Here is a 57,671-nt window from a genome sequence, read left to right on the forward strand (position 1 = left end):
GCTGATCCGCGGTGATCGCCTTGGCTCCCACCGGAGTCGAGCCCAAGCGTTCCTTGCGAACCTGATCGACCCAGCGGCGTAAGGCCGTAGGGCCAATATCCAAACTGGCACAGACCTCGGGAACCGACTGCCCCTCGTCCAGCACCATGCTGGCAGCCTTGAGTTTGAACTCACTTGAATAAGATTTACGCATATCCAAACACCTCAGATTTGGGCGCCATCATAGCGCCCGATTGAGGTGTCCAAAATCATTAGGCCAGTTCAGCCTGCTCGCGAAAGCGGCCTGCCAGACACCATCAAAACTACAGGAGCAATCCCGGTTCTCCACACACACAATAAACGCACCCCTGCAATCACGTTTAAAGTACACGAACCGTTACGCCATAACGGCTACAACGCCTTGCGCCGTTACCTACGCGTACGCCAGAATCCGCCGGCTTACACGGCTATGGGGCGGGCTATATCGTTTCCCTGTCACTGAAAATCAGTGATCGGGTTTGGTAGCCCGTTTCTAAGTGTGATGGCGACACCGTGTGCAGTCCCTTTTCAGGGACTCGATTTCATGGTGGCCATGCGTGGGGCTCCTTCGGGAGCGCCGGGTTTTCCTGCTTAGACCGGTCTACCAACCCGCGTATGGCCGCCACCCTCGTTTGGTAGCGAGAGTGATGGCTCCTTACTTTTGCTAAGCAGGAGCTTCACCTATGTTCAAAGCCACACCCAACCCCCCGTACACCTCAATCCCGTACGACCCGGCCCTCGACCCGCAGAAGATAAAAGCCGCGACCGACCGTGCCATCAACTACTACCTCAACCCCGGCGCACTGAAGATCTCGATCCCTTCAACCTCGTCATGCAAGGCGAACAGAATCTTCCTCATCGACCCCACCGTGGACGAAGAAACCTTGCTCGTCGAAGCCTGCGAATCTCTGGCCGCCGCCAGCGACATGGCCCGCGATATCGGCGACGTCGTCGACCACCCACAGCGCCGGGCCATGCTGATGCTGCATCAGGTGATCATGCTTAGTGAACTGATGGTCAACCGGGTACTGGACGGCCGCCGCGTGCCGAACTAGTAGCCCGGTCCCCCTGTAGGAGCTGCCGAAGGCTGCGATCTTTTGATGTTGCTTCTAAAAACAAGAGCAAAAGCTCGCAGCCTTCGGCAGCTCCTACACGAAGTCATTCTTCCAAAGTGCCTCGATCGGAGTTCCTGCTGATGTCCGAAACCAAGCCCAATCCGCCAATCACAGACCCGCTATCACCCTACGAATCCCTCAACTCCAGAAAACTCCATGAAGCCGCCGAACGCGCCCGCGACCATTACCTCGCGCCCGCAAACATCATGGCAACGCGGTACACCCCCAGCAGCATGTTCATGGTCAACCCGCAAACCGACACCGACTCGCTACTGGCCAACGCCTGCGAATCCCTGGCCTCGGCCACGGTCATGCTCGGCGATTTCGCCAGCACGCTGGAGGGGCCGAGTCGTAATACGGTGTTGGGCATTGCTCAAGTGGTGATGCTCGGGGAATTGGCGGTGAATCAGGTACTGGATAATGTTGTGCCCAAGGAATAGGCGCTGACAGTTCTGGCCTCTTCGCGAGCAAGCCCGCTCCCACAGTGGATCTGCGTTGGTCACAGGTTAAGTGGCCGGCAAAGATCCCTTGCAGGCGTGAGCCTGCTCGCGATTGCGATTAAATAAATCTGTCCCCTTATACCGCCTTTTTTTTCAGATTGTTTTTCGCAGCCCAAGAATTGGCCTGCATATGTTTTGAGTAATGGAGGTGAGTATTCGGATACAGCTGTGCTTGCGTTAATGGGTCGGGGTAACACTTTCGCGGGAAAGCGTTACCCCTGCCAATAACCTCCTGTGTTCACTTCAGCTCATCGAAAACACACCGGTTTTAGACGTATTTGCTAAGCACCTCCCCCCTAGGAGAGGCGCGTGGATTACCCGCTTTCGTGTCAGTGATACTTTTGGAAAGGTCACGGGAGCTGTTTAGCTTTTGAAAGTGACCCTCTGGATGTCAATAAAATCAGTAACCTCGCTCTTCGCATACCCAGTCACCACGAACTTGAGTGTATTGAACGCTCGGCCGTTTTCTGGGGCGACTTCCCTCTCATACCAATCATGTGGCGGCGCACCTTCGTAATACGACATTGAGTGCACCACATCATTGTTCTGTAGAAACTCAAGCCGGATGCTGATAGGTACACGTACGGAATATGTTCCGTAAATTGTCGCACACTTGGCATATCCTTGTTTCAGTACTAATGAATATGCAAGTGTGAATGAGCTATAAGACTCATTTATAGTGCCACGGAAGCGCGTTGCATAAAGTTCGAAAAGTACACCAACGCTCTGTGTATACCCTCCGCTAGTTGTATTCAATACTATTTTGGTGTGTGTCCCCTCTAGGGACTGCCCTGGTTTTTTTATATATACCCTCTGTGGATATGACTTAAATTCTTCAACGAGGTCAACGAGATCGACCACGACCACGACCCACGAATCCGATGCCTGCTCACTGCCATATCTGGCGATGGCGGTGAAACGGTGATCACCCACGCTTAAGCCCGTTACAGTCAACTTCCACAGGCCCGTCGCAGGATCAACCATTGCCTCTCCCTTGTCGGTATCACCATCCTTGACCTGGACTTTCTGACCTTTAGCCCCGGAGCCCTCAAGCGTAATCGAGGTGTCGCCAGTCGTTCCGCCCGGGAGAATCTCATTCCCTTTGGAGTCTTCCACACGGGTAATTTCTGGCCGTACATCCTCAATCGCCCTGATCGTGTAAGTCCGCACCGGAAACTCCACCGCCTCACTCTCCACCGAGCTCTGACCAAGCGCCGCTTTAAACACCAATTCCAGATCGCTGCCATCCTGCAGAGCTTTGAGCTCATCGGCTGGAAGCGGAAAAGTGAAGAACCGGTCAGCAATCCAGTCGGGGTTGGTGCCGGCCGTCGGCGCACTCCAGATCTCGCGCACGTAAGCGCTACCGTCGGCATTGGTCCCGCACAGGCGCAACCAGACGTACTGGTTGAGGGCGATCAGCGGCCAGTCGCCCATGCGTACGGAAGCTTGGGTCAGGTTGCCGGTATGCAGGTCCGGGCCGGCGCCGTCGTTGTCGGCCTGCTCGATGGTGGGGCTGGCCAGCGCGCTCTGCGGCATTGCTTGCACCGTCAGGTCAAATACCCGGGACGGTGTTGGATGACCATCAATGATGACGACGTAGGAGATTTTTACCTGCTTACCCAGATTGAACGCCACCACGCTGTTGGGGATCGCAAACTCAAGCCCTTCGCTTACCGCACGCGGCGCTGAGGTGTGCGACCCGCCGGCCGGCGTGCCGTCAGCGCCAGTCCAGGTGACGCTGATTGCATGGTTTGGCAGCAACGCGGTGTTGTCCGGCACCACGATGGTCAAGGTGTCCCTGACCAGCAGCGGGTTGAGTGCGCTGTCGCCGTTGTTCTCCTTGATCGAGGGGGCGAGCAGTTCCAGCGCGACACCCACGGTGAACACCAATGGATTCGAAAGGCTGGTCTCATCTGTGGCATGGCGCCAGAGCTGGTAGCGGACGGTGATCTTGCTGCCGCGGTTCGGTTCGATGTGTTGGGCGACGAAGGCGGCGTCCAGGTTGATGATCCAGTCTTGTTGGGCGGTTACGGCATTGAATGTGCGGGACCCGGGTTCCTCGCCGGAGATGTCGCCCACCCACTTCCAGGTGGCCTCGTCGTTGGCTACCCATGGCTTCACCACAGGCCTGGGGATGGTCAGTTTACTGGTACCGCCGGGCAGTGTGGCCGGGTCGAGGACGCCGTTCGCCACCCCGAGGACAATCGGGGCGTCCAGCTCGAATTTCGGTTCACCCACATTGAGCAATTTCGTGTGCAGCGATTCGCGTCTGAGGATCTCGTCGCCTTCGGCTATCAGCAGGTCGTACCACCCCTTCAGGGTTCCGCCGTCAAGGAGCTTGAGGTTGTAGTCATCGACGGTGATGACGAAACCTTCGGGATTCTCGACTTCATCCTCCTCCGGAATGTGCCACTCCAACTCAGGCAGGAAGGTGCTGCCATCCGGGCTTTTACCCAACAGGAACAGCTCGATGCCCATGCCGTACTCGATGGCCGGATCGAACGGAATGCGGACGTTGATTTGAGTTTCGGTGGGATCGATGAACTCTCCCTCGGCTTCTTCGATGATCGGTGCGGCCAGGCGATGGGCTGCGCCGGTGACTTGTACAAACTGCCTTTTTGAGCGTAACGGGTCACTGCTGCCGCTGCGTTCCAGCCGATAGAAGAAACTGACCTGGGTATTGACCAGTTTACGCACGGCCGCAATGGACAGCTTGAACTCGTAGTTATGCGGGATGTTGTCGACGGTCTGGGGCAGGGCGGTGACTTCGACTTTTTCGCCCTCCAGGGTGGTGCCGAGCATGGTCAAGTGGATGATGTCATCCATCTCGAAGTCTGGCCGTGTGGCCGTGACATGCACCGTGATGTCGTTATCGCCCTGTTTATCGGCGTCGAGTTCATTATTGACAGCCTCCTGAACAATCGGCGCGGCCAGCAGGTCGATGCCGGTGGTGACGACGATGCGGGTTGCCTTGCACCAGTCTTCCGATTCATTGCCGACGATGTCGCGCACTTTGAAGGTGACCGCCAGACCGAAGAGGTCGGTGTCACCAGCCCGTTCAATAGTGGCTTTGGAGACCGTGATCAATATCGGGTTTGCCGCTGGATCGTTGATCTGCTCCAGGGTCACCGGTGTGGAATACTCAAAAAAGCCACCCCAACTGAGATGAATGACGTCGCCCTCCGCAATGTCGGGGTAAGGCAAGCCGCTGCCGGACTCGGACCTGATGACAATCGGCACCCCCGCTTCGGCAATGTCTTTGTCCACGCCGCCGTTGACGATTTCCGGGGGAATGTACATGTACAGGTTGGAGTGACCAGGGCCCGGGTCGATGTCCTGGCCAGCGGGGAGTTCCAGTTTGACGAAGAGGTTGAGGGGCTTGTCCGGACGCTCTTCTTTTTGATTGGGCTGTTTGATTTCGTAGGTGAGTTGGTAAGGACCTGTCTGCAGATGACGGGAAGCCACCCACAAGAGGGTCGGTTGCTTGAGCTCGGTCTCGTCAATGATGGGGCGCCCGTCGACCTCACGGTCATTGAGCAGCAGCTTGACGGTATCGCCGACAGCCTTGGTGGCCCAGACGGGGATGACGACCAGCAGTCCGAGGTCGGGAAAAGTGAACACCGCCGCCCGGTTGATCCCCCACTGACCGGAAGGCAGGAGGCGCCCGAGCACTATCGGGTCCAGCAATGAATGGGGGGCAGAGATTTTCATCTTGGGCTGAACGAGCATGGACGGAACTCCGTGCGAACTGTCGGGAGACAAAGGGCGTGAAGTTATTCAGCGCTGAAGATGACGGCTGTGGCTACTGTCAGAAATTACAGGTACGAGGCCTTTTCGGATGAGCGGTAAGGCATGGCCCGACGGATAAAAAGACGCTTTCCGGCCTCCCTTGGCGCCTTCTGTGTCAGTCGCGGGCAGTGCCTGCAGGGCTTGAATGAGAGGGTTGCCAGCCGTACCGGCCTCTTCGCGAGCAAGCCCGCTCCCACAGTTTTAGCCGGGTGTTGCCGTAACCATTGGCTCAGCGCATACCAATGTGGGAGCGGGCTTGCTCGCGAATGCGGTGTGCCAGCCAACACCTTAAGTGCCTGACACGGCCTCTTCGCGAGCAAGCCCGCTCCCACAGTTTTAACCGGGTGTTGCTGTAACCATCGGCTCAGCGCATTTCGATGTGGGAGCGGGCTTGCTCGCAGCGGCAGTTCCTGCAGATCGGGCACCATCAAGCGGCGTGGGGTGAGCCGGGCAGGGTGGTGGTATGTTCAGGCGAATACATCCAGCGCATCAGTGAATGCCGGCCGCTGATACCCAGCTTGATCGCGGCGCGCTTGAGGTAGCTTTCCACCGTGTTGACCTTCAACTGCAACTGCTCGGCCAGCTCCGGCGCGGTTCGCCCGGCGAGCAGGCCGATGCACACTTCGGTTTCGCGATTGGACAGGCTCAGGCCCAGTTGCTGCAAACGCTCGTTGAAGCGCAGCCGCAGGTTTTCCAGGCCCTGTTGCGCGCCGTCAGCGCCGGGCGACGGGTCTTCTGTGTTGGTCTGCTGGGGTTGCAGGGCGTGAATGTGTTTTTCCACCATCGGCAGCAGTACCGGGGAAATATCCTGCAACAAGCTTCGTTCCTGAGCCGAGAAGTGTTGTGACTGATCGTGTCGATATACCGAGATCACATAGCGGTAGCCGTCCTTGCGCCGGGTCAGGTGCAGTTGCGAGGCGTCGGTACTGGCCGGTTGCGCGTCGACCGGCTCGGCGCTGCGCGCGGCACTGTGCTCGGAGAACACTGTTTCGGCCAGTTGCGCCGGGTCTTTTCCGATCTCCGGCTGGCTGCGATTCGCGGTACGGCCCACTGGCTCAACGCGCATCTGGCGAATGTGCATGGCGTCCACTGCCAGTTGAGTCTGGATCAAGTCATGCAGCATTCGCGGAAAGTGCCGGCTGCCGGTGCTGGCGATGACTTTACCGATGTGGGGAAACAGGTATGAGTTCATAAGCGTCATCCATGATTTACAGGTGAAACGATCCATTCCTGACGCTGTGCCATCCGTGTTCCGTTGGACGACGCAATGTCGGGAATTGGATCCTATCCTAGTACAACGATTGAAAGACGGTTTAATGAAGGTGTTATTAGCTCATAACCTTTGACTGTCCGCTTTGGGTTGACAGTGAAACGCTTTTCAACCGATTTATCCGTTCAGGCGGTATCCGTAATCTGTGCCCATGTTCAACGCAACGCCCACTACCTCAACCAAGAAAAGGGATTCAAACATGAGCACTGCAACCTACAACCGCCTGAACAAAGACGACGCCGTAGTCCTGCTGGTCGACCACCAGACCGGTCTGATTTCTCTGGTTCAGGACTTCTCGCCGAACGAGTTCAAGAACAACGTGCTGGCTCTGGCCGATCTGGCGAAATTCTTCAACCTGCCGACCATCCTCACCACCAGTTTCGAACAAGGCCCCAACGGCCCGCTGGTCCCGGAACTGAAAGAAATGTTCCCGGACGCGCCGTACATCGCCCGCCCAGGCCAGATCAACGCCTGGGACAACGAAGACTTCGTCAAGGCGATCAAGGCCACCGGCCGCAAGCAGATCATCATCGCCGGCGTGGTGACCGACGTCTGCGTCGCATTCCCGACCCTGTCGGCACTGGCCGAAGGCTTCGACGTCTTCGTCGTCACCGACGCCTCGGGTACCTTCAATACCACCGTGCAGCAAGCCGCCTGGAGCCGCATGACTCAGGCCGGCGCCCAAATGATGAACTGGTTCTCGGTCGCCTGTGAGCTGCACCGCGACTGGCGCAACGACATCGAAGGGCTGGGCAATCTGCTGTCGCAGCGGATTCCGAACTATCGGAACCTGATGAACAGTTACTCGGCGTTGACCGCGCAACAGAAGTGATTGCAGCGTTGTGAACGTGAAAGCCTGCCCTGAAAAGCAGGCTTTCTCTGTTTGCGCCGCGGCATCAGCGTTACTCCCCGTTGCGATGAACCGAGCGCTGGCTTCTGCGGTTTTTTGATCAGACTCAGCTGGGTTTTCCGTGACGTTTACGGCTAATCTGCGCACTCGCTGACGACAACAAGACAAAAACAGGAGTCATTGATGCAACCGATCCGTCTCGGTCTGGTGGGCTACGGCAAGATTGCCCAGGATCAACATGTTCCGGCGATCAACGCCAATCCCGGATTTCGTCTGGTGGCGGTCGCCACGCAAGGTAAACCCTGTGCCGGGGTGGAGAACTTTCACTCGTTGAGCGAGTTGCTGGAAAACGGCCCTGAGGTGGATGCGATTGCGTTTTGTACGCCGCCGCAAGGTCGGTTCGCACTGGTGCAGCAGGCGCTGGCCGCCGGCAAACATGTGTTGGTAGAAAAACCGCCGTGCGCCACGCTGGGCGAGGCGCTTGCCCTGGTCAGTCAAGCGCAGCAGCAGGGTGTCAGTGCGTTGTTCGCCTGGCATTCGCGCTACGCCCCCGGTATTGAAGCGGCCCGCGACTGGCTCGCCAGCCGCACGTTGCAAAGCGTGCAGATCGACTGGAAGGAAGATGTGCGCAAGTGGCATCCCGGTCAGACGTGGATCTGGCAACCCGGTGGTTTGGGGGTTTTCGATCCCGGCATCAATGCCTTGTCGATTGTCACCCGCTTGCTGGCGCAACCACTGTTCGTGAAGTCCGCCGAACTGCGCGTACCGGACAACTGTCAGTCGCCGATTGCCGCGTCGATCAAGATGTCCGATGCGCACAGGCTCGACGTGCAGGCGGAGTTCGATTTCGACCACGGTCACGACGAACTCTGGAGCATCGAGATTCGCTGCGCCGAAGGAGTGCTGCGCCTGGACAGCGGCGGGGCGCTGCTGAGCATCGACGGCGTGCGCCAAACGGTGTCGGAAGAGGGCGAGTACACGGCGGTGTACCGACACTTCCGGCAACTGATTGGAGACCGGGCCAGCGACGTCGATCTGCAGCCGCTGCGGCTGGTGGCTGACAGTTTCTTTGTCGGCAGCCGGGTGGCGGTCGAACCGTTTTATGACCCGGCACGTTGATCCGTTGAAGCGCAATTAGCGTTGTTAAAAGGTCGGCGCTCAGGAAAGCACTCAGTTCATCCAGCACTGCGTCGGGATGACTGCGAACCTGAGCGTCAGGCCTAAGCTAATGCAAAAAGGGTATTTGTTCGTGGTTTTTAAGATCGTTTAGTTTTGTCTCACGACGAATCAAACGCATCAAACCGATAGACCCCCGATTGCCATGACGGCACACGCTGAATCGATCAAAGGCTCTTCAGGTTTGGTTCACACGGGAGTGAATCATGCCGCATACCCTCGATATCACCACGCTGCCGACGCTGGACCTTTCGTTGTTCGAAGGCACCGCGCAACAGCGTTATGAATTTCTTGAAAACCTGCGTCACGCCGCGCGTGACGTTGGCTTCTTCTATCTCACCGGCCATGGCATCGACAGCGACCTGCTCAAGCAGGTGCAGGATCACGCCCGGCAGTTCTTCGCCTTGGCCGAGCAGGAAAAGACCGCCGTCGGCATGATCAATTCGCCGCACTTTCGCGGGTACAACCGTGCCGCTTCCGAGATCACTCGTGGTCAACGCCGATTGGCGTGAGCAGTTCGATCTCGGGGCCGAGCGCGAAGCGTTGCCGCTGGACGCGGACAGTCCGTTGTGGGCTCGGCTGCAGGGGCCCAACCAATGGCCGGCGGCGCTGCCAGAACTGAAAACGCTGCTGCTCGAATGGCAACAGGCGATGACGCGCATGGCGTTGCGTCTGTTGCGTGCCTTTGCCCAGGCGCTGTCGCTGCGGGCGGACGCGTTCGATCGGTTGTACGGCGACAAGCCCAACGAACACATCAAGTTGATGCGCTATCCAGGCCAAGCCGCCAACGCGAGCCAGCAGGGCGTCGGCGCGCACAAGGATTCCGGGTTCCTCAGCTTTCTCCTGCAAGACCAGCAGGCCGGTCTGCAAGTGGAGGTCGAGGAGGGGCGCTGGATCGATGCGCTGCCCCGCGACAACACCCTGGTGGTGAACATTGGCGAACTGCTGGAGCTGGCCACCAACGGTTATCTGCGCGCCACAGTGCATCGCGTGGTGTCGCCGCCCGCAGGCAGCGAACGCTTGTCCATCGCCTTCTTCCTCGGCGCGCAACTCGATGCCGTGGTGCCGCTGTATCCGTTGCCCACCGCGCTGCTGCGCGAAGCGCGTGGCCCGGCGAGTGATCCGCTCAATCCGTTGTTTCGCGATGTCGGCTGGAACTACCTCAAGGGTCGGTTGCGTTCGCACCCCGACGTCGCCCGGCGCTTCTATGCCGATGCGCTGATGCCCGCCGCACCGGCTCGTAAAACCGCCAACGCCTGATTCATCACTCGCTCAAGGACTCCGCCCATGTTGAAAAAAGCAGGTTTGACCCTGGCCGTGCTCGGCGCGCTGGTGACTTCGTTCGGCGCGCAGGCACTGGAGCCGCTGCGCGTGGCGGCCGACCCGGTGCCCCACGCGCAGATTCTCGCGTACATCCAGACAATCGATCCGCAACTCAACCTCAAGTTCATCGAGATTCCTAACGGCGTGAACTCCAACGAGCTGTTGGTGCATGGCGATGTCGATGCCAATTACTTCCAGCATCTGCCGTATCTGAAATCCCAGGAGCAAGCGCTGGGGCAGAAACTCGCGGTGGCCGCCACGGTGCATATCGAGCCGCTGGGCATCTATTCGCGCCGACACAAAAGCTTCGCCGACGTGCCGGAAAAAGGCACCGTGGCGGTGCCCAACAACGTCACCAACCTGAGCCGTGCGCTGTACCTGTTGCAGGATAACGGGCTGATCAAACTCAAGCCCGGTTTCAAGGATCCGGCAGCCGATCAGGCCACACCCAAGGACATCGCCGAGAACCCGAAACAGCTGAAGATCCTTGAGATCGAATCGCCGCAAATTCCTCGGGCGCTGGACGACGTCGACCTTGCGGTGATCAACGGCAACTACGCGCTGGAAGCCGGACTGGTGCCGGCCCAGGATGCGCTGGGGCTGGAGAAGGCCGAGCACAATCCGTACGCCAACATTCTGGTGACCACGCCGACACTGCAGAACGATCCGCGCATCGCACAACTGGCCAAAGACCTGACCTCGCCGCAAGTGGCGAAATACATCACCGATAACTTCAAGGGGTCGGTGATTCCGGCGGAGGATGCCAAGCCATGATCGTCGTCGAGCAGTTGAGCAAGACCTACCCGGCGGCGCCGGCACCAGCACTGGATCAGGTGTCGCTGAGTATTCCCGACGGCGCGATCTACGGCATCCTCGGGCGGAGCGGGGCAGGCAAGTCGACCCTGTTGCGCTGTCTCAATCTGCTCGAACGCCCGGACAGCGGGCAAATTCTCATCGACGGCGTGGACCTGCTGACCTTGTCGCCCAGCGACCTGCGCCGCCAGCGGCAGCGCATCGGCATGATTTTCCAGGGCTTCAATCTGCTGCATTCGCGCACCGTCTTCGACAACATCGCCGTGCCGCTGGAAATCGCCAACGTCGGCAAACCGTGGCGCCATGTGCGGGTGCGCGAGCTGCTGGAACTGGTCGGCTTGACGGACAAGGCGCAGGCCTTCCCCTCGCAGTTGTCCGGTGGGCAAAAACAACGGGTGGGGATCGCCCGCGCGCTGGCTGCCGAGCCTGCGTATCTGCTGTCGGACGAAGCCACCAGTGCGCTGGATCCGCAAACCACGGCGTCGATTCTTGAGCTGCTGCGCGACATCAATCGGCAACTGGGCGTGACCATAGTGCTGATCACCCATGAGCTGGAGGTGGTCAAGTCGATCTGCGATCACGCGGCGTTGATGGCGGACGGGCGCCTGGTCGAGTCCGGCCCGGTGCCGCGTTTGCTCGCCGATGCGCAATCGAGTCTCGGCATTTCGTTGCGTCCGACCTGCGGCCTGCCGCTGGGCCACGACATTCCCGGGCTCAGCTTCCTCAAGCAATATGGCGTGCGGGCGGCCCAGTCATGAGCCGCGCGATCAACTGGGATGAAATCCTGCAACTGCTGTTCAACGCCACCGGCGAAACCCTGTACATGGTCTTGCTTGCCGGGCTGTTCACGCTGCTGATCGGTTTGCCGCTCGGGGTGTTGCTGTTTGTCAGTCGGCGCGACGGACTGTGGCCGCTGCCACGCCTCAATGCTGCGCTGGGTTCGCTGGTCAATCTGGGGCGCTCGCTGCCGTTTGTGGTGATGTTGATTGCACTGATTCCGCTGACCCGTCTGCTGGTTGGTACGACGCTGGGCAGCACCGCTGCGGTGGTGCCGATCACCATCGGCGCGTTTCCGTTTTTTGCGCGGATCGTCGAGAACGCGCTGGACGAAGTCGACAAGGGCCGCATCGAAGCGATCCTCGCCATGGGCGGCGATATCCGTCATGTGATTTGCAAAGTGCTGTTGCCCGAAGCGCTGCCGGCACTACTGGCGGGGATCACCCTGACGCTGGTGATGCTGATCGGTTTTTCTTCCATGGCCGGGGTGATTGGCGGTGGCGGCCTCGGTGATCTGGCGATCCGTTATGGCTATCAGCGTTTCAACAATGAAGTGATGGTCGCCACCGTGGTGGTGCTGGTCATTCTGGTGCAGGGCGTGCAGAGCCTGGGCGACCGGCTGGTGCGTTCGTTGGCCCATCGACGTTAAGGAAATTTATGAGTGCAGCGGTGCCCGCCAGGCCGCCGAGAACACTGTGGGAGCGGGCTTGCTCGCGAAAGCGCTGTGTCAGTCGCCGGAGATTTTGCCTGTGCCGGTGTCTTCGCGAGCAAGCCCGCTCCCACAGTGGATTTTTGCCAGCCAGCGATCCAGTGGTTGCCACGAAATCCTGTGGGAGCTGGCCTGCCAGCGATGAGGCCAGGTCGGCCAGCACAATGCCCAGGCTGATATCCATTGTAAGGATCACCGCTAATCCGTGTGGGAGCGGGCTTGCTCGCGAAAGCGCTGTGTCAGTCGCCGGAGATTTTGCCTGTGCCGACGTCTTCGCGAGCAAGCCCGCTCCTACAGTGGATTTTTGCCAGCCAGCGATCCAGTGGTTGCCACGAAATCCTCTGGGAGCTGGCCTGCCAGCGATGAGGCCAGGTCGGCCAGCATAATGCCCAGGCTGATATCCATTGTAAGGATCACCGCTAATCCGTGTGGGAGCGGGCTTGCTCGCGAAAGCGCTGTGTCAGTCGCCGGAGATTTTGCCTGTGCTGACGTCTTCGCGAGCAAGCCCGCTCCCACAGGGGGGCTGTTACGGGGCGGCGGCTGGTTTCGCCAGCGCAATCCCCGCATCCCCCAGCCGCTTGAGTATCTCGAACAGCAGATCACTCTTGGTCCCGCCGACGATCCGTGGGCTGCCGACGTAGCCTGTCACCGTCAAGGTGATGCCATCGGGCGACAGCTTGCTGAAGCGCACGTACGACGCCGGTTTGTCGAGGATGTTTTCGTTTTCGCGGTAGGTGTTCAGCAGCAGTTCCTTGACCTGTTCGGGGTCGATGTCCAGCGGGAACATCAGCTCCAGGCTCGCCACCCCCTGGGCGCTGCCGCCGAGGGTGACGTTGCGCAGGTTTTGCGAGATCAGTTGCGAGTTGGGCACGATCACGATGGAGCGGTCACTGAGCTGGATTTCCGTGGCGCGCACGTTGATCCGGCGGATGTCGCCCTCGACGCCGCTGATGCTGATCAGGTCGCCGACTTTCACCGGGCGCTCGGTGAGCAGGATCAGCCCGGAGACGAAGTTCTTGACGATCTCCTGCAAGCCGAAACCGATCCCCACCGACAGCGCACTGACGATCCATGCCAGATTGGTCCAGCGCACGCCCAGCGACGACAAGGTCAGGAGGATGACGGTGGCATAACCGATGTTGGAAAACAGCGTGCTCAACGACGCGCACATGCCCGGATCCATGTCGGTCTTGGGCAGGAATTCGTTGTCGAGCCAGCGGCGCAGGGCGCGGATCAGGTAGATGCCGATCAACAGCGCCAATACCGCATTGATCAGATGCGCCGGGACGATGTTCAGCTTGCGCAAGCCGGCGCCGCCGAGAATACCCATGACATTGGTGGTCAGTTGCCCGAACGTGGTGCCGATGCCGCCGACGAACAGGGTGATCACCGCCAGCAACAGCAGCCCGGCACGGCTGGCACCGGACAGCACAATCGATATCTGCTCCAGCCGCCGGTCGCCCATGCCCAGGGTCTGCTTGATGGTCTTGCCGGCGGAGTAGCGCGGCGAGAACAGGTACTCGCAGGCATCCTTGACCACTTGAATCAGCAAATAGAACCCGGCCAACACGATATAGGCCCACACCAACTCATAGGTGACGAAGCGGGCCAGCGACACGTAGCCGGTGAGCAAGGCCAGCGCCGATATGCACATGCACACCGTGGCAATGCTGTAGATCGCCCCGGCAAACGTGCTGCCGGCCTCCGGGTCATTGGCGGTGAGCAACGCCTTGCGCACTTTGCCGACGCGCAACAGCAGCGGCACCAGAATCACGATCACCACGATGGCAATCACCCCGCGCTGGGCGATCACGATCTGGCTGCTCATGCCGGTGGCGTTGCTGACTTGCACCAGGGTCACCAGCACCAGCAGGGTGGCGGCGAGAATCCGTGGATAGGGTTGAAGCGCCAGTGCCACCGAGTCGGCAATCGCCGGCAGCCGCCACGATGGATGCTGGGTCGACAGCAGTGCGCGGCTCAGCGCGGTGATCAGGACGCAGGCGTAAACGGCTTTTTCGAACTCCTCGGAAAAAGTCTGCAGCATGGGCGTCAGTGGTTCGTGGCGGGTGCCGGCATAGAACAGCAGATGCAGAGCGATGGCCGTGGTGCCCAGGGTCGCCAGCGCCGAGGCGAATGCCAGCGCGCTGCGGCGCAGGCGCCCCTCCGGCATGCGATGGATGCACAGCCAGGTCAGCCCGCGCTCGGCGAGCCGGCGGCCGACCGTCCAGAAAGCCAGCGCCAGCAGCACCAGCACGCAGGTGAAAAAGCGCTGCCCGGGCGCCCAGACCGTGGCCCAAGTGACGCTGACCTGATCGATGAAAAACTTCAGGCGCTGACGGTCATCCGGCTCCGGCACCACCAACGGCGACCAGAAGGCCGGACTCAGGATGCTGTCGGTGCGCAGCGTCAGTTCGCTTTCGAGCAGCGTGCGGCGAATGCCGGCGATTTGCGTGATCAGCTCGGCGGCACTTTGTTTGAGCGCGGCAAGGCTTTTGAGCGTGGCATCGACCTTGTTTTTCTGCTCGTTGAGATACGCCCGTTGTGCGGCGATTTCCGCCTGTTCGGCGGCAATCTGCGTATCCGGCGCCGCGCCGAGCACGCCCAACTGCACCGCCAGTTGCGCCTGCTGCGGCAACAACGACGCCGACAACCGATCGACATCAAGAGTGAACGTCTGTACCCGGTCCTGCGGGCCTTCGAGCTGGTTGTAGTTATTGGCAGCGGAAATCTGCTGCTTCAACCCGTCGAGGCGCAGTTGCAGCGCTTGCAGATCACTTTGCGAGACCTCCACCAGCGGCGCCGGAGTCGTCGCCGAAGACGCCGGCAAATCCGCCGCCCACAACGCCGAACCGCCCGGAGCGAGCAGGAGCAGCGCGACAAAAAACAATGACTTCAATGTGTTGCGCATGAGAGGGGCCGGTTCTCGTTGATCACACAAGCTATGAGGTTAGGTGATCGAACCGGGCGCGGCGGAAAATTTCGGGGCCCATGGCGGTGCCCTGGCTGACGGCGTCCTCGGCGCATTTCTTGCCAACTTGTTCGAACTGCAGAGAGCGTGGCATTGAATGTCCTTATACGTTGAATCAGGAAAGGTCTTTTACGCGGATGGATTCGGATCACGGCAGTTGGTTGTCAGGGGCCTGGTTCTGGTCGCTGTCCACGACATTTCGATATGCGTTTCCGTCGCGCCAGTCTGGCGAAAGCCCAGCCGTTCATAGAGCTTCTGCGCCAAAGTGTTCGTACGAAAAGCGCCCAATTGCAACGGCACTTGACGTGCGGCAGCTTCCAGCTGGAGGTTCTTCAGAATGCGCGAGCCAATGCCCTTGCCTTGGTATTCGGGCGAAATAGCGATGTTCTGAATATGGATTCGATCTTCCTTATCCAGAATCTGCACGTATCCAACAATCCCGCCGTCTTGTTCAATAACCGAAGTGGCTGCGCATGCGAATTCCGTTGCGAAATTTGCGCGTTGCCAACTCTCATTCCAGCCCCATATTTTCTCGATGTGTTCGCGCAAGACTACTCGATGCAAGTCGAAGAGGGCTGTCAGATCGCTATCGGTGGCGGGGCGTACCGTCATGCTGATCTCCGATTTGTGCTTTTGGATTGGTAAGGCTAGTGGCTGCAACAATAAACGGCAATTCGGATCGATATGCCCCGCAGCATCTGATTGCCCCAAGTACGTCGAATGACGAAGACAGTTGCGCGGCGTGGAAGCGCAGGGTGGTCTGTCGATAAAGCGGCGCGGGGGAGAACGGCGCCAGCGCGGCCAGTGTTTTCAGCAGGAGCGAGGTGATTGGGCTTTCAGTACCTGGGCTGCCAAATGTCCGTCGATGTCGGATGGCAATGTACCCATGACAATTTTTTGATTGTGATGAGCGGCAGATTTTACGATGAGTCATCGCCCATTTAGAGACTCACCATGCACATCGCCATCCTGACCTTTGAAGGCTTCAACGAACTCGATTCGCTTATCGCGTTCAGCATTCTCAACCGGGTGAAACAGCCCGATTGGCGCGTGTCGATCGCCAGCCCGACGGAAAAAGTGCGTTCGATGAATGACCTGGTGATCGAGGCTCAGGTGTCATTGGAGGAGGCGAGCGACGCGGACGCGGTGTTGGTGGGCAGCGGAAGTCTGACCCGGGATATCGTGGCGGATACCGAGCTGATGGCGCGGCTACGGCTCGATCCGCAGCGCCAGCTCTTGGGCGCCCAGTGCTCGGGCACGCTGATCCTGGCAAAGCTCGGTCTGCTGAATGACGTTCCAGCCTGTACCGATCTGATCACCAAGCCCTGGGTTGAGGAGGCCGGCGTGGCAGTGCTCAATCAGCCGTTCATGGCCAAGGGCAATGTCGCCACCGCTGGCGGTTGCCTGTCCTCACAATATATGGCGGCCTGGTTCATCGCCCGTCTGGCCGGTGTGGAGGCTACCCGCAACGCGTTTCATTATGTGACGCCCGTTGGCGAGAAAGAGCTCTACATCGATCGGGCGATCGCGAACATCGAGGCGTATCTGTAAAGCACGTTTAATTGAGGCCTGATGCAGCCAATCAGCTCTCGCGGGTCTCAACCGGTTCGGCCGCCGCTTCGGCAGCCAGTTTCGCGCGGTCGGCCTTGCTGATGTACTTGGGCTTTTTCGGCGCGAGTTTGGCGCTGGCCTTCTTGGCCTTTTCCTTGAACAACTGCTGCAGTTTCTTTTGGCGGTTCATGTTTCTACTCGATTTGAAAGTACGGTGATGAGGATGGCAGCCTGAGCACTAAGCCCGAGGCTCGAGATAAGGCTTCACGGCGTCCTCAAGAATGTCCACCAGCTCGGGATCCATGAAGCGATAGTCATCTGGAATATCCAGCGTGTGGATCGGCTTGTGTTCAAGTAATCGGGCGTATTCGGCTTGCAGGCGATTGAGGTGCTTGCGTTCCATGACAAAGATGACATCGGCCCAGCGGATATCCGCCGGGCCGATGGGTTTGCGTGCGTTGGGGCTGGTGCCTGCCGAGCGGGCCTCGAACCCGGGCCGACGGCGCCAGATCGCTTCCGCCGTCGGACTGCGCCATTGGTTGCGGCTGCAAACGAACAGGAGATTGGTCACACTAGATCCAGCAATTGGCGGGTGGTGCGGATGGGATAGCTCATGCCCAGTTGACGTGCCCTGGCCAGTTTGTCGGCACGGGTATACATCAGCTTCCAGTTCTTTTGCGGTTTGAACTTCAGCGGATCAGCCGCTTTGCCGTTGCCGCGTTTACGGGCCTGATGACGTCTCCAGGCGCGGGTTCTTTCCATGCTTCATTTCCTCGTGAGTACCGGGTTCAGCAGCCGCGGTAATACGAGTTGTGGGTATGGTAAGCGTGAATCGACGCAGTGGCTAGGTGGTTGAGCCGTTGAAGCCTTGCCTCTGCAGCCACTGGTCACACCAGCGCAGTAAGGCGCTTGCCCGGATTTGAAATACCCACCATTGCCCGCTAGAGTCGCGCCCCTTGTCCGGCAGCAGTGCCGGCGATGGCTGGGGAAGAGGGCGACAGTTGAACGAACACACATTGTCCATGCGACTGGAGCGGGTGGCGGCGCATGTACCGGCCGGCGCGCGCTTGGCGGATATCGGCTCGGATCACGGCTATCTGCCGGTGGTGCTGATGCGCCGTGGCGCCATCGTTGCGGCGGTGGCCGGCGAGGTGGCGCTGACGCCGTTCCATGCCGCGGTGCGCACGGTGCGCGACAACGATCTGCAGCAGCACATCAGCGTGCGTCTGGCCAGTGGCCTGGCGGCGATCGAACCTGATGACGGAATCACCGCGATCAGCCTCTGCGGCATGGGCGGCGAGACGATTCGCGACATCCTCGACAGCGGCAAGGCGCGTTTGCACGGTCACGAGCGGCTGATCCTGCAACCCAACGGCGGCGAGCAGCCCTTGCGCCAATGGCTGATGGACAACGGCTACCGCATCCTCGACGAGGAAGTGCTGCAGGAAAACCGCTTCTTCTACGAAATCATCGTCGCCGAGCGCGGCGGGCCGGTGCGCTACAGCGCCGAACAGCTGTACTTCGGCCCGTTGCTGATGCAAGCACGCAGTCCGGCATTCCTCGCCAAATGGCAACGTTCTTTAAGGCAGCAACAGAAAACCCTGAACAGCTTCAAACAGGCGCGCCAGGCTGTGCCCGAGGAGAAGCTGGAAGAGGTTGCGCGACAGGTGCAGTGGATGACCGAGTTGTTGGCCTGATTTGCTGTGTTGGCTGTTGCACCCCTTCAGGTTTAAAGTCAGCTTAAAGGTTAACGTGCTGCGGAGTCGGACATGAGAATTGGTGAACTGGCAAAAATCAGCGGACTGGCGCCATCGCGTATCCGTTTTTACGAGGCGAGCGGGTTGATCACTTCGGTCGCGCGCAAAGCCAATGGCTATCGCGATTACGCCCCCGACACACAGTGGGTGTTGCATATCATCACCGGCGCGCAGGCGGCAGGTTTCTCCCTGGAGGAAATTCGTCAGTTGATGCCGATGAACGCGAGTGGCTGGCAGCACGACCAGTTGCTCAGTGGCTTGAAGCAAAAGGTCGAAGAAATCGAAGTCCTGCAGCAACGGCTGGCGCAGAACAAGGAACAACTGTTGCTGGTCATCAAAGGGATCGAGGGCAAACCTGCGGGTATGGCGTGTGCGGACAATGCGCAGAGGCTGATCCAACGGCTTTGCGAAGACGGCGTGGCTTCTGCGCCCGCCAAGCAACCAGCAGCTGCGGCAAGAAAAGCAAACGCCCGTCAGGCATCCAGAGCCTGACGGGCGTTACAGTTTTCAGCGCTTGCCAACCAGCGTGGCAAGCGGTTTTGGCGCATAGAGCGCACTCTGAAACTCAGGGACATATTCGTACTTGAGCATTTTCCCCAAATTCAAGTCGCGCAAGTAGTTCGACAGGCTGCCATCGCCCAGTGTCAGCGTGGCGGCATCCGCGTCCCGGCTGGAACCGTGGCTGAGCTGGCGCGACACCGCGTAGCCATAGGCCAGTTCGCCCTGGTGATCGAGGTTGGTGAAACTGCTGGTGACGATATCCTCATCGCGCGACAGTTTGTCGAGCTTCTTCGCAGCGAAGGACACGTCCGGTTTGCCGGTCTGGCTGTCGCTGATCTCATAGATCACCGATTGCCCGTTTTCTTTGCGATCAATCCCGGTCAGCCATTTCGGCAGGTTGTAACCGACGATTCCGCGCACCCGTGCCAGCTCGGTATTGACCGGCAACTTGAGCACATAACCCCAGAAGTCTTCTGACATCGACTGGCCAATCAACGTGAGCGGGCCCAGGTTGGCTTTGCCGGGTTTGTTAGTGATGATCGACACGGCAACTTCGTTATAGGCGTCGTTATCGCAATGCTCGTAGGTGTACGCAGTGAATGCGATCAAGCCGCGTCCTGGCCAGACTTGCAGCGGCTGCACGGTGGCCAGTATTTCGGGCGGCATCAACGCCCGGAGCCGGTCGAGGTCGGCCGTGTAGATCGCCGTGACACGACTGTTCTGGTAGTAGAAGTTTGGGGAATAGGACTCGAAGCCAATGTCGACCTTGTGCTTTTCCAAGCCCTTGAACCAGCTCAAATCAACGCCCGGGACTTCGGCGGCAATCACCGACAACGGCGGATTGGAGCGAAAGCGGTCATAGAGGCCACCCTTGACGACGGGTACTGAATGGCCGGCAATGTCGATGGTGTTGGTCTCGGTCAGATCGGGCATTTCAGGTGTCTCCGCCAACGTAGCGTTGGCAAAAGTGGTGATCAGCAATCCTGTTAAAACGGCGCTCGCGAGTTTCAATCGGACGTTCTCCGGTGGGTAGGCACTACGAAAAGATTCAGCGCGTTCGTGCGCCGGCGCTGAGCACCGCCATCACGGCTTCAGCCACGGCCTTGGGCGATTGAGGGTTCTGGCCGGTCACCAGTCTTCCATCGGTAATGGCAAACGAAGTGAACGGCAGCCAGCCCTTGCGGTAGTGCGCGCCCTGGCTCACCAAGCGGTCCTCAAGAAAGAATGGCACCTGATTTTTCATGCCCGAGAGCAGCTCTTCGCGGTTAGAGAAACCGGTGATGTTTCGGTTCTTGATGATCAATTGGCCTTGGCTGTCCTTCAGATCCAGCAGACCCGCTACGCCATGGCACACGGCCGACACGATGCCGCCCTGGTTGTAGATGGTTTCGGCGACACGGCGCAGGTCAGGGTTGTCGGGAAAGTCCCACATGACGCCATGGCCCCCGGTAAAGTAGATGACGCCGAAGCGGGACGGATCGACCTCGGCGATCGGCAGCGTATTGGCCAGGCGCGCGCGGAACGCAGGGGACTGCAAGTGCTCCCGCGCAGCCTTGTCCATGTACAACCAGCCCAGACTGCGTTCGTCCAGAGGCACCGCGCCACCCTTGGGGCTGGCAAACACGGTGGTGTAGCCGGCCGCTTCCACCACATCGGTGAAGTGGGTCAGCTCGGTCAGCCACAACCCGGTGGTATCGGTGCGAGAGGGATAGCTGGCGTGATTGGTCATGATCACCAGGATCTGGCGATCCTTGATAGCCGCCGACTCAGCATTTGCAAACGTCATGAAAGCACCACCTATCAATACCAGGGCAGAGGAAACAAGGGTCTTGAGCATCTTCCGGGCTACATCGAGCAAGCAGGTGGGAGCATGCTCACCTTAAACCTCACTTTAAGGTCAACCCCGCTGCTGCGAATAATTTGTGCTGATGCCACCGGACTTTCGCTTGACCCTCAACCTGACTTTAACGCTAGCGTCTGAAGCTGATTGGGCAAGGCAATAACGCCGGTCATCAATCCACTCAGGAGCCAGGCATGAGTCAGCAAGACCAACCGGATACACCGATGAAATGGATGATTTATGGCGCCAACGGCTATACCGGCGAACTGATCGCTCGCGATGCCGTCAGGCGTGGACTCAGGCCGGTGTTGGCCGGACGTAGCCGCGACAAGGTCGAAGCGTTGGCCCGGGAGCTGGGTCTCGAAGCCCGGGTGTTCGGTCTGGACGACCCTGCGCGGTTGCTGGCGCAGATCAAGGGCCATGGTTTGATTCTGCATTGCGCGGGGCCGTTTTCCGCGACCGCCGCGCCGATGATCGAGGCCTGCCTGCGGGCCGGCGCGCACTATCTGGACATCACTGGCGAGATTGCCGTATTCGAACATGCGCAGTCCCTGAATGAGCGGGCGCGGGCAGCGGGGTCAGTCATTTGCCCCGGCGTCGGCTTCGATGTAGTCCCGACCGACTGCGTTGCCGCCGCCCTGAAAGACGCGCTGCCGGATGCGACGCATCTGGCGCTGGGCTTCGATTCACGTTCAAGCTTTTCACCCGGCACTGCCAAGACTTCAATCGAAGGCCTGGCGCAGGGTGGCAAGGTCCGACGTGACGGCAAGATCGTTTCCGTGCCGCTGGCCTACCGGGTACGGCGTATCGATTTCGGTGCCGGGGAGAAGCTGGCGATGACCATCCCCTGGGGCGATGTGTCCACCGCCTGGCACACCACCGGCATCGCCAATATCGAGGTGTTCATACCGGGTTCGGCGGGGATGATTCGCGGCGCCAGGCTCGCCAACTGGATTCGTCCGTTGCTGGGACTGTCGTTTGTGCAGCGGCTGCTCAAGGCGCGCATCGGCAAGACAGTCACCGGCCCGGATCAGGCAAAACGTGCTGACCAAGGCACCTATGTGTGGGGCGAGGCCCGCAATGCGCGCGGTGAAAGCAAAGTCGCCCGCGTGCACACCGCGAACGTTTACAGCCTGACGATCGACGCTGCGTTGGCGGTGGTCGGCTATCTGTTGCAGACAACACCACCCGGCGGTGCCTACACACCTGCGCAGTTGTTGGGCGCGGATCTGGTAACGCACTTGCCAGGGTCGAGCGAAATCAACATTGAATGACCTTGAAAAAAGTCATTGACCTTAAAGTTGACTTCAATCTTATGGTGGCCTCATCTCCAGTTGAGGACCGCCCCATGAGCTTGTTCGACCCCCTGACCTTACCCAACGGTTCGACCATCAAGAACCGCATCGCCAAAGCCGCCATGGAAGAAAACATGGCGGACGCCGACCAGGCGCCCTCCGCAGAGCTGATGCGTCTGTATCAGGCGTGGGCCGACGGTGGTGCCGGGCTGATTATCACCGGCAACGTGATGGTCGATGGCCGCGCCATGACCGGGCCGGGCGGCGTGGTGCTGCAGGATGATCAGCAACTCGACAAGTTCAAGCGCTGGGCGCGGATCGGCCGTTCTGCCGGTGCGCAGTTCTGGTTGCAGATCAATCATCCGGGGCGCCAGATGCAGTCCAGCCTCGGGCAGAAAACCTGGGCGCCGTCAGCGGTACCGCTGGAGCTGGGCAAACTGTCCAAGCGTTTCGCCACACCCCACGCGATGACCGCCAGTGTGATCGAGGACGTCATTCAGCGTTTTGCCAATACCGCACGCCTGGGTGAACAGGCGGGGTTCACTGGGGTGGAAATCCACGCCGCTCACGGCTATCTGTTGAGCCAGTTTCTCTCGCCACTGACCAATCAAAGGACGGACGAGTGGGGCGGCTCTCTGGAGAACCGCGCGCGGTTGTTGGTCGAGATCGTCAAGGCCGTCAGGGCAGTGGTTTCGGCGCAGTTCGCAGTGGCGGTGAAGCTCAATTCCGCCGATTTCCAGCGCGGCGGATTCACCGCTGACGATGCGAAAAAGGTAGTTGAGCTGCTCAACGATCTGGGCGTGGATCTGGTGGAACTGTCCGGTGGCAGCTACGAAGTTCCGGCCATGCAGGGGGAGGCGCGCGATGGTCGAACCCTGGCTCGCGAGGCCTATTTCGTCGAATTTGCCCGAGACCTTCAGACCGTTGCCAAAATGCCAGTGATGGTCACCGGCGGCATCCGCCGTCGTCCGGTGGCCGAAAGCGTCGTGCACAGTGGTGTGGACATGGTCGGCATCGGTACCGCGTTGGCCATCGATCCGTACCTGCCGCGTGACTGGCTGCAGGGCAAGGACAACGCCCCGCAATTGCCGCCGATCACCTGGAAAAACAAGGCCATCGCCGCCCTGGCGAACATGGCGGTGGTGAAGTTTCAGCTGGGTAAACTCAGTCAGGCGAAAAAGCCTGATCCGGGGGTGTCACCGTTACGCGCGCTGATTTTGCAGCAGATCGCCATGGCGTTTCGCACCCGGCAATATCGGCGCTGGGTGGAAAAACGTTTGGCATGAGTCGCAAGGCATTTCAATCGTGACGTTGGCGGACGCTCTGACGAGAGTCCGGCATCGCCCAGTCGAAAATGGCCGCGACATCACACTTTGCGCATGACCTCCCCATGGCATTTGCTGTTCGGCAAACTGCCTCGACTCGCCCGCAACGTGACCCAGACAATAAAAAACCAAGCTGCACCGCAAAAGACTCAATGATTGGCAGCGTCGCTCAGTTGTTGAAGCTCAAGTTGCCTGGCAGCACTCGCTTCGAGGGCCGCACGCTCTACATCCAGATATCGATGAATGCTTTGGAGGTTGGCAATTTTCTGTTTGATTTCGGCCATCTTCTTTTCAATCAGCTTCGCGCCGTCAGCACAATCGATCAGCTTGTTGCGCTGCGCATCGAGAATCTCGCCTATTTCCCCCAAAGAAAACCCCATGCTTTGGGCGCGCTGGATAAAGTCCAGATCCTGCAGGGTTTGCTCGGTATAGACGCGATAGTTGTTGGTTTGCCGCAGCGGTGAGATCAGGCCGATTTGCTCGTAGTAACGCAACGTATGACGGCTGGCGCCACTGCGGATTTCGAGTTCGCCGATTTTCATGAAAACACCGCTTGACTGTAGAGTTGGGTCGATACTTTACGCTTGATTTCTCACCTTCAACAAGGAACAGGGAAATGAGCGTGGAGTGTTTTGTCACAGGGGGTACTGGCTTCATCGGTCAACATTTGCTGGCGAACCTGAGTGCAAAAGGTCACACCCTTCGGGTGTTGATGCGTCGCCCGGAGCGGCTGGCTGCGTTACGCGAGCAAGTTGATAATCTGGGCGGGTGCGCGGCACGGGTATTTGCCGTCGCTGGCGATCTGGAACAGGACAATCTCGGACTGAGTCTGGCTGACCAGGAAGTGCTGAGGCGCGCCAGCGTCGTATTCCATTTGGGCGCCCACTTCGCATGGGGGCTTTCAGTTGAGCACTCGCGCGCGGTGAATGTGCAGGGGGCAAAGCGTGTGGCGCTGTTGGCGGCTGAGCAAAAAAGCCGCTTGGTGATGATCGGCGGCTACATGCTGAACAATCATGAACATCTGCAACGCATCGGCATTGATCCTCGTCATCCGGAGTTGACGAATTGGCCCGCCGTCTACCGGCGTGTCGGTGGTTACGAGGCAAGCAAACTGGAGGCGCATTTTGCGACTCTGGAAGTCATGTCGGCCAAGGGCGGGGAGATGACTGTTGTGCACCCTGCGACGGTCTGTGGTCACAGCCGCACGGGGCATATCCTTGACGGTCAGCCGCTGGTGGCGCTGATACGCAACCTGGTGCAGGGCAAGATGACTGCCGTGCCCGGTACCGCCGAGCACTGGCTGCCACTGGTCACCGTGGATTATCTGGTCGAGCTGGTGGCCGCTTGTGCTTTTGATCCTGCCATGGTGGGCGAGGAACTGCTGGCGCTTGATGATCAGACTCCAAACTTGCGAGAACTCCTGGCGCAGGTGGCTGAACCTTTGGGCTTGAAGTCCCCCAAGCATCACATTTCACTCCGATTGCTGAAGTGGCTACTGAGTATTCCCCCGGTCGCGTGGTTTTTGAATACCAGACCCGAAGCCTTGGACTTTATCCAGACCACTCGTTTTAACACTGCGGCAGTCGAGCAATTTGCCAACAGGCATGGAATCGCCAAACCGGATATACGTCAGGCGTTGCAGCTCACGGCAACATTCGTTAACGCGTACTGCATAACCAAGGGCAGGGCGCTCTGACGTTCAGCGCTATCTCGGTCGACGACAAGCGGTCAGCATGGCGGGCAGTTATAGCTGACGCGTAACGACTTAAATCGAACACCCTTGCATCACCTTGCCGATTGATGGCCAGGTTGACGGTGCCCGCGGTAAAGCGGGCACCGTTTCCTATATGGAAAAAAGGCTTACTCGCCGGCTTACCAGTTGTAACTCACTTTGGCGGTAATCTCCCGACCCGGGTTGTAGAAGTTCGCTGTGCCGGAACCGACCACGTGCTGCTCATCCAGCAGGTTGCTGACATTCACTGCAAGTTCGGTACCCTTGGCGATCTTGTAGTTGAAGGCGGCGTCGAACAGTGTGGTGCCATCGCTTTTGCCGGAGTTGGCTGCATCGAAGTAATAAGAGCCGACGTAGCGCGCACCCAAGCCAACGCTGACATCAGTGCCGGGTACGTCGTAATAACTCCAGAGCGAAGCGGAATGCTTGGGTGCCGTGGAGAACTCATTACCCTTCAGGGAACTGCCGTCGTACAACGAACCGCGCAATACCTCGGACTCCATATAGGAATAGCCACCGATCAGGCTGAGGTTCTGCGTCACCTGCGCCTTGGCCTCCAGGTCGAGGCCGCGCGCCCGCGACTCGCCCACTGTCTGTTGCTCAATGATGCCGCTCGGCAGCACCACGGCGATGGTGACGTTTTCCTGGGTCAGGTCGTAAACGGCTGCGGAGAACAGTGCGTCCATCCCCATCGGCGCATACTTCACGCCGACCTCGTACTGCCTGCCCGTCTGCGGTGTCACCCCGACCTGCGGCGGCGAGACGGATTCCACCATGCTCACATAGGTGGACACCTCGTCGTTGACGATATAGGTCAACGCGCCTCGGTAGGAGGTTTCGGAGAAGTTGTCCTTCTCAGTGGATTGCAAGCCTTTGCTGGTCAGGTCCATCGAGTCGTTGCGCACACCGCCGGTAACGATGAAACGCTCGTAGAACGACAGGTTCTGCTGAAGGAATACGGCCTTGGTGGTCGCGTCTCGCTTGTTGACGGCATACGGCGTGATTGAGCGTGAAACGCCAGTAAACACGGGATTGGCAATGTCAATCGAGGTCGTCGGGGCGTAGACCGAGCTTTCCCTGGTGGTCGAATCGAGGTACTCCACGCCCACCAGGCTGCTGCTGTCGATGTTCTCGAAGCGGGCATCGTATTGCAGCATCAGATTGCCGTTGAACTGGTCGGCTTTGGTGTCCGTGCCAAACTGATACCGGTCAACGCTCGTACCGACACGTGCGGCGCTGTCGCTGAGGTAAACGTAGCCGAAATCATCGGTCAACTTGCTGTAACGCAGGTTGCTGCGCAGCACGAAGCCGTTGTCGAAGTCATGGGTGATGTTACCGCTGAGGCTGGTGCGCTCGACATCGTGAAAGTTATAGCTGGGTTCGCCATAGAACTTGCTGCGGTCGTATTCCTTGTCCAGCGGATAGCCACCGCTGTTTGGCGAACTTTCGGTCTTGAGGTAGTCCAGAATCATCGTCGCCGACGTGTAATCCGTCGGTGCCCAAGTGAGGCCACCCATAAACAACTGGTTGTCGTCCTGCGAGTGATCGTATTCACGGTCGCTGTTTTGGCCTTTGGCAGTAAAGCGGCCAGCTACGGTTTTCTCGTCGTTGAGTGCATCCCCGACATCGATGCCCGTCTCTACATGGTTAAACGAACCGTAGGTCACGTAGCCTTGACCAAACTGCTCGAAACGCGGCTGTTTGGTCACGAAGTTCACCGAACCGCCCGGATCCGCGGGGCCAAACAGCGTGGAGTTGGCGCCACGCAGAATCTCGATGCGCTCATACGCGAATGGATCTTCGCGTACGCCGCGCATCGAACTCAGGGTCAAGCCGTCACGGTAGGTGGTGGCCTGGAAGCCGCGGATCTGGAAATAGTCGTTGCGGTCATCCGTACCGTAGAAGTCACTGATCACGCCCGGCGTGTATTGCAGCGCCTCTTCCGTGGTGCTGACGCTGCGTTGCTGCATTTCCTTGTTGGTAACAACCGACACCGATGCCGGTGTATTGAGAATGCTGGTTGCCACCTTGCCGCCAACCCAGAGCTCCTTGGCGACCACCGAGTTGGCATCGTCGTCGGCACTGACCCTGACCTTGGCATTGATGATCAGGGGGGCAAGGCGATAGTCCTCGACGTCCGTTGCGTCGAGCTCCAGCGGGCCGGCGGTCTTTGCTTGAGGGACCAGCAGGTACGCATTCGGGCCTTGCTGTTCGATCTGCAACTCGCTCCCCTGCAACAACGATGACAGCGCTGCCGACGTTTCGAGCGTGCCATTCACGCCAGCAGTGGTGCGGTTCGCGACACTCGACGCGTCGAAGGAAAGACTGATGCCAGCCTCGCGCGCAAAGCGGTCAAGCGCCGGCGCCAGTGGGCCCGCAGCGACGTTCCACTGTTTGACTTGATTGCGCGGGGCAGCGCTCGATGTTTGCGCCAGCGACGGCAATGCGTAGCTGCTGACGATCACACCCAAAATCGCACCGTGCAAGGCACGATTTAATGGATGGCGCTGTGAAACCGGGGACGAACTCATTTTCTCGCTCCAAGAAAGGACATCGGCAGACTGGCCTGTATTCCGGCCTTCCTTAGAGGTCGAACGAGAATGAGAAACCACCTCATTAATTTTCCGGTAGCAAAAAGTTTCGGTTTACTCAGGTGGCGGCGGTCACGGTGACCCAATAACGGGTCCGGTAATCTACGTGCAAGTGCAGTGACTGCGCGATCAATGCCAGAACCTGATCGTTGTCGGCGAGCTGGAAGGTGCCGGAAACGCGACGATCAGCGACCTCTTCGGCGCAACGCAATACCCCGGGGCGATAACGCGACAACTCCACGATGAAATCATTAAGGCGCATATTGCGCGCACTGATCACCCCGTCACCCCAGCTCCATAGATCAAGGCCCGTGTCACTGAACGTTCGCACGCCACTGGTTGTGAGCAGCAGCTGATTTCCTGCCTCGACGCTGCGGCTTGCAGGCGTTTGACTGGAGCCGGGGAACAGGGTGACTGATCCTTCCTGAGCCGCGACCAGCGTGCCATCGTCACGTTCGCGCGCCAGAAAGCGGGAACTCTGAGCACGCATGATCCCGTCACGTGATTGCACCCAGAACGGCCGTGCTTGAGGCGAGTGTTGATCCGCGCCGACATTCACGATGATTTCACCACGTCGCAGGATGATCAGGCGTCGCCGGGCGTCGAAATCGCTGTCGACCGCGCTATCGCTATTGAGCTGGATACGGCTGCCATCATTGAGCTGGAAACTTCGTTGCTCGCCGGTGCTGCTGCGCTGCTGCGCAAGCATGGCTGGTACGGGTGTGTAGTCTCGGCCGAGCCAGACTGCAGTGCCAACAGCAGCAAATATGCCCAGTAGCTTCAGGCTTTCCCGCCGCCGGATTCCATGATTGGTGCCATTAAGGGTTTGTCGGGCCAGTTGAGGTGGCACGCCGGCGAATTCATCCCCAAGCGTTTCCACACGCTGCCACGCCAACGCATGCTCTGGGCGCTGTTGCAGCCAGTGCTCAAAAGTGTGCTGTGTTTGTTCATCGGCTTGATTGAAGCGAAGGCGCACCAGCCATTGAATCGCCTGCTCAACGATGGCCGGATCCAGCGCCTGCGGCTCACGCCTCGACATAACGCAAGCGATAGCAGTGCTGCAGGGCCGTGGCAAGGTCACGCTCCACGGTCGCGCGGGAAACCCCCAGCTTTTCGGCTATTTGTGCGCACGTCAGACCGTCTAGTCGGGCAAACAAAAACGCCTGGCGAACTCTTGGTTTAAGCATATTGAGCATGCGGTCTATGCGCTCGAGCGCATCAAGAATCATCAGCCGGCTTTCCTCCGAGGGAACCTCGTGTTGAGGCAGCAACATGACGCTTTCCAGGTAGGCGCGTTCGAGTTCACGACGACGATACTGATCAATCATCAGTCCGCGGGCGATACTGCTCAAATAGGCGCGTGGTTCGCGCAAGGGGCTGGACTGACGGGATTTGAGCAGTCGCACGAAGGTGTCCTGCGCCAGATCTGCTGCGTTATCGCGACATCCAGTGCGTCGGATCAGCCAGCCGTGTAACCACGAGTGGTGGGTGCGATAGAGCAGCCCTAGATCTGCAGTGCCTAGTGTTTCATCGCTGCGCATCGGAATCCCGGCAAGTACATAATTGATAATTAATCGCATTCTACTCAGGGGATAGGCCTTAGGCAAATACGTGGCGCTCAGTGTTCGTTCTTGGGCAAACGTCATCATTCTGTAGAGGCCTGCGAGTGGACGCGCGATGAATGGGGTCGACTGCCGCGCAGCCTCGGATGCGCGGCAGGAGCTTGTTTCGATACTCAGGAACTATCGTGAAACTCGCGTTGTTTCTACAACGCAAACGTCGTCCCACGAGTGTTCACAAACAGCGAGTAGATCGAGTGACTACTGGCCATGAACAGTCGATTGCCTTCGCGCCCCCCGAAGCACAAGTTCGGGCAGCGCTCTGGCAGGGAAATGTGCCCGATGGCCTTGCCCTGCGAATTGAAAACACGCACGCCGTCGAGTTTTTCCAGGTCGGCCTTGGGATCACCATTGCCGCCCCAGCCGCACCACAGGTTGCCCGCTTCGTCGCACTTGATGCCGTCAATCGCGGCATAGTCCAACCCTTCGATGTGCTTGCGGCGTTCGCCCAGGGTGCCGTCGTCTTTCACCGCAATCGCCCAGATCAGGCGATTGGGCTTGGCGCGACCTTCGACGACATACAGGGTCTTTTCATCGGGAGAAAAGCACAGGCCGTTGGGGCCGTTGAGGTCGTCGATTACCCGAGTGACTTTTTGGCTCTCGCCGTCGATGCGGTACACGGCGTGGGGTTGGGTCGGGGTGACTTTGTGGCCTTCGTAGTTATTGCTGGTCTGGAATGGCGGGTCGGTGAACCAGATCGAGCCGTCACTTTTGCAGACGATGTCGTTGGGCGAGTTGAAGGGCTTGCCGTCGAAGCTGTTGGCCAGTACGGAGATCGTGCCATTGTGTTCGGTGCGCGTGATGCGGCGCCCTTCGCTAGTGGTGGTGGAGCCTTCGCAAACGATCAGACGCCCTTGGCGATCCCGGCACATGCCGTTGGAAAAGTTTGAGTGTTCGCGGTACACCGTGAAGGAGTCGGTGATTTCGTCCCAGCGCATGATGCGATTATTGGGGATGTCGCTGACCAACAGATAGCGGCCATCACCGACCCACACCGGTCCTTCGGCCCAGCGCATGCCGGTGGCGAGTTTTTCAACACTGGCGTTGAAAACGCGTAGCTCAAGGAAACTGTCGTCGAGGATGTGAATCAGTGGATCAGGGTAGCGCTGACTCAAGGGTTCGGCGGCATCGGAAAAGCGGGGTAGTGCGGCGCTGCCGACGGTGGCGAGCGTGGCGGAAACAGCGAGCGACTTTTTCAGGAAACTGCGGCGGGTATTGCCTTTCGCGTGGTCAAGGCTTTGAGGCTTGGCGGACAGGAATGAGTCCATGTAGCGACCTCCGTGGTTTTATTTTTGTTGAGGAGACCTAGTAATACCCTGTGATAAGACATCGTACAAGTCGGCATCCCATCGCCAGCGCTGCATTTTATCGCGGGAGAGTTGCTCAAACCGGTGATTGGAATCGATCCGGCCGACACGGCGCTAACGCGGTCGCAAAGCCTCCCCCGACGATCTCCTCGGCCACCAGTCGTCCTACGACTGCCGCCAGTGTCACGCCCGGATGCATGACGCAAACATAGGCACCACTGAGGTTGGGCAGATAGCCAATGACTGGAATGCCATCGACCGGCATCGGTCTCAGGCCGACGCACGCCAGTTGCGGCTCTATGGATAGCACCCCGTGCAGCGCGTGCTGGATGGCGTTGGCCGTTCTCTGCGCGATGGCTTGCGCACTGTTTTGCGGCGCTTCATCTATATAGTCTTCCGCAGCGAGCAGATTACCGTCGGCGTCGTGCCTGATTTCCATGTCAGGGCTGGAGATGATCGTGTTCACTCGCTGCGGTTGGGTTTGGTAACGGATGAATATTGCGGGTGAGGCGTCGATGGGCAGGGCGACGTTCAGTTGATCCACCAACAGCGGGGTGGCGGTTCCGGCTGCCAGTACGACAACGTCGGCATCGTGCTTGCCCGTCGCAGTGATCACGCCGCTGACGATACCGTCCAGAATCTGCAAACCGAGCACTGGCGTCTGGGTAAGCAGAGTCGCTCCATGCGCCTGCGCACCTGCAATCAAGGCCCGCGTTGCCTGCACGGCATCCAGCGCGCCTTCTTCGGCGGCAAAGAACGCCCGTTCTGGAGGATGTTTGAGGTTGGGTTCAAGCTCGAGAATCTGCGCGCTATATATAGAAGGCGCTTGAAGTGAGCCATCGCCGTAAGACAATGCGCCAGTCCAGCGCACCTTCAGCCCCGGCAGTTCGGATTCAAGTCGGCGGTATTCTGCGATGGCCGCTGCGCGCAGCGGCGCAACGGAGTCGTGACCGCCGTGCGAAGTGTTGATCCAGGCAAATGAGCAGCCCGTCACACCGGACGCAATCTCACCGGCCTCGATCACAACCACTTTTGCACCTTTCACGGCGAGGTGATACGCCAATGACGCGCCGACGATTCCCGCGCCGATGACGATGATTCGTTTACTCATATCAACCTCCGTTGTCGAGGCGCTGACGTTACTACATCGCCGCCCTTTGACGCAGGCTTGCTTGGCCCAATGATATCAGGGAAGCTGCGCCGAACCCGGTTATGGGCAGAGTTGAATCGTTCAGGGAAGCGTTGATGGTACTCAGGGTGTTAGTGGTTGGCGGGTATGGAAACTTTGGCAGTATCGTTTGTCGGCATCTGATCGATATGCCGGGCATCGAACTGGCGATCTCGGGGCGCGATCCGCAGAAGCTGGAAGGCAAGGTCGCCGAGTTGGGGGCGAGCTGCGAGCGCTGGTGTGGTGACGCAATGAGCGCCGGTTTCGCCGCCGCTCTGCGTGCGATGAATATTCAACTGGTGGTTCACACGGGCGGCCCGTTTCAGGGGCAATCCTATGCGGTGGCCGAAAGCTGCATCGAGGCGGGCGTGAGCTATTGCGATCTGGCGGACTGCCGGACGTTCGTCAATGGCATCGGCACACTAGATGCACGGGCGAGAGAGGCCGGTGTCGCCATCCTCAGTGGTTGCAGTTCGGTGCCGACGCTGTCGTCGGCGATCATCGATGAGCAGCGCTATCGCTTCAAACGCATCGATTCGATCGAACACGGCATTTCCTCGTCAGCGAAAATGCCGGGATTGTCGACGATCGAGGGTGTGCTGGCGTATGCGGGCAAACCGATCCGCCAGTTGCGCAATGGTCAAGTGCATGAGGTGATGGGTTGGGAGGACCTGACCCTGCGCAAGCTGCAGAACCTGGGCACTCGCGCGCTGGCCAATGTTGATGTACCGGACATGGACATCTTTGCCAGCCGCTTTGGTGCGCACACGTTGAGTTTCAAAGCTGGCGCTGGCCTCAAGCTCGGCGGCGTGGCCAATTATCTGTTTGCGCTGGCGATGAGGAAAGGGCTGGTGCGTGACCACAGGGTGTGGGCGGCCCGGTTGCATCGGTGGGGGACATGGTTTGAGCGTTTCGGTGATGGCAAAAGTGCGATGTATATAGATGTGCGAGGTGTTGGCTTGAACGACCAGCCGTTGTCGATGACGGCGCAACTGACCGCGCTGAATGACAAGGGGCCGGAGATCCCTAGTTGTGCTGCCGTCGCTCTGGCCGCGAAGATCGCTCGAGGTTACTTGCCCGAACCGGGAGCCCGTCCTTGTGTCGGTGAGATCAGCGTCGACGAATACATGGCAGCGATCAACGATCCGCAGAATCTTGGCCTGTCCGTGATTTTCTCTGGCGGGATGCGTTGAGCATGCTTTATCTGAGCGTGAAGTACTTGCATGTCACCGCTGCGATTTTCCTCTTCGGCTTCGGCATGGGTTCCTATCTGTACCTGATCGCCGCCAGTCGCACGGCCAATCCGCAAGTGATTGCGCATATGGCGAAAATGGTCGTGCGCCATGACGCCTGGATCACTACGCCGGCGGGATTCATCCAGATCGCGACGGGTTATTGGCTGACTAGGCTTTCCGGGTTGCCCTTGACCACGGACTGGGTGCTGATGTCGCTGATCCTCTTCTTTATAGTGGGTTCGCTTTGGTTGCCGGTGCTGTTGCTGCAGAAACGTTTGCAGGGGATGGCGGCGGATGCGGTGCAATGTGGGGCAGGGCTTGATGCTAGTTACCGGGCTGTTTATCGGCAGTGGTTCTGGATGGGCGTTTGCGGGTTTCTCGGGATGTTCGTGATCGTGCTGATGATGGTGACGAAGATGACGCCGGGGCAGTGGCTGCAGTTGATGTTGTAGCTGAGCATTCACACCGGCGACTTGAGAAAGCGTCGTTCGTGATCGGGGTCGGGTAACAGGCAGCTGTCGTACTTGCCGAAGATCCGATAGCGATTCAGTGCGACGCGGTCGTAGGCCCAATCTCTAAGTGCTCGTGGGAAAACTCGCAGAAGCCTGACCGGCGACCAACGAGCCGGCAGTTGTGCAATGACTTCGAAGAACGCATCGGAGCGCACCCAGTAATGCTCGTCGCGGATCACCGCCATAGTGTCGAACTCGTCCACCGGGAGACCGGCCCATGCCAGCAAGGCCTGACCTTCTGGCGATTGCACTGCCGCCAGGCGCACTTGCTGCTTGTTGTCATGACGAATCAGAAAACGCGCCCAGCCGTTACATAGCTTGCAGGCGCCGTCGAACAGCACCACGGTCTCGCCTGGATTGAGTAGGGGGGCGGGGGTAGGGCGGACTCGGGAGCCGGGCATGGGGGAAGATCCAGGAAGTTGGGCTGTCATTGTGAGGCATCATCGCAAATTGCTTCAGGCGATGGACCGTATGCTGCGCATCCGCTGACGGTGCGTCTATATATAAGCAGGCTTTTTCGGTGCATTGATAGAAAACTGAAATTAACGGTTGACGGCAGATTCAGGAGGTCTATAATTCGCCCCACTTCCGGCGCAGTCGAAACGGAAAACTCCTTGAGATTCAATGAGTTATGCGATTTTCGACAGCGAGTTGCTTCAGTTCATCGAAGCCTGGAAGGAGTTGAAAGGGCGGTGATGTTTGGCTCTTTTGACGGTTCGATCTTCTCGGTCGAAAGCGGTGAAAAAGAGGTGTTGACAGCAGCGTGTAACGCTGTAGAATTCGCCTCCCGCTGACGAGAGATCGGAAGCGCAAGTGGTTGAAGTTGTTGAAGAATTCTTCGAAAACTTCTGAAAATAATCACTTGACAGCAAATGAGGCTGCTGTAGAATGCGCGCCTCGGTTGAGACGAAAGATCTTAACCAACCGCTCTTTAACAACTGAATCAAGCAATTCGTGTGGGTGCTTGTGGAGTCAGACTGATAGTCAACAAGATTATCAGCATCACAAGTTACTCCGCGAGAAATCAAAGATGTAACCAACGATTGCTGAGCCAAGTTTAGGGTTTCTTAAAAACCCAAAGATGTTTGAACTGAAGAGTTTGATCATGGCTCAGATTGAACGCTGGCGGCAGGCCTAACACATGCAAGTCGAGCGGATGAAGGGAGCTTGCTCCTGGATTCAGCGGCGGACGGGTGAGTAATGCCTAGGAATCTGCCTGGTAGTGGGGGACAACGTTTCGAAAGGAACGCTAATACCGCATACGTCCTACGGGAGAAAGCAGGGGACCTTCGGGCCTTGCGCTATCAGATGAGCCTAGGTCGGATTAGCTAGTTGGTGAGGTAATGGCTCACCAAGGCGACGATCCGTAACTGGTCTGAGAGGATGATCAGTCACACTGGAACTGAGACACGGTCCAGACTCCTACGGGAGGCAGCAGTGGGGAATATTGGACAATGGGCGAAAGCCTGATCCAGCCATGCCGCGTGTGTGAAGAAGGTCTTCGGATTGTAAAGCACTTTAAGTTGGGAGGAAGGGTTGTAGATTAATACTCTGCAATTTTGACGTTACCGACAGAATAAGCACCGGCTAACTCTGTGCCAGCAGCCGCGGTAATACAGAGGGTGCAAGCGTTAATCGGAATTACTGGGCGTAAAGCGCGCGTAGGTGGTTTGTTAAGTTGGATGTGAAATCCCCGGGCTCAACCTGGGAACTGCATCCAAAACTGGCAAGCTAGAGTATGGTAGAGGGTGGTGGAATTTCCTGTGTAGCGGTGAAATGCGTAGATATAGGAAGGAACACCAGTGGCGAAGGCGACCACCTGGACTGATACTGACACTGAGGTGCGAAAGCGTGGGGAGCAAACAGGATTAGATACCCTGGTAGTCCACGCCGTAAACGATGTCAACTAGCCGTTGGGAGCCTTGAGCTCTTAGTGGCGCAGCTAACGCATTAAGTTGACCGCCTGGGGAGTACGGCCGCAAGGTTAAAACTCAAATGAATTGACGGGGGCCCGCACAAGCGGTGGAGCATGTGGTTTAATTCGAAGCAACGCGAAGAACCTTACCAGGCCTTGACATCCAATGAACTTTCCAGAGATGGATTGGTGCCTTCGGGAACATTGAGACAGGTGCTGCATGGCTGTCGTCAGCTCGTGTCGTGAGATGTTGGGTTAAGTCCCGTAACGAGCGCAACCCTTGTCCTTAGTTACCAGCACGTAATGGTGGGCACTCTAAGGAGACTGCCGGTGACAAACCGGAGGAAGGTGGGGATGACGTCAAGTCATCATGGCCCTTACGGCCTGGGCTACACACGTGCTACAATGGTCGGTACAGAGGGTTGCCAAGCCGCGAGGTGGAGCTAATCCCACAAAACCGATCGTAGTCCGGATCGCAGTCTGCAACTCGACTGCGTGAAGTCGGAATCGCTAGTAATCGCGAATCAGAATGTCGCGGTGAATACGTTCCCGGGCCTTGTACACACCGCCCGTCACACCATGGGAGTGGGTTGCACCAGAAGTAGCTAGTCTAACCTTCGGGAGGACGGTTACCACGGTGTGATTCATGACTGGGGTGAAGTCGTAACAAGGTAGCCGTAGGGGAACCTGCGGCTGGATCACCTCCTTAATCGACGACATCAGCTGCTCCATAAGTTCCCACACGAATTGCTTGATTCATTGAAGAAGACGATAGAAGCAGCCCGAAATTGGGTCTGTAGCTCAGTTGGTTAGAGCGCACCCCTGATAAGGGTGAGGTCGGCAGTTCGAATCTGCCCAGACCCACCAATTTTTGTGTGGGAAACCTGTAGAAATACGGGGCCATAGCTCAGCTGGGAGAGCGCCTGCCTTGCACGCAGGAGGTCAGCGGTTCGATCCCGCTTGGCTCCACCACCACTGCTTCTGAAGTTTAAAAGCTTAGAAATGAGCATTCCATCGCTGTGATGGTGAATGCTGATTTCTAGTCTTTTGATTAGATCGTTCTTTAAAAATTTGGGTATGTGATAGAAAGATAGACTGAACGTTACTTTCACTGGTAACGGATCAGGCTAAGGTAAAATTTGTGAGTGACTCTTAAGAGTTTTGCGAATTTTCGGCGAATGTCGTCTTCACAGTATAACCAGATTGCTTGGGGTTATATGGTCAAGTGAAGAAGCGCATACGGTGGATGCCTTGGCAGTCAGAGGCGATGAAAGACGTGGTAGCCTGCGAAAAGCTTCGGGGAGTCGGCAAACAGACTTTGATCCGGAGATGTCTGAATGGGGGAACCCAGCCATCATAAGATGGTTATCTTGTACTGAATACATAGGTGCAAGAGGCGAACCAGGGGAACTGAAACATCTAAGTACCCTGAGGAAAAGAAATCAACCGAGATTCCCTTAGTAGTGGCGAGCGAACGGGGACTAGCCCTTAAGTGGCTTTGAGATTAGCGGAACGCTCTGGAAAGTGCGGCCATAGTGGGTGATAGCCCTGTACGCGAAAATCTCTTAGTCATGAAATCGAGTAGGACGGAGCACGAGAAACTTTGTCTGAATATGGGGGGACCATCCTCCAAGGCTAAATACTACTGACTGACCGATAGTGAACTAGTACCGTGAGGGAAAGGCGAAAAGAACCCCGGAGAGGGGAGTGAAATAGATCCTGAAACCGTATGCGTACAAGCAGTGGGAGCCCACTTTGTTGGGTGACTGCGTACCTTTTGTATAATGGGTCAGCGACTTATTTTCAGTGGCGAGCTTAACCGAATAGGGGAGGCGTAGCGAAAGCGAGTCTTAATAGGGCGTCTAGTCGCTGGGAATAGACCCGAAACCGGGCGATCTATCCATGGGCAGGTTGAAGGTTAGGTAACACTGACTGGAGGACCGAACCGACTACCGTTGAAAAGTTAGCGGATGACCTGTGGATCGGAGTGAAAGGCTAATCAAGCTCGGAGATAGCTGGTTCTCCTCGAAAGCTATTTAGGTAGCGCCTCATGTATCACTGTAGGGGGTAGAGCACTGTTTCGGCTAGGGGGTCATCCCGACTTACCAAACCGATGCAAACTCCGAATACCTACAAGTGCCGAGCATGGGAGACACACGGCGGGTGCTAACGTCCGTCGTGAAAAGGGAAACAACCCAGACCGTCAGCTAAGGTCCCAAAGTTATGGTTAAGTGGGAAACGATGTGGGAAGGCTTAGACAGCTAGGAGGTTGGCTTAGAAGCAGCCACCCTTTAAAGAAAGCGTAATAGCTCACTAGTCGAGTCGGCCTGCGCGGAAGATGTAACGGGGCTCAAACCATACACCGAAGCTACGGGTATCACGCAAGTGATGCGGTAGAGGAGCGTTCTGTAAGCCTGTGAAGGTGAGTTGAGAAGCTTGCTGGAGGTATCAGAAGTGCGAATGCTGACATGAGTAACGACAATGGGTGTGAAAAACACCCACGCCGAAAGACCAAGGTTTCCTGCGCAACGTTAATCGACGCAGGGTTAGTCGGTCCCTAAGGCGAGGCTGAAAAGCGTAGTCGATGGAAAACAGGTTAATATTCCTGTACTTCTGGTTATTGCGATGGAGGGACGGAGAAGGCTAGGCCAGCTTGGCGTTGGTTGTCCAAGTTTAAGGTGGTAGGCTGAGATCTTAGGTAAATCCGGGATCTTAAGGCCGAGAGCTGATGACGAGTTACCCTTTGGGTGACGAAGTGGTTGATGCCATGCTTCCAAGAAAAGCTTCTAAGCTTCAGATAACCAGGAACCGTACCCCAAACCGACACAGGTGGTTGGGTAGAGAATACCAAGGCGCTTGAGAGAACTCGGGTGAAGGAACTAGGCAAAATGGCACCGTAACTTCGGGAGAAGGTGCGCCGGTGAGGGTGAAGGACTTGCTCCGTAAGCTCATGCCGGTCGAAGATACCAGGCCGCTGCGACTGTTTATTAAAAACACAGCACTCTGCAAACACGAAAGTGGACGTATAGGGTGTGACGCCTGCCCGGTGCCGGAAGGTTAATTGATGGGGTTAGCTAACGCGAAGCTCTTGATCGAAGCCCCGGTAAACGGCGGCCGTAACTATAACGGTCCTAAGGTAGCGAAATTCCTTGTCGGGTAAGTTCCGACCTGCACGAATGGCGTAACGATGGCGGCGCTGTCTCCACCCGAGACTCAGTGAAATTGAAATCGCTGTGAAGATGCAGTGTATCCGCGGCTAGACGGAAAGACCCCGTGAACCTTTACTATAGCTTTGCACTGGACTTTGAATTTGCTTGTGTAGGATAGGTGGGAGGCTTTGAAGCGTGGACGCCAGTTCGCGTGGAGCCATCCTTGAAATACCACCCTGGCAACTTTGAGGTTCTAACTCAGGTCCGTTATCCGGATCGAGGACAGTGTATGGTGGGTAGTTTGACTGGGGCGGTCTCCTCCTAAAGAGTAACGGAGGAGTACGAAGGTGCGCTCAGACCGGTCGGAAATCGGTCGTAGAGTATAAAGGCAAAAGCGCGCTTGACTGCGAGACAGACACGTCGAGCAGGTACGAAAGTAGGTCTTAGTGATCCGGTGGTTCTGTATGGAAGGGCCATCGCTCAACGGATAAAAGGTACTCCGGGGATAACAGGCTGATACCGCCCAAGAGTTCATATCGACGGCGGTGTTTGGCACCTCGATGTCGGCTCATCACATCCTGGGGCTGAAGCCGGTCCCAAGGGTATGGCTGTTCGCCATTTAAAGTGGTACGCGAGCTGGGTTTAGAACGTCGTGAGACAGTTCGGTCCCTATCTGCCGTGGACGTTTGAGATTTGAGAGGGGCTGCTCCTAGTACGAGAGGACCGGAGTGGACGAACCTCTGGTGTTCCGGTTGTCACGCCAGTGGCATTGCCGGGTAGCTATGTTCGGGAAAGATAACCGCTGAAAGCATCTAAGCGGGAAACTTGCCTCAAGATGAGATCTCACTGGAACCTTGAGTTCCCTGAAGGGCCGTCGAAGACTACGACGTTGATAGGTTGGGTGTGTAAGCGCTGTGAGGCGTTGAGCTAACCAATACTAATTGCCCGTGAGGCTTGACCATATAACACCCAAGCAATCTGAATGCTCGAAAGAGACCAGATTGCGGTGTGTGAAGACGCAATGAACCGAAAGTTCGCGATGCTCACAAACACCTGTATCACATACCCGATTTGCTGAAGCGAGGCCAACCGGTCACGAGTCAGTACCCGAATTTCTTGACGACCATAGAGCGTTGGAACCACCTGATCCCATCCCGAACTCAGAAGTGAAACGATGCATCGCCGATGGTAGTGTGGGGTTTCCCCATGTGAGAGTAGGTCATCGTCAAGATTAAATTCCGAAACCCCAATTGCGAAAGCAGTTGGGGTTTTGTTTTGCCCGCAGGAAAGTGGTTTGCCTGCCAATACAGGCCCTAACTGCTTGTTTTTGCCCCGATCTGACGCGAAAGCCACACCCGGCTGTAGGTCAGAACACGGCTAGCCATGGTGGTCGGAAAATGGATAAAGCCATGGGCGGAAGAGGGCAGCAGATGGACTTCAACCGGTGCTGATTGTTGCCAGCGTTCAGCCAGTTCCAGCGTGTCGTCGCGCAGAGGATCCAGTTCACCGGTGAACATCAACGCCGGTGGCAATCCGCTCAAGTCGCCGTACAGCGGAGACAGTGGCGGCTGCCGGCGTTCATCATCGCTCAAACCTGGCGTCAGCAGGCGCAGCGCCTCGGCCATGCCCGGGCCGTCGAGTACCAGCGTTTCAGCAGAGGCCGAGTGCACGCTCGGGGTGCCCGCGAGATCGTAGACGCCGTAATAGAGCAGGGCGCCGCTGACCCGCTGCAGCAAATCGGGTGATGCTTTGAGCGCTAACAGGGTGGCGGCTGCCAGATGCGCGCCCGCCGATTCTCCGACAACGATCACCGGCAGGCCGACGAACTCCGTGCAATCGTCGCTCAGCAGCCAGCGTGCGGCGCACAGACAATCCTCCATCAAATCCTCAACCGGTGTATTGACGGCCAACCGATAGTCGACGGATACCACCGCCACGTTGCATGCCTTGACCATGCCGATATTGAGGTCGTCGTTCATCCGCGCATTGCCGATCACCCAGCCGCCACCATGGTAATCCAGCACCACACCTTGAGCCTTTCCCTGCGGGCGGATGATTCGGACGGGCACTGAAGCACCTTGCGAATACACCACAGTGTTTTGCGCACGCAGGTCATGTTTGAGCGGTTTGTCCGCGCTGACAATTTGACTGGCGCGCAGCAATGTCTGGATCAAGCGCGGCGTCAGCCGATTGCGGATGCGAAACCGCGGTAGCCAGGCAAGTTTGCGGTTGAAGCGCTGCATCTGTGCCAGATCACTTTCGCTGAACTCAAGCGTGTTATCAGCCAAATTCTTTCACCCTCATCAGCAATTCCCACTTAACAATACATGCCGTTACGGCGCAGCGCCGAAGGGCGCTTCGCGGTCAGGAACACTTGCATCATTCCCCACACGCTGCAATGTTTCCGGCACCGTCAGCCACAACAGCACAAGCGCCACCCCGGCAATCACGGCCAGGGTCAGAAACGCCGCGTTGTAACCGGCCTCCTGCAACACAATCCCCGCGACACTACTGCTCAATGCCGCACCCAGACCGAAGACGGTCGAGAGGGCGCCGAGGCTGATATTGAAGTGGCCGGTGCCCAAGGTCAGGTCTTTGACCACCACCGGGAACAGCGCACCGAAGATCCCCGCACCGACGCCGTCGAGCATCTGTACGGCAACCAGCCAGTAAGGGTCGGCGGACAAGGTATAAAGCACGCCACGCAACGGCAGAATCAGGAAGCCTGCAAGCAGCAGCGGCTTGCGTCCCCACACATCGGCTTTGGCCCCGACCAGCAAGGCGACCGGCACCATGATCAGTTGCGCGGCGACGATACAGGCCGAAGTCAGTGGCGTCGCCATCTGCAAGTTGACTTGCGCGAGTTTCTGGCTCACCAGCGGCAGCATCGCCGCGTTGGCCAAGTGGAAGAGGGCACAACAGACGGCGAACATCAGCAGCGCCTTGTTGGTCAGTAACACTGTCAACCCGGAAGGCGCCTTGCCGTGCCCGACATCGCTTGGGTCTAGGCCTCGTGCGAGATCATGGTTGATGGCGTTGCTGTCGACGAAGCTCACGGCGATAACACTGCACAGCGCCATGACCGCCATCAGATAGAACACCGCCACCGGCCCGAACAGGTAAGCGAATCCACCGGCCAGCAGCGCCGCGCAGGCGTTACCGGCGTGGTTGAAGGTCTCGTTGCGTCCGGTGCGCCGGGTGAATGCGCGGGGCCCGGTGATGCCCAGGGTGATCGCCGAGATTGCCGGAGCGAATACCGACGCGGCTGCGGCGCTCAGCGCTTGGGTGATCGCCACCAGACTGAAGGACGTAACGAAGGGCAACACCACACAACTACCGGTCACCAGTAAAGCGGCAATCGCGATCACCGCTCGTTTACGGCGTGTGTTATCGACCAGGGCTCCGGCGGGTGTCTGGGTGACAAGGGCGGCGATGCCTGCGAGGGTCATCACCAGCCCGATGCTGGTTGGCTCCCAGTGATGAACTGCCAACAGATAAATCGCCAGATACGGCCCGAGTCCGTCGCGCACATCGGCGAGGAAGAAATTCAGGCTGTCCAGCGAGAGGTTGTTGCGACGATCGGTATGAGTGACCACGCTGGCATCTTCAATAAACGAGGTTCGGCGAAATGCCTCAACCTCCGCTAAGTCAGTGACTTGTGGCCTGCGGATTTAGTTTCCTGGCGGATGCCGACGGCACACACTTTTTCGCTCGGCGCTCGCCCCAGCAATGGCAACCCTACCAGGGTCAGACCGATACCGAGTAGCGCGCTGGCACTCAGCGGATCGCCGAACTGCATCCACGCCCACAACAGTGTCACCGGTGGCGTCAGAAACAGCGCGCCACTGATGCGCTGCATGCTGAAACGCTGCAGGCACAGCCAATAAAATCCGTAGCCGCCAAAAGTCGAGAAGATCACCAGCCACAGCACGCCACTGACGAAGTCTGCACTGATCGGCGGGCGCAATTCACCCTCAAGGCCTGCCAGCAGCGCAAACACAGGAATCACCGCACACACCTGAATAAACAGCGCCGTGGTGGCCGGCATCGCGACCCCCGGCCGGGCTTTCTCAAACAAGGTCGCCGCCGCCAGCGACAATACCGCCAGTAACGGCAAGCAGTAGGCCCACAACCCCGCACTGGCCCACTCGACACTCGCAGCGCTGGCCAGCAGCATGCCGATCACGCACAGCGCCAAACCCAGCCATTGCCAGCCACGTGTGCGCTGCCCCGGAACGCTGCCGGCCAGCAGCACAATTGTCAGTGGCAACAGATTGGCAAACAGCGACGCAGTGCCCGGCGTGACGCCAAGTTGAATCGAGGTGGCAATCGGTCCCATGTAGCCACCCATCGCGAACAGCCCAAGCAGTGCCTGATGCCACATGTCTCTACCGCGCAAACCACGCAAGCCAGCCCAGGCGAACGGCAGCAACAACAATGCCGCCAAAACAAAACGCCATAACGAGGCCAGGTACACGCTGCCTTGATCGGCGACGTAGCGATAGCCAATGAACCCGGAACTCCAGCTGACCACCATTGCAATCAGCAGTGAATAATGAACAGGCATGACGTTCATCGCATGGCACCTGACAGAGGATTGAATTCGATGATATGAATCAGGTGCTGATGCATTCAAACGATACGATTCGCACCACTGATGCAGGAATTCTCAAGCATGGCCGAAGCCCTTGATATCGAACTGTTGCGCACCTTTCAGGCGATCGTGCGCTTCGGGCAATTTCTTGCCGCCGCGAGTTTCCTCAACAAGAGCCCGTCGGCGGTCAGCCTGCATGTTCGGCGTCTGGAAGCGCTGGCGGGCGGGCGCTTGCTGGAACGCGATAACCAGACGGTCAACCTCACCCCACTGGGTCGACGCTTCGCCCTGCAGAGCGCCGAATTGCTGCGTCACCACGATCAATTGCTGGCGAGCTTCAGCACCCCGCTGGCCAGCGGGCGGATCCGTCTGGGGATTTCCGAGGAGTATGCCGGTGCGGTCCTGGGCTGTACGTTGCCGCACTTGTCGGCAGATTTTCCGCACATCGAGCTGGAAGTCGAAACGGGTGCCAGCGGCCGTTTGAGTGCGCGTCTGGAGCGCGGGCAACTGGATCTGGCGTTGCTGGTGGTCGTCGCCAATGCGCCGCCATCGTCGCGTTGCGTAAGGATGCTGGGCCTGACCCAGCCAGTGTGGGTCGCCGCGCACAACTACACGCAGGATCTCACCCGGCCGGTACCGCTGGCCTTGCACGGCAAGGGTTGTCCCTATCGCAGCGTTGCCGTGGATGCGTTGAGCGAGCAGGGACGCCGGTGGCGCGCGGTGATTGTCAGCGCCGGTGCCAGCGCGCTGGAAACAGCCATCGAAGCCGGACTGGCGGTGGGCATTGTTGATCGGGCGCAAGTGCGCCCCGGCATGCGCGTGCTGAGCAGTGAGGAGGGATTACCCGAGTTGCCGCTGCACGAGTTGCGCCTGATGCAGGCACCGGGTGAATTGAGTGAGGCGGGGGAGGTTCTGGGGCGCTTGATCGGTGACGGCTTCGTGCTGTGACGTGTTGATCGACGGCAGCCCCGGGCAGGGCCGCCGTCGGGCACCACATCAGTTAATGCGCGGATGCTGTTGCACCAACTCCTTGCGTTTGGCTTCCAGTTCGGCGATTTCGGCGTCGATGTCTTCGATTTTCTGCTCGATGTTGTCGTGGTGTTCCTTGAGCAGCTCCTTGGCTTCTTCGAGGTCCGACGCTGCCGGCGCAGCACCGCGCAGGGGCTTGTTGGCGGTCTCTTTCATGGTCACGCCGGTGATCAGGCCGACCACGGCAATCACCATCAGGTAATAGGCCGGCATGTACAGGTTGTTGGTGCTTTCCACCAGCCAGGCCACGGCCGTCGGAGTCAAACCGGCAATCAACACCGAGACGTTGAACGCGGCGGCCAGTGCGCTGTAGCGGATGTGCGTGGGGAACATCGCCGGCAGGGTCGAAGCCATGACGCCGATGAAGAAGTTGAGCAAGACCGCGAGCATCAGCAGGCCGGAGAAGATCAGGCCGATCTTGCCGCTGTTGATCAGCATGAACGCCGGAATCGCCAGCAGGAACAGGCCGATGCTGCCGACCACAATGAAGGGTTTGCGGCCAATTTTATCGCTGATAAAACCGATCGCCGGCTGCACGAACAGCATGCCGACCATGATCGCGATGATGATCAGCACGCCACGGTTTTCGCTGTAGTGCAGGTTGTGCGACAGGTAGCTCGGCATGTAGGTCAGCAGCATGTAATAGGTGACGTTGGTCACCGCCACCACGCCGATGCAGGTCATCAGGCTGCGCCAGTGTTTGGTCGCGACTTCCTTGAACGAGACCTTCGGCCCGCCCGCCAATCCTTCACGGTCGCCTTCTTCGAGTTTCTCGACGTGCTGTTGAAACGCCGGGGTTTCTTCCAGCGCATGCCGCAGATAGAGGCCGATCATGCCCAGCGGCAGGGCGAGGAAGAACGGCAGGCGCCAACCCCATTCGAGGAATTTCTCTTCGCCGATGATCGTCGAGATCAGCACCACCACGCCGGCGCCGAGGACGAAACCGGCAATCGAACCGAAGTCCAGCCAACTGCCGAGGAAGCCGCGTTTGCGGTCGGGGGCGTATTCGGCGACGAAGATCGAGGCGCCGGTGTACTCACCGCCGACCGAGAAACCCTGGGCCATTTTCGCCAGCAACAGCAGGATGGGCGCCCAGATGCCGATCGACTCGTAGGACGGTATCAAGCCGATGGCGAAGGTGCTCAGCGACATGATCACGATGGTTGCGGCCAATACTTTCTGCCGCCCGTACTTGTCGCCCAGGGCACCGAAAAACAGGCCGCCCAACGGCCGGATCAAGAACGGCACCGAGAACGTCGCCAACGCCGCAATCATCTGCACGCCAGGATCGGCGCCGGGGAAGAAGATCTTGCCCAGTGCATAGGCGACGAAGCCGTACACCCCGAAGTCGAACCATTCCATGGCGTTGCCCAGTGCGGCGGCGGTGATCGCCTTGCGCATCTTGGCGTCGTCGACAATCGTGATGTCTTTCAATCCGATGGGATTGACCTTGTTTTTCCTTGATTTCATGCGGGTCACTCATAGCTGAACGGATTCGATGCCATTGTTTTGGTGGCATGGGTTCTTTCCGTCAGATACAAGAAGACACGAAATAATTCACTGCTCGCGGCATTTTTGTCGTCCGCACCCGCGAAGATTCAGCAGCGCCCACCCGGCGGCGATTACGCAAAAGCACAAGACGTCAGGCTGAAAACCCGGATAATGGCCGCCAATTCGTTTTTGCTCTCTGGTAAACCCGCATGGAAATCAAGGTCAACTTTCTCGACAACCTTCGACTTGAAGCCAAGTTCGACGACTTCACGGTGATCGCCGATCAGCCTATCCGTTACAAGGGCGATGGCTCGGCACCGGGGCCGTTCGACTACTTCCTGGCGTCGTCGGCCTTGTGCGCGGCTTACTTCGTGAAGCTGTACTGCGAAACGCGCAACATCCCGACCGAGAATATTCGCCTGTCGCAGAACAACATCGTCGACCCGGAAAACCGCTACAACCAGATCTTCAAGATCCAGGTCGAATTGCCCGCGGACATTTCCGAGAAGGATCGTCTGGGCATCCTGCGTTCGATTGATCGCTGCACAGTGAAGAAGGTTGTACAGACCGGCCCCGAGTTCGTGATCGAGGAAGTCGAGAACCTCGACGCCGATGCGCAAGCCTTGTTGATGCCGCACTCGACCTCTGAAGCGGGCACCTACATCGCCGGTAAAGATCTGCCGCTGGAGCAGACCATCGCCAACATGTCGGGGATTCTTGCCGATCTGGGGATGAAGATCGAAATCGCCTCGTGGCGCAACATCGTGCCGAACGTCTGGTCGCTGCACATCCGCGACGCGCACTCGCCAATGTGTTTTACCAACGGCAAGGGCGCGACCAAAGAGGGCGCACTGGCCTCGGCACTGGGCGAGTTCATCGAGCGCCTGAACTGCAACTTCTTCTACAACGACCAGTTCTGGGGCGAGGACATCGCCACCGCCGAGTTCGTGCATTACCCGAACGAGCGCTGGTTCAAGCCCGGCCCGAAAGACGAGCTGCCGCCAGAGATTCTCGATCAGTACTGCCTGGACATTTACAACCGCGACGGCGAGCTCAAAGGCTCGCACCTGTTCGACACCAACTCCGGCAACACCCAGCGCGGCATCTGCTCGCTGCCGTTCGTGCGCCAGTCGGATGGCGAGGTGGTGTACTTCCCGTCCAACCTGATCGAAAACCTGTTCCTGAGCAACGGCATGAGCGCCGGCAATACCCTGGCTGAAGCCCAGGTGCAATGCCTGTCGGAGATCTTCGAGCGCGCGGTCAAACGCGAAATCCTCGAAGGCGAAATGGCCTTGCCTGACGTGCCGCAGGAGGTACTGGAGAAGTACCCGAGTATTCTCGCCGGGATCAAAGGGCTGGAAGAGCAGGGCTTCCCGGTGCTGGTCAAGGACGCGTCGCTGGGCGGCGAGTTCCCGGTGATGTGCGTGACCCTGATGAACCCGCGCACTGGCGGCGTGTTTGCCTCGTTCGGCGCGCACCCAAGCCTTGAAGTAGCGCTGGAACGCAGTCTGACCGAGCTGCTGCAGGGCCGCAGTTTCGAAGGCTTGAACGATCTGCCGCAACCGACTTTCTCGGGCCAGGCAGTGACCGAACCGAACAACTTCGTCGAGCACTTCATCGACTCCAGCGGCGTGGTGTCGTGGCGCTTCTTCAGTGCCAAGTCTGACTTCGAATTCGTCGAGTGGGACTTCTCGGGGCAAGGCGAAAACTCCAACGCCGAAGAAGCCGCAACGCTGTTCGGCATCCTCGAAGACATGGGTAAAGAAGCCTACATGGCGGTCTACGACGACCTCGGCGCCAACGCCTGCCGGATCCTGGTGCCGGATTACTCGGAAATCTACCCGGTGGACGACCTGATCTGGGACAACACCAACAAGGCCCTGCAATTCCGCGCTGACATCCTCAACCTGCACAGCTTGAGCAAGGTCGGCCTGCGTAACCTCGCTCAAGGCCTTGAAAACAGCGAGCTGGACGATTACACCGACATCACCACGCTGATCGGCATTGAGTTCGACGACAACACGCCGTGGGGCAAACTGACGATTCTGGAACTGCGCCTGCTGATCTACCTCGCCCTGCAGAAATTCGAGCAGGCCAAGGATCTGGTCGAAGCCTTCCTGCAATACAACGACAACACCGTCGAACGCGGCTTGTTCTATCAGGCGGTGAACGTGTGCCTGGAAATGGAACTGGACGAAGACCTGGAACTGGCCGACTACGAGGCCAACTTCCGCCGCATGTTCGGCGACGAGCGCATGGACGCGGCGATTGGTTCGGTCAACGGCAGTGTGCGTTTCTACGGTCTGACACCCACCAGCATGAAGCTCGAAGGGCTGGATCGTCACCTGCGTCTGATCGACAGCTACAAGAAGCTGCATGCGGCGCGGGCCAATTCGGCGGGTTTGAATCGCTGATTGCAGACAGCCATTTTGCGCTGAGTGAACCTGTAGTGAGGGAATTCATCCCCGATGGCGCGCGAAGCGGGCCCGGCCTCTTCAACCAATAAAGAAGCGGGCCTGCTGCGCAGTCCATCGGGGATAAATCCCCTCACCACGGGTGAATATTCTGGGGACATGGAGATTCAAGGATGGCAGAGAAGGTCGTGAAGTCGAAGCTGGTCAACTTTCTGGTGGCTGACGTCGAGGTGGATTACGAAGGTGTCGGCGATTTTTACGATGCTGCCGGCAGTGGCAACGTCGGCGCATTGGCCGGCGTGCTGGAAGGTTTCAAGGAGGTGTACGGCGGGCTGTGGGTCGGCGGCAAAATGACCCTGACCAATACCGCTGTGTACCTGAATGCCAACGCCATGAATCGCATGGTTCAGGACGGCACACTGGACATCAGAGTGCCGCTGGGGATGATCCGCAAGGTCACGCTTGAAGGTGGCTTCATCACGAAAATCGTCTGCCTGGATACCGATGCTGGCAGCATTCTGTTCCGTTGTTATGGGGCGAAGGACATCGTTGCACTGATCGAAAAGTCGATCCAGCCACGGGTTTCGACAGCGGTGCTCAAGCGCGGAGCCTGATTCGATCGTCAGGCCGTTCGCCAATCTCACCTGCAGCGAAAAACCTGCGGGAGCCAGCCGCTAATTCTGAGTCCACTGCACAACCCCATTTGGGAGCGAGCTTGCTCGCGAAGAGGGCGTGTCAGTCGCCATCGCTTTGGCTGACAGATCGCATTCGCGAGCAAGCCCGCTCCCACATTGGATCTCTGGCAGCCGCCAATCCTGAATCTACCCAATAACCCTGTGGGAGCTGGCTTGCCAGCGAAGGGGCCGGGTCAGCCAATATCAATATCGGCGCGATCAGCGCTTGCACTGCGCCTGCACCACCTGGCAAGTGTTCGGCGTACCTCCGGAGCGGCCCGCATAACGCATGCAGTTATTCATCGATTTCTTGCGCGCCATGCTCAAGGTGTCGCCCCAGGCCAGACCACCTTCGCCGGAAGTGGGCACGGCTTTGGCGTAGCAGTTCGAGCCGATGGTGGCGTAGCGTTTGCTCGAACAGCCGGCTGTCAGCGCCAGGGTGGTGGCGAGCAGGGTGAGTAGCAGCCAGGACGAGCATTGGCGTGCGGTGATTGTGGTCATCTGGGTTCCTCGTTGGGGCATGCGCCTCAATTGCCTCGCTGACAGGTGTTGGGCATTATCCAGCAATCGACATAAGGAAACGTCCCCAATGCGTGCACCCACACTACACCTGATGTGCGGCAAGATCGCCTCGGGCAAATCGACACTGGCCAAATCACTGGCTGAGGAGCACGGCGTGCTTGTGTTCAGTGAGGATCAGTGGCTGTCGCGGCTGTATCCGGAGCAGATCAAATCCGTGGCCGATTACGTTCGATGTGCGCGGCAGATTCGCGGAGTGCTGGGGCCGTTGGTGATTGATGTGCTTAGCGCGGGGGTGAGTGTGGTGCTGGATTTTCCGGCCAATACTGTGGCGGATCGGCAGTGGTTGCGAGGGCTGGCGGATAGCGCGCGAGTGCCGCACTGCCTGCATTTTCTGGAAGTGGATGACGCCACCTGCCGTGCTCGGCTGCATGCGCGTAATACGCTGGCGGAGCACGAGTTTGCCGCTTCGGATGCAGAGTTTGATTTGATCACCCGTTACTTTCAGGTGCCGGAGGTGGGCGAGGGGCTGGAGATCGTCATGCACCGCAATCGCCAGCAGGGCTAGCTCCCACGATGATCGTCACCGCCTGATCCACGGAGAGACTCGCGGTGTCGAGCCGAAGGATCGGCTGCGTCCAGGCCTCATATTCGTGATTCACAACAGAAGACCAACTGGGGGGAGTCAGACCCGTTATGTCTGATTGCCGATGCTCCACCCGGCGACGATGCTCACGTCGGTCTGAGCAAATCACTTCGATGTTGAGCAACGGCGCGCCCGAGCGAACCGCGATGTCGGCCCACGCTTGCCGGCTCTCAGCGACCGGATTCACGCAATCAACCACGACACTGTGGCCGGGACGCAAATTGTTCATGGCCAGCTCGTTGGCGACCCGGTAACCGCTGGTACCGACATCATTAGCCAGAACCCCGGCGTTGCGGATGGCTTGTTCGATCGTGTCGATACGCAGACAGGTTGCACCCAGCCGGGTCGCGAGTGATCTGGCGATGGTGGTCTTTCCGGTTCCCGGCAGGCCGCTGAAGACAATTAGCACTGGCAGTCCTCGTTCGCAGTGGCCCATGTCGCGTTCAAAAGTGGATGAAGACCTGACTTACAACGCCCACATCCGAACCAGGGCAAATTGCAGATCCACAGTTACGCATGTCCGGCCATCCACCCACTCATCTTCGCGAAGACGGCGCCCGGTATTGGTTTCGCGTTCGCCTTTGGCGATGACCAGGACGAACAGGCGGGTGGGGCATTCGAAAGAGCGCAACCGATCAACATCGGCCCGCACCGACCAGTCGCCTTCCAGGCACTTGGCCTGCGAGACATCGCCGAGGCACTTGATTTCGGCGACCATCCTCTGAGCACCGTTGTCGTCCAATGAGTACAGGTCTGCCTTGCGTCGGTCGCCTATCGGCAGATCCGTCCAGATCTCGATCTCATCTTCGAACCAGGCTTGCAGGCTGATTTGGGCTTGAATCCAATGCTCGCGGCAACTGTTGAGTTGCAGCACTTGCTCAAGATTCTTCTCCATGCCTTGAAAGGCGCGCTCGAACAATCCGAGCCATTGAGTGGTGTCCATTTCACATTTCCTGTGTCAGTCCATTTGGGGGAGGGATTATGGACGGAATCGCCTTCAACCGAAAACTCCACATTCATCACCGAACCCTGTAGGAGTGAGCCTGCTCGCGATAGCGGTATATCGCTGACATTTGCGTTGTCTGACACACCGCTATCGCGAGCAGGCTCACTCCTCCAGTGGCTCTCCGGCAGATACGGACAAAAAACGCGGCCCACGGCCCGATCGCGCAGCCATTTCCTTGCGCAGTCGTTCTGTCATATTCGGTATCAGTTGATTGCAGATAGTAGCCAGCCCAACGCTAATTCCAATGAGGCTGCACTGTGTTTCAACGTCTTGTGTGTTCGCTGTCCGTTTTGAGCCTGTCCATCGCCGCTGCCCACGCCGCCGAACCTGTGGTGCTCGACACGCCGCGCCTGCAAAGCATCGACAACTTCCGCGATGTCGCCGGCCTCACCACCGCGTACTCCACGGCCCACGACGGCACCATGCGTGGCGGCGTGTTCTACCGCTCCAACGCGATCACGCCGTCGGCAGCGGATCTGGCGACCCTCAACAGCCTTGGCATTAAAGCCGTCTACGACTTGCGCACGCCGAGCGAAATCGCCGGTACGCCGGACACGATGCTGACCGGCGCGACCTACCAGAACATCGACATCATCGGCAGCACCACCTCGGGCGCGAACATCACCAGTGTGTCGTTCAAAAGCGCTGCCGACGCCATCGCCATGATGGAGCAGACCAACCGCGCCTTCGTCAGCGATGCGGGGATGCGCGGTCAGTTCGGCAAGCTGTTCAACGAGCTGGCCAGCACCGATGGCGCTCAACTGTTTCACTGCACCGCCGGCAAGGACCGCACCGGATGGACCGCCGCCGTGTTGCAGAGCATCGCCGGGGTCGACAATGCGACCATCATGGCCAACTACCTGGCGACCAACGACTACACCGCCGCCCGCGTCGCCGCGACCCTCAAGGCGCTGCCGCCGAGCATGGCTTCGGTCTACGCGCCACTGCTCGGTGTGCAGGCCAGCTACTTGCAGGCCGGTCTCGACGAGGTCACCGCCGAATACGGCAGCATGGACAACTACCTCAAGCAAGGCCTCGGCCTGTCGCAGGAAACCATCTACGTGTTGCGCGGTAAACTGGTCGAGTACAACAGCCTGCCGGGTCAGGCCGGGCTGATCGGCAACGCCGCTGCCGGTGCCGAATTGCTCCGCGAATTGCAGAACAGCAACCTGTCCGGCACCTACAGCGCCTACAACTCCTACCTGCAATCGGCGATCGACGCCGGCACCCTCGGCGGTGTCGAGTCTCAGGTCGGCGGCCAGGTTCACGCCGACGCCGCCAGCTACTTGCTGCGGCAGAACGCGTTGATTGAACAAGCCGCCGCGCCTTACGCCAGCGGCACCGATCTGAAAGTCGGGCAATACCGTTTGTGGACCACCGCGCTCGCCGGTTACCTCGGCACCGACGGCTCGTCCCACGCCGAGAGCAGCAACGAACACAGTCAGGGCCTGATGGTCGGCATCACCCAGCGCTTCTCCGAACAACTCAGCGCACGCGGCGGTTTCGGCTACAGCAAAGGCACCGTCGGCGGCGCGGGCGGCGAGGCCGATACCGATTTCACCTTCTTCAACCTCGGTGCGCGTTACGGCTTCACCAGTCTGGAACGCGGCCTGTTCGTCGACGCCAACGCCAGCGCCGGCTACGTCGATTATGACAGCAAACGCGAACTCGGCGGCGGCCTCGGCACGGCCAAGGGCGACACCCACGGCAACCTCACCGGCGCGACGCTGGCGCTGGGTTACCGCGCCCCGGTCAACGGCATGATCCTCGAACCGAGTCTCGGCTTGCGCGTCAGCCACCTTGACCTCAAAGGCTTCAAAGAGAAGGGCAGCGAACTGTCACTCGACATCGACGACAACACCGCCACCCGCCGCAGTGCCGTCGCCAACCTCAACGTGGCATTTGCCTCGGTGGCGATGGGCGCGTGGCAACTGGTGCCGGGCGTGCAAGTCGGCTACGAACGCACCCTGGGCAACAACGACGTCAACAGCCAAAGCCACCTGCTGGGCCTCGACATCGAACAACGCGCCGCCTTCGACAACCGTGACCAGTTCAGCGGCGGCGTCAACCTGATGGCCAGCCTCGGCGCGGTCAGCGTCGGCGCAGAAGTCGGTGCCAGCGGCGGTGGTGACAGCCACGGCTTCAGTGGCAGCCTCAAGGCCAGCTACGCGTTCTAAAGCTGGGACGACAGCGCAAGGTCAAGGATGACCACCATTGACAAAGCATCAGCAAAATATGGTGGAGCAGGGAACGGCCAACCCTGAGTCACCGCAAAAACCTGTGGGAGCGGGCTTGCTCGCGAAGAGGCCATGTCAGTCACCATCACCTCGCCTGACCCACCGCATTCGCGAGCAAGCCCGCTTGTGTCTGAGTAAGGGGATAAACTCTGGGGTGAGAGGGGTGGATGGCAAGCTGTGAGTCCGCGGTGCTTAAAGCACGAGTGGGAGCAAAGCTGCCATCCACCTTTCTACTCTGGCCCCTAAGCCCGAACAGTTGGACGAGCGCCACTCGAATCACAAGCGTGGGCAAAGCCAGAGCACTCTCACTTCTGAGTGTAAGAGGGTTTTGCCATGATTTCCTGGGTCGGCATCGATATCTCCAAATCCAATCTCGTCGTCTGGGTTCAACCACAGAAAGACGGCTTTGAAGTTCCCAATACGGTTGAAGGCTTTGATGTGCTGATCGCACGTTTAGCTCAGTACACGGTTGGCCGTGTATTGCTGGAAGCCACAGGCGGCTATGAACGCAAGGTCATGGCGGCATTGCAGCAGGCAAGTTTCAGCGTGTTGAGGATCAATCCTCGCCGGGCCAGAGCCTTTGCCGTAGCAATGGGCAAGAACGCCAAAACCGATCCCATCGACGCGGCGGTTCTCGCCGACTTTGCCGAAGCGTTGCATGCGTCTCGCGAAAAGCCCATCTCGCCTGAGCGTGAAGCCCTGCGCGAGTTGATTCAATTACGCGAGCACTTCGTCCAGCAGCGTGATGACAACAAGCGCCGGCTGCAACAGGCCCAGTTGCCCGCGGCCATAGAGGCGATCAAGGATCATATTCGCTACCTGCAGACTCAGATCAAACAGTTTGGCAAAGCCATTGATCGAAGCATGCGTGAGCTGGATGCGGAAAAAGCCGATCGGCTTATCTCCGTCAAAGGCATCGGCACTGTGGCGACCGCCAGCTTGATGGTTTATCTACCCGAACTCGGCGAGCTGGATCGCAGGGAGATCGCCGCCTTGGCGGGAATCGCCCCCTATAACGACGACAGCGGTAATCACAGCGGGAAACGTCAGATTTACGGAGGGAGAGCACGCGTCAGACGTGCGCTTTACATGTCGTGCTGGGTCGTTATCCGCCATCAAGCCGATTTCAAGGCCCGCTATGAATCACTAAGAGAACGAGGCAAGAGCGCGAAAGTCGCGCTCATCGCCTGCATGCGAATACTGCTGATCAGATTGAATGCCATGCTGCGAGACGGCACAGAGTGGCGGTGACGAACGGTCGCAGTAAGACAGTTGCTCCCACATTTGGATCCCGGCCAGCCGCCAAACCTGAGTCCAGCACATCAGCCGTGTCACCGACCAGCGCCAGTCCTGAGCCCACCAACTAACCCTGTGGGAGCGAGCTTGCTCGCGAAGGCGCCATGTCAGCCAACATCACCATCAACTGATCCACCGCATTCGCGAGCAAGCCCGCTCCCACATTCAGATCCCGGCCAGCCGCCAAACCTGAGTCCAGCACATCAGCCGTGTCACCGACCAGCCGCCAATCCTGAGTCCACCAATTAACCCTGTGGGAGCGAGCTTGCTCGCGAAGGCGCCATGTCAGCCAACATCACCATCAACTGACCTACCAGCATTGTCCGCCGATAAACCAATCAACCTCTCCCCCTCAACTGCGCCGGACTCACCCCATACGCCTGTTGAAAATACTGACAAAACCGCCCGACATTACTGAAGCCAAAACGCAGCGCCACCTCCGTCACCGATGCCGAATGCCGTTGCCCCAGCGCCTCGAAAGCCCGCTCCAGCCGCACCTGCCGCTGATACGCCACAATGGACATCCCGACAAACCGCCGAAACCCCTCCTGCAATGCACGCTGACTGACATTGCTCAACCGCGCCAACTCCACGCCACTCACCAATTGCTCCGGATGCGCCTGAATAAACTCCATCGCCAACTTCACATGCCGCGGCGCCACCCTCGGCGCCGGCTGGCGCAACGCCTCGGTAAAATTGTGCGGCCACGCCTCCAGCACCGCATCGATCAACATCTCGCGCAACCGCGACGGCATCAGCGTGCCGCTGTTGAGCAACAAATCAAACTCCGTCCCCGTCGCTAGATCAATCAACGCCTTGATCCCACCAAACGCTGCCGAGTGCAGATCCACCACCGGCTCAAACACAATCTTCTGCACAATCGGCCGCCCCAACAACGCCGCCAACCGCTCCGTCAAATGCCCCCGATTCACCGAAATCCCGTGCTGCGCGTGATTGTCGAGAAACCGCATCGAACGGATATCCGCCTTATCAATCGCCAACCCCACCTGCGCCACACCGACGGACTGGGTGCGGTGGTTGAACACAATCTTGCCCGCCGTGGGAATCACAAACGTGATCTCGTCCTGCGGATCGGGGAAGGTGACGGTGAAATCACCGTGGTAATTCATACGCCGGAAACTGACCCCGTCGTGCCGCCCGTAGACGCCGCCGATGATGATGTTGGAGGGGATCGGCGGGTTGTCGGCGTAGCGATTGCCGAAGAGCCGGGAGAAGAGGGCGCCGAAGTCATCGGAGTGGAGGTTTTCGGAGCGGAGGATGATTTTTTGGCGAGGCGGGGGTGGGGACACCTTGGGGGCACCTTTTATTGACGCTCTAGGGTAGAAATGAAAGGTTAACAAGCTTGGGTGACACGGAGATGACTATAGGGAAGGGGGGGATCAAAAGATGAATAGTTTATAGTCAAAAAATTGAGGCGAATGAACGTGTTAGCTCCTCTTACAGGTTCGGACGTTATGATCGGGAACCATGTAACGCCATAGCGCATCTAGGGCAGCTCACAACGTGCTTCTTGCAAATTGTTTCGATCCCCTATTCTATGAGCCGACAAGCTTGATACGGAAAGCGCACAGATAGCCTCCTGTGAAAAGCCTTTAACAAAAGCTCAAAAGTAAAGTCGTTATTTAAGGGATTGAAAGAATGGCGATAAAATTTGAATTGCCGGCTAAAGATGCAGTCGTTACTGAAAGTGACGTGGAACAGAAAATAATTTACCCGCTTCTCGTTGCGTTCGATGAGGTTGGGCTTCAATATCAGTCTGCCGAGATTATAACTAAAGGTGATATTCGTAAGCTTTCGATAGATAAAGATACCAAGAAAAAAATATACTATCCAGATTATATGGTGGTGATTGGTGGGTTTCCATTGCTCGTAATAGAGGCAAAAAAGCCCAGCGATGCCGATGTGGAAGATGCATTTAGAGAGGCGCGACTTTATGCTAATGAACTCAATGCCTATTTTCCTATCGGTGTTAATCCTGTTCGCAAGGTGATCGCGACAAATGGTGTCGTTCTTTTGGCTGGCTCAAGTGACAATATTAAGCCGCAGCTAGTTATGAATATTTCTGAATTGGTCGCTTCGTCTCAAAACTATCATGATTTATTCAAGGGATTTTCCAGAGGTGTATTGGAAGTTTTTGTGGAGAGATTTAATCAAGAACTAGCTTCTGGATATTTATCCAAGCCGCGTAGGCTAGTAGGGGGGCGTGCAGTTCAGGATGAAGAAATTGGACATAATTCTTTTGGTGCCAATATAGCTTCTGATTTGGGGCATATTTTCAATCCTGCGACTATTGAAGATAGAATATTTATCGCAAAAAATGGATATATACCTTCAAAGAGGCGCGAAAGGTTTATTGAACCAATTGATAGGTTAATTCGCGCAGCTAAGCCTCCGAGTGAGATTAATGCAACTACAATCGAAGATACTTCGGTACCTCGAGAGATAGTTTCGGTTCTGGCTAAGCAAAGTAAATTTCTTGAGCGAAAAGTTGTTCTTCTAGTAGGAAGTGTGGGGTCGGGTAAAACGACTTTTATTGATTATCTTAAAGAGGTGGCGTTGCCAAGCGATGTAATTGATAGGACGGTGTGGGTTCGCATTAATATGAACGAATCTCCAGTGTCTCCTGATGAGATTTATGATTGGTTACGAAATGAAATAATAGAAGGCTGTAAGGCTAATACTCCACAGTATGACTTTGATACGCTGGAGGCTGTTAAGAAGGTTTACTCGGTTGAGTTGAATCGTTTTGAGAAGGTTTACAGGCCATTGTATGAAGGAGGAGCGGAGTATAATATTAAGCTCGGTGAAAAAATTGAAGATTTAGAGTCAGATATTCATCTTTCCGCGCTAGCATATACAAGGTTTTGCGCAACTGAGAGGGGTAAGCTTCTAATAATCGTTTTAGATAATTGCGATAAGCGAACCTTGGATGAGCAGTT

Annotated in this window: 47 protein-coding genes, 2 tRNA genes, 3 rRNA genes and 1 pseudogene (2 of these 53 only partly in view); 28 read left to right on the forward strand and 25 right to left on the reverse strand. The window is 58.1% G+C overall.

The window, feature by feature from the left end; all coding sequences use genetic code 11:
• A protein-coding gene (locus AC1RBR_RS11655) for a transposase (RefSeq protein ID WP_225595758.1) crosses the window boundary here: on the reverse strand, positions 1–193 show its 5' portion. The gene continues 110 nt to the left of window position 1, outside the view; 193 of the gene's 303 nt are visible here — the first part of the coding sequence; it begins with the start codon at positions 191–193; the stop codon falls past the left edge of the window.
• A 508-nt stretch (positions 194–701) separates the two neighbouring features.
• Between AC1RBR_RS11655 and AC1RBR_RS11660 the strand changes: the two genes are divergently transcribed.
• The gene (locus tag AC1RBR_RS11660; RefSeq protein ID WP_492564461.1) at positions 702–1,073 is read left to right on the forward strand and encodes a DUF6124 family protein; all 372 of its coding nucleotides are present in this window, start codon (positions 702–704) and stop codon (positions 1,071–1,073) included.
• 140 nt (positions 1,074–1,213) lie between these two features.
• Positions 1,214–1,573, forward strand: coding sequence for a DUF6124 family protein (locus tag AC1RBR_RS11665; protein WP_492564463.1), 360 nt, complete (start codon positions 1,214–1,216; stop codon positions 1,571–1,573).
• Positions 1,574–1,996: 423 nt separating this feature from the next.
• Here AC1RBR_RS11665 and AC1RBR_RS11670 read toward each other — a convergent pair whose 3' ends face one another.
• Entirely contained in the window at positions 1,997–5,362 is a 3,366-nt protein-coding gene (locus AC1RBR_RS11670; RefSeq protein ID WP_492564465.1) for a hypothetical protein, read from the reverse strand.
• A gap of 487 nt (positions 5,363–5,849) precedes the next feature.
• Positions 5,850–6,614: a helix-turn-helix transcriptional regulator gene (locus AC1RBR_RS11675; protein ID WP_492564466.1), complete on the reverse strand. Its 765-nt coding sequence runs from the start codon at positions 6,612–6,614 to the stop codon at positions 5,850–5,852.
• 277 nt (positions 6,615–6,891) lie between these two features.
• Here AC1RBR_RS11675 and ycaC point away from each other — a divergent pair, with 277 nt between their 5' ends.
• The 6 genes and pseudogenes from ycaC (at position 6,892) to AC1RBR_RS11705 (ending at position 12,280) form a co-directional block, all read left to right on the forward strand.
• Entirely contained in the window at positions 6,892–7,524 is a 633-nt protein-coding gene (gene ycaC, locus AC1RBR_RS11680) for an isochorismate family cysteine hydrolase YcaC (protein WP_007966399.1), read from the forward strand.
• 201 nt (positions 7,525–7,725) lie between these two features.
• Positions 7,726–8,661 carry a Gfo/Idh/MocA family protein gene (locus AC1RBR_RS11685; protein WP_492564468.1) on the forward strand — a complete coding sequence of 312 codons (936 nt, stop codon included), beginning with the start codon at positions 7,726–7,728 and terminating at the stop codon, positions 8,659–8,661.
• Between the two features lie 263 nt (positions 8,662–8,924).
• A pseudogene (locus AC1RBR_RS11690) lies at positions 8,925–9,978 on the forward strand (isopenicillin N synthase family dioxygenase).
• A 27-nt stretch (positions 9,979–10,005) separates the two neighbouring features.
• Complete coding sequence (locus tag AC1RBR_RS11695; RefSeq protein WP_492564470.1) at positions 10,006–10,815, forward strand: MetQ/NlpA family ABC transporter substrate-binding protein; 810 nt, start codon at positions 10,006–10,008, stop codon at positions 10,813–10,815.
• A complete protein-coding gene (locus AC1RBR_RS11700) occupies positions 10,812–11,612 on the forward strand; it encodes a methionine ABC transporter ATP-binding protein (protein WP_492564472.1) in 801 nt (266 codons plus the stop codon). Before AC1RBR_RS11695 ends, AC1RBR_RS11700 begins: the two co-directional genes overlap by 4 nt.
• Positions 11,609–12,280, forward strand: a complete 672-nt coding sequence (locus AC1RBR_RS11705; RefSeq protein ID WP_492564474.1) for a methionine ABC transporter permease — start codon at positions 11,609–11,611, stop codon at positions 12,278–12,280. Before AC1RBR_RS11700 ends, AC1RBR_RS11705 begins: the two co-directional genes overlap by 4 nt.
• Positions 12,281–12,866: 586 nt before the next feature.
• Here AC1RBR_RS11705 and AC1RBR_RS11710 read toward each other — a convergent pair.
• Entirely contained in the window at positions 12,867–15,248 is a 2,382-nt protein-coding gene (locus tag AC1RBR_RS11710) for a DUF3772 domain-containing protein (RefSeq protein WP_492564475.1), read from the reverse strand.
• A 189-nt stretch (positions 15,249–15,437) separates the two neighbouring features.
• Positions 15,438–15,920 carry a GNAT family N-acetyltransferase gene (locus AC1RBR_RS11715; RefSeq protein WP_492564477.1) on the reverse strand — a complete coding sequence of 161 codons (483 nt, stop codon included), beginning with the start codon at positions 15,918–15,920 and terminating at the stop codon, positions 15,438–15,440.
• Positions 15,921–16,262: 342 nt separating this feature from the next.
• On the opposite strand from AC1RBR_RS11715, the gene AC1RBR_RS11720 reads away from it, so the two are divergent.
• Positions 16,263–16,859, forward strand: a complete 597-nt coding sequence (locus tag AC1RBR_RS11720; protein WP_492564479.1) for a DJ-1/PfpI family protein — start codon at positions 16,263–16,265, stop codon at positions 16,857–16,859.
• A 31-nt stretch (positions 16,860–16,890) separates the two neighbouring features.
• Here AC1RBR_RS11720 and AC1RBR_RS11725 read toward each other — a convergent pair whose 3' ends face one another.
• The 3 genes from AC1RBR_RS11725 to AC1RBR_RS11735 are packed head-to-tail and all read right to left on the reverse strand — an operon-like array spanning position 16,891 to position 17,621.
• On the reverse strand, positions 16,891–17,049 hold the full coding sequence (locus AC1RBR_RS11725) for a DUF2986 domain-containing protein (RefSeq protein ID WP_081730283.1): 159 nt from the start codon (positions 17,047–17,049) through the stop codon (positions 16,891–16,893).
• 48 nt (positions 17,050–17,097) lie between these two features.
• The gene (locus tag AC1RBR_RS11730; RefSeq protein ID WP_096797690.1) at positions 17,098–17,430 is read right to left on the reverse strand and encodes a low molecular weight protein tyrosine phosphatase family protein; all 333 of its coding nucleotides are present in this window, start codon (positions 17,428–17,430) and stop codon (positions 17,098–17,100) included.
• The gene (locus tag AC1RBR_RS11735) at positions 17,427–17,621 is read right to left on the reverse strand and encodes a hypothetical protein (protein WP_492564480.1); all 195 of its coding nucleotides are present in this window, start codon (positions 17,619–17,621) and stop codon (positions 17,427–17,429) included. The genes AC1RBR_RS11730 and AC1RBR_RS11735 overlap by 4 nt, the downstream gene beginning before the upstream one ends.
• 239 nt (positions 17,622–17,860) lie before the next feature.
• Here AC1RBR_RS11735 and AC1RBR_RS11740 point away from each other — a divergent pair, with 239 nt between their 5' ends.
• Both AC1RBR_RS11740 and AC1RBR_RS11745 read left to right on the forward strand, forming a co-directional pair.
• Positions 17,861–18,556: a tRNA (adenine(22)-N(1))-methyltransferase gene (locus AC1RBR_RS11740; protein ID WP_492564481.1), complete on the forward strand. Its 696-nt coding sequence runs from the start codon at positions 17,861–17,863 to the stop codon at positions 18,554–18,556.
• Between the two features lie 72 nt (positions 18,557–18,628).
• On the forward strand, positions 18,629–19,108 hold the full coding sequence (locus AC1RBR_RS11745) for a MerR family transcriptional regulator (RefSeq protein ID WP_492564482.1): 480 nt from the start codon (positions 18,629–18,631) through the stop codon (positions 19,106–19,108).
• A 15-nt stretch (positions 19,109–19,123) separates the two neighbouring features.
• Here AC1RBR_RS11745 and AC1RBR_RS11750 read toward each other — a convergent pair whose 3' ends face one another.
• Complete coding sequence (locus tag AC1RBR_RS11750) at positions 19,124–20,128, reverse strand: acetoacetate decarboxylase (ADC) (RefSeq protein ID WP_492564484.1); 1,005 nt, start codon at positions 20,126–20,128, stop codon at positions 19,124–19,126.
• Positions 20,129–20,165: 37 nt separating this feature from the next.
• Positions 20,166–20,903 (reverse strand): type 1 glutamine amidotransferase domain-containing protein, encoded by a 738-nt coding sequence (locus tag AC1RBR_RS11755; RefSeq protein ID WP_492564486.1) that lies wholly within the window; start codon positions 20,901–20,903, stop codon positions 20,166–20,168.
• A gap of 248 nt (positions 20,904–21,151) precedes the next feature.
• Here AC1RBR_RS11755 and AC1RBR_RS11760 point away from each other — a divergent pair, with 248 nt between their 5' ends.
• Entirely contained in the window at positions 21,152–22,231 is a 1,080-nt protein-coding gene (locus AC1RBR_RS11760; RefSeq protein WP_492564488.1) for a saccharopine dehydrogenase family protein, read from the forward strand.
• A 74-nt stretch (positions 22,232–22,305) separates the two neighbouring features.
• Positions 22,306–23,538, forward strand: a complete 1,233-nt coding sequence (locus tag AC1RBR_RS11765; protein ID WP_492564489.1) for an NADH:flavin oxidoreductase/NADH oxidase family protein — start codon at positions 22,306–22,308, stop codon at positions 23,536–23,538.
• 188 nt (positions 23,539–23,726) lie between these two features.
• On the opposite strand, the gene AC1RBR_RS11770 is transcribed toward AC1RBR_RS11765, so the two are convergent.
• Entirely contained in the window at positions 23,727–24,119 is a 393-nt protein-coding gene (locus tag AC1RBR_RS11770; protein ID WP_095140111.1) for a MerR family transcriptional regulator, read from the reverse strand.
• Positions 24,120–24,193: 74 nt separating this feature from the next.
• Here AC1RBR_RS11770 and AC1RBR_RS11775 point away from each other — a divergent pair, with 74 nt between their 5' ends.
• Positions 24,194–25,273 carry an SDR family oxidoreductase gene (locus AC1RBR_RS11775; protein ID WP_492564491.1) on the forward strand — a complete coding sequence of 360 codons (1,080 nt, stop codon included), beginning with the start codon at positions 24,194–24,196 and terminating at the stop codon, positions 25,271–25,273.
• A gap of 176 nt (positions 25,274–25,449) precedes the next feature.
• Here the strand turns inward: AC1RBR_RS11775 and AC1RBR_RS11780 are convergent, their stop codons facing one another.
• The 5 genes from AC1RBR_RS11780 to AC1RBR_RS11800 all read right to left on the reverse strand — a co-directional run bounded on the left by AC1RBR_RS11780 (position 25,450) and on the right by AC1RBR_RS11800 (position 31,937).
• Complete coding sequence (locus AC1RBR_RS11780; protein WP_492564492.1) at positions 25,450–27,840, reverse strand: TonB-dependent siderophore receptor; 2,391 nt, start codon at positions 27,838–27,840, stop codon at positions 25,450–25,452.
• Between the two features lie 118 nt (positions 27,841–27,958).
• Entirely contained in the window at positions 27,959–28,939 is a 981-nt protein-coding gene (locus AC1RBR_RS11785; RefSeq protein ID WP_492567228.1) for a FecR domain-containing protein, read from the reverse strand.
• On the reverse strand, positions 28,926–29,441 hold the full coding sequence (locus AC1RBR_RS11790; RefSeq protein ID WP_166497925.1) for a sigma-70 family RNA polymerase sigma factor: 516 nt from the start codon (positions 29,439–29,441) through the stop codon (positions 28,926–28,928). The genes AC1RBR_RS11785 and AC1RBR_RS11790 overlap by 14 nt, the downstream gene beginning before the upstream one ends.
• 224 nt (positions 29,442–29,665) lie before the next feature.
• On the reverse strand, positions 29,666–30,787 hold the full coding sequence (locus AC1RBR_RS11795; RefSeq protein WP_492564494.1) for an SMP-30/gluconolactonase/LRE family protein: 1,122 nt from the start codon (positions 30,785–30,787) through the stop codon (positions 29,666–29,668).
• A gap of 115 nt (positions 30,788–30,902) precedes the next feature.
• Positions 30,903–31,937 carry an NAD(P)/FAD-dependent oxidoreductase gene (locus tag AC1RBR_RS11800; RefSeq protein ID WP_492564495.1) on the reverse strand — a complete coding sequence of 345 codons (1,035 nt, stop codon included), beginning with the start codon at positions 31,935–31,937 and terminating at the stop codon, positions 30,903–30,905.
• A 134-nt stretch (positions 31,938–32,071) separates the two neighbouring features.
• On the opposite strand from AC1RBR_RS11800, the gene AC1RBR_RS11805 reads away from it, so the two are divergent.
• Both AC1RBR_RS11805 and AC1RBR_RS11810 read left to right on the forward strand, forming a co-directional pair.
• Positions 32,072–33,187 (forward strand): saccharopine dehydrogenase family protein, encoded by a 1,116-nt coding sequence (locus AC1RBR_RS11805; protein WP_492564497.1) that lies wholly within the window; start codon positions 32,072–32,074, stop codon positions 33,185–33,187.
• A gap of 2 nt (positions 33,188–33,189) precedes the next feature.
• Positions 33,190–33,681, forward strand: a complete 492-nt coding sequence (locus AC1RBR_RS11810; protein WP_492564499.1) for a DUF2269 family protein — start codon at positions 33,190–33,192, stop codon at positions 33,679–33,681.
• An 8-nt stretch (positions 33,682–33,689) separates the two neighbouring features.
• On the opposite strand, the gene AC1RBR_RS11815 is transcribed toward AC1RBR_RS11810, so the two are convergent.
• A complete protein-coding gene (locus AC1RBR_RS11815) occupies positions 33,690–34,142 on the reverse strand; it encodes a thiol-disulfide oxidoreductase DCC family protein (RefSeq protein ID WP_492564500.1) in 453 nt (150 codons plus the stop codon).
• Positions 34,143–34,828: 686 nt separating this feature from the next.
• Between AC1RBR_RS11815 and AC1RBR_RS11820 the strand changes: the two genes are divergently transcribed.
• The 5 genes from AC1RBR_RS11820 to rrf all read left to right on the forward strand — a co-directional run bounded on the left by AC1RBR_RS11820 (position 34,829) and on the right by rrf (position 40,036).
• Positions 34,829–36,365 (forward strand): 16S ribosomal RNA (locus AC1RBR_RS11820).
• An 81-nt stretch (positions 36,366–36,446) separates the two neighbouring features.
• Positions 36,447–36,523 (forward strand) — tRNA-Ile (locus AC1RBR_RS11825).
• A gap of 29 nt (positions 36,524–36,552) precedes the next feature.
• A tRNA-Ala gene (locus AC1RBR_RS11830) sits at positions 36,553–36,628 on the forward strand.
• A 247-nt stretch (positions 36,629–36,875) separates the two neighbouring features.
• Positions 36,876–39,767 (forward strand): 23S ribosomal RNA (locus AC1RBR_RS11835).
• 153 nt (positions 39,768–39,920) lie between these two features.
• Positions 39,921–40,036 (forward strand): 5S ribosomal RNA (gene rrf, locus AC1RBR_RS11840).
• Together the 16S, 23S and 5S rRNA genes with 2 tRNA genes alongside form the textbook arrangement of a ribosomal RNA operon.
• An 82-nt stretch (positions 40,037–40,118) precedes the next feature.
• Here rrf and AC1RBR_RS11845 read toward each other — a convergent pair.
• The 3 genes from AC1RBR_RS11845 to AC1RBR_RS11855 form a co-directional block, all read right to left on the reverse strand.
• Positions 40,119–41,048, reverse strand: coding sequence for an alpha/beta hydrolase fold domain-containing protein (locus AC1RBR_RS11845; protein ID WP_166496922.1), 930 nt, complete (start codon positions 41,046–41,048; stop codon positions 40,119–40,121).
• A 90-nt stretch (positions 41,049–41,138) separates the two neighbouring features.
• Entirely contained in the window at positions 41,139–42,401 is a 1,263-nt protein-coding gene (locus AC1RBR_RS11850; protein WP_492564502.1) for an MFS transporter, read from the reverse strand.
• A 47-nt stretch (positions 42,402–42,448) separates the two neighbouring features.
• The gene (locus AC1RBR_RS11855) at positions 42,449–43,381 is read right to left on the reverse strand and encodes a DMT family transporter (RefSeq protein WP_492564504.1); all 933 of its coding nucleotides are present in this window, start codon (positions 43,379–43,381) and stop codon (positions 42,449–42,451) included.
• 99 nt (positions 43,382–43,480) lie between these two features.
• Between AC1RBR_RS11855 and AC1RBR_RS11860 the strand changes: the two genes are divergently transcribed.
• Entirely contained in the window at positions 43,481–44,347 is an 867-nt protein-coding gene (locus AC1RBR_RS11860) for a LysR substrate-binding domain-containing protein (RefSeq protein ID WP_492564506.1), read from the forward strand.
• 48 nt (positions 44,348–44,395) lie between these two features.
• Here AC1RBR_RS11860 and proP read toward each other — a convergent pair whose 3' ends face one another.
• Positions 44,396–45,898, reverse strand: coding sequence for a glycine betaine/L-proline transporter ProP (proP, locus tag AC1RBR_RS11865; protein WP_115987582.1), 1,503 nt, complete (start codon positions 45,896–45,898; stop codon positions 44,396–44,398).
• A gap of 230 nt (positions 45,899–46,128) precedes the next feature.
• Here proP and AC1RBR_RS11870 point away from each other — a divergent pair, with 230 nt between their 5' ends.
• Together AC1RBR_RS11870 and AC1RBR_RS11875 are read left to right on the forward strand one after the other, a co-directional pair.
• Positions 46,129–48,333 (forward strand): OsmC domain/YcaO domain-containing protein, encoded by a 2,205-nt coding sequence (locus tag AC1RBR_RS11870; RefSeq protein ID WP_492564508.1) that lies wholly within the window; start codon positions 46,129–46,131, stop codon positions 48,331–48,333.
• 173 nt (positions 48,334–48,506) lie between these two features.
• Entirely contained in the window at positions 48,507–48,947 is a 441-nt protein-coding gene (locus AC1RBR_RS11875) for a hypothetical protein (RefSeq protein WP_204896571.1), read from the forward strand.
• A 279-nt stretch (positions 48,948–49,226) separates the two neighbouring features.
• On the opposite strand, the gene AC1RBR_RS11880 is transcribed toward AC1RBR_RS11875, so the two are convergent.
• Complete coding sequence (locus AC1RBR_RS11880) at positions 49,227–49,508, reverse strand: hypothetical protein (RefSeq protein WP_095135309.1); 282 nt, start codon at positions 49,506–49,508, stop codon at positions 49,227–49,229.
• Between the two features lie 88 nt (positions 49,509–49,596).
• On the opposite strand from AC1RBR_RS11880, the gene AC1RBR_RS11885 reads away from it, so the two are divergent.
• Complete coding sequence (locus tag AC1RBR_RS11885; protein WP_492564511.1) at positions 49,597–50,094, forward strand: P-loop nucleotide/nucleoside kinase family protein; 498 nt, start codon at positions 49,597–49,599, stop codon at positions 50,092–50,094.
• Here AC1RBR_RS11885 and AC1RBR_RS11890 read toward each other — a convergent pair.
• Complete coding sequence (locus AC1RBR_RS11890) at positions 50,066–50,581, reverse strand: P-loop nucleotide/nucleoside kinase family protein (protein WP_492564513.1); 516 nt, start codon at positions 50,579–50,581, stop codon at positions 50,066–50,068. The genes AC1RBR_RS11885 and AC1RBR_RS11890 overlap by 29 nt on opposite strands.
• 57 nt (positions 50,582–50,638) lie before the next feature.
• Entirely contained in the window at positions 50,639–51,115 is a 477-nt protein-coding gene (locus tag AC1RBR_RS11895) for a hypothetical protein (protein ID WP_492564515.1), read from the reverse strand.
• Positions 51,116–51,435: 320 nt separating this feature from the next.
• Between AC1RBR_RS11895 and AC1RBR_RS11900 the strand changes: the two genes are divergently transcribed.
• Both AC1RBR_RS11900 and AC1RBR_RS11905 read left to right on the forward strand, forming a co-directional pair.
• Entirely contained in the window at positions 51,436–53,355 is a 1,920-nt protein-coding gene (locus tag AC1RBR_RS11900) for a tyrosine-protein phosphatase (RefSeq protein ID WP_492564516.1), read from the forward strand.
• A 393-nt stretch (positions 53,356–53,748) separates the two neighbouring features.
• Positions 53,749–54,666, forward strand: a complete 918-nt coding sequence (locus AC1RBR_RS11905) for an IS110 family RNA-guided transposase (protein WP_480403306.1) — start codon at positions 53,749–53,751, stop codon at positions 54,664–54,666.
• A gap of 383 nt (positions 54,667–55,049) precedes the next feature.
• Here AC1RBR_RS11905 and AC1RBR_RS11910 read toward each other — a convergent pair whose 3' ends face one another.
• Complete coding sequence (locus AC1RBR_RS11910; protein WP_492564518.1) at positions 55,050–56,021, reverse strand: AraC family transcriptional regulator; 972 nt, start codon at positions 56,019–56,021, stop codon at positions 55,050–55,052.
• A gap of 349 nt (positions 56,022–56,370) precedes the next feature.
• Between AC1RBR_RS11910 and AC1RBR_RS11915 the strand changes: the two genes are divergently transcribed.
• Positions 56,371–57,671 carry the 5' portion of a type I restriction endonuclease gene (locus tag AC1RBR_RS11915; RefSeq protein ID WP_492564520.1) on the forward strand. Its footprint extends 1,378 nt past the window's final position, so 1,301 of the gene's 2,679 nt are visible here — the first part of the coding sequence; the start codon lies at positions 56,371–56,373; its stop codon lies beyond the right edge, outside the window.

Source organism: Pseudomonas sp. GW823-FHT01D03 (assembly GCF_058798255.1).

Excerpts from the sequence above, each read along its gene's own strand:
- AC1RBR_RS11755 (WP_492564486.1), bottom strand. The coding sequence starts at position 20,903 with ATGACGTTTGCAAATGCTGAGTCGGCGGCTATCAAGGATCGCCAGATC.
- AC1RBR_RS11765 (WP_492564489.1), top strand. The coding sequence starts at position 22,306 with ATGAGCTTGTTCGACCCCCTGACCTTACCCAACGGTTCGACCATCAAG.
- AC1RBR_RS11675 (WP_492564466.1), bottom strand. The coding sequence starts at position 6,614 with ATGAACTCATACCTGTTTCCCCACATCGGTAAAGTCATCGCCAGCACC.
- AC1RBR_RS11880 (WP_095135309.1), bottom strand. The coding sequence starts at position 49,508 with ATGACCACAATCACCGCACGCCAATGCTCGTCCTGGCTGCTACTCACC.
- AC1RBR_RS11760 (WP_492564488.1), top strand. The coding sequence starts at position 21,152 with ATGAGTCAGCAAGACCAACCGGATACACCGATGAAATGGATGATTTAT.
- AC1RBR_RS11685 (WP_492564468.1), top strand. The coding sequence starts at position 7,726 with ATGCAACCGATCCGTCTCGGTCTGGTGGGCTACGGCAAGATTGCCCAG.
- AC1RBR_RS11715 (WP_492564477.1), bottom strand. The coding sequence starts at position 15,920 with ATGACGGTACGCCCCGCCACCGATAGCGATCTGACAGCCCTCTTCGAC.
- AC1RBR_RS11795 (WP_492564494.1), bottom strand. The coding sequence starts at position 30,787 with ATGGACTCATTCCTGTCCGCCAAGCCTCAAAGCCTTGACCACGCGAAA.
- AC1RBR_RS11775 (WP_492564491.1), top strand. The coding sequence starts at position 24,194 with ATGAGCGTGGAGTGTTTTGTCACAGGGGGTACTGGCTTCATCGGTCAA.
- AC1RBR_RS11875 (WP_204896571.1), top strand. The coding sequence starts at position 48,507 with ATGGCAGAGAAGGTCGTGAAGTCGAAGCTGGTCAACTTTCTGGTGGCT.
- AC1RBR_RS11895 (WP_492564515.1), bottom strand. The coding sequence starts at position 51,115 with ATGGACACCACTCAATGGCTCGGATTGTTCGAGCGCGCCTTTCAAGGC.
- AC1RBR_RS11905 (WP_480403306.1), top strand. The coding sequence starts at position 53,749 with ATGATTTCCTGGGTCGGCATCGATATCTCCAAATCCAATCTCGTCGTC.
- AC1RBR_RS11870 (WP_492564508.1), top strand. The coding sequence starts at position 46,129 with ATGGAAATCAAGGTCAACTTTCTCGACAACCTTCGACTTGAAGCCAAG.
- proP (WP_115987582.1), bottom strand. The coding sequence starts at position 45,898 with ATGAAATCAAGGAAAAACAAGGTCAATCCCATCGGATTGAAAGACATC.
- AC1RBR_RS11745 (WP_492564482.1), top strand. The coding sequence starts at position 18,629 with ATGAGAATTGGTGAACTGGCAAAAATCAGCGGACTGGCGCCATCGCGT.
- AC1RBR_RS11815 (WP_492564500.1), bottom strand. The coding sequence starts at position 34,142 with ATGCCCGGCTCCCGAGTCCGCCCTACCCCCGCCCCCCTACTCAATCCA.
- AC1RBR_RS11670 (WP_492564465.1), bottom strand. The coding sequence starts at position 5,362 with ATGCTCGTTCAGCCCAAGATGAAAATCTCTGCCCCCCATTCATTGCTG.
- ycaC (WP_007966399.1), top strand. The coding sequence starts at position 6,892 with ATGAGCACTGCAACCTACAACCGCCTGAACAAAGACGACGCCGTAGTC.
- AC1RBR_RS11885 (WP_492564511.1), top strand. The coding sequence starts at position 49,597 with ATGCGTGCACCCACACTACACCTGATGTGCGGCAAGATCGCCTCGGGC.
- AC1RBR_RS11665 (WP_492564463.1), top strand. The coding sequence starts at position 1,214 with ATGTCCGAAACCAAGCCCAATCCGCCAATCACAGACCCGCTATCACCC.
- AC1RBR_RS11660 (WP_492564461.1), top strand. The coding sequence starts at position 702 with ATGTTCAAAGCCACACCCAACCCCCCGTACACCTCAATCCCGTACGAC.
- AC1RBR_RS11790 (WP_166497925.1), bottom strand. The coding sequence starts at position 29,441 with ATGCGCAGCGATGAAACACTAGGCACTGCAGATCTAGGGCTGCTCTAT.
- AC1RBR_RS11710 (WP_492564475.1), bottom strand. The coding sequence starts at position 15,248 with ATGCGCAACACATTGAAGTCATTGTTTTTTGTCGCGCTGCTCCTGCTC.
- AC1RBR_RS11770 (WP_095140111.1), bottom strand. The coding sequence starts at position 24,119 with ATGAAAATCGGCGAACTCGAAATCCGCAGTGGCGCCAGCCGTCATACG.
- AC1RBR_RS11845 (WP_166496922.1), bottom strand. The coding sequence starts at position 41,048 with ATGCAGCGCTTCAACCGCAAACTTGCCTGGCTACCGCGGTTTCGCATC.
- AC1RBR_RS11705 (WP_492564474.1), top strand. The coding sequence starts at position 11,609 with ATGAGCCGCGCGATCAACTGGGATGAAATCCTGCAACTGCTGTTCAAC.
- AC1RBR_RS11735 (WP_492564480.1), bottom strand. The coding sequence starts at position 17,621 with ATGGAAAGAACCCGCGCCTGGAGACGTCATCAGGCCCGTAAACGCGGC.
- AC1RBR_RS11855 (WP_492564504.1), bottom strand. The coding sequence starts at position 43,381 with ATGAACGTCATGCCTGTTCATTATTCACTGCTGATTGCAATGGTGGTC.
- AC1RBR_RS11785 (WP_492567228.1), bottom strand. The coding sequence starts at position 28,939 with ATGTCGAGGCGTGAGCCGCAGGCGCTGGATCCGGCCATCGTTGAGCAG.
- AC1RBR_RS11805 (WP_492564497.1), top strand. The coding sequence starts at position 32,072 with ATGGTACTCAGGGTGTTAGTGGTTGGCGGGTATGGAAACTTTGGCAGT.
- AC1RBR_RS11695 (WP_492564470.1), top strand. The coding sequence starts at position 10,006 with ATGTTGAAAAAAGCAGGTTTGACCCTGGCCGTGCTCGGCGCGCTGGTG.
- AC1RBR_RS11800 (WP_492564495.1), bottom strand. The coding sequence starts at position 31,937 with ATGAGTAAACGAATCATCGTCATCGGCGCGGGAATCGTCGGCGCGTCA.
- AC1RBR_RS11860 (WP_492564506.1), top strand. The coding sequence starts at position 43,481 with ATGGCCGAAGCCCTTGATATCGAACTGTTGCGCACCTTTCAGGCGATC.
- AC1RBR_RS11780 (WP_492564492.1), bottom strand. The coding sequence starts at position 27,840 with ATGAGTTCGTCCCCGGTTTCACAGCGCCATCCATTAAATCGTGCCTTG.
- AC1RBR_RS11720 (WP_492564479.1), top strand. The coding sequence starts at position 16,263 with ATGCACATCGCCATCCTGACCTTTGAAGGCTTCAACGAACTCGATTCG.
- AC1RBR_RS11810 (WP_492564499.1), top strand. The coding sequence starts at position 33,190 with ATGCTTTATCTGAGCGTGAAGTACTTGCATGTCACCGCTGCGATTTTC.
- AC1RBR_RS11725 (WP_081730283.1), bottom strand. The coding sequence starts at position 17,049 with ATGAACCGCCAAAAGAAACTGCAGCAGTTGTTCAAGGAAAAGGCCAAG.
- AC1RBR_RS11700 (WP_492564472.1), top strand. The coding sequence starts at position 10,812 with ATGATCGTCGTCGAGCAGTTGAGCAAGACCTACCCGGCGGCGCCGGCA.